Below are 57,385 nucleotides of genomic sequence, written 5' to 3'. Positions count from 1 at the left end.
CCGCCCACAAGATGTATCAGGGCATCTTCCTCTCCGACGTGGGAGAGGGGCTGAGCGTCACCACGTACTACGACTGGCTCGGCGTCATCGACGACGTACTCGACCGGCGTGGCATCGACATCGGGGACGACCGTCAGGCCGCTGCGGCACGCTGGATCGGCGACAATTTGCGCCGAGCGCTGAAGCGTCAGCCTGAGCACGGCTGTGCTTATCCGTCGTTCGGGGCGATGTTGGGTCTGGAGGAGCCGCTCTGGCACGGCTTGTCCTTCCACCACGGAGAGGCCGTGATGACGAAGGAGGAACGACGCCGTTATCCCGCCGGCGTCCCGCTGACCCGGCGCTGTGCCTGCGGGGAGTGTGAGGGCGAGGCGGCGCGTCTGTTCTGTCATCAGGTGCTCATGGCAACCGGCCTGACCTGGGACCGGTTCCGGCGCCGTTGGGAAGTACTCGCCCCCGGCGAGCACTGCGACCTGTTGTTCGGCCACAACCTCACCATGCTCCACGGCGGCCTGGCCGGCGGTCCAGGACGGATCATCGAGCCGTTGTGTCTGGTCGTGGACACCCCGGTCGGACCCGAGTACGAGCGATGGCTGGCCGCGTCCTGGAGACGTACGTTGCCCGAGCGGATCGATGCGGGGAGCCCGCCACTTCCGCCACGGGAGGCGACTGGCATCGGCGCGCCCGGCACCACGCGGAGCGGCTCGCGGTGCGTCAGCTGATCCCGGACACCAGCCCGCAGCGCGTGATGGCGGCATCGGACTTGGTCAACAGCTTCGGCGGTGGTCTGTACCTCACAGCCGGCGTCCTGTATTTCACCCAGGCAGCCCACCTGCCAACGGCCCAAGTCGGTTTCGGCCTCGGCGCCGCCGGGGTCGTCGCGCTGTTCGCCGGGATCGGGTGCGGCCGCCTCGCCGACCGCTACGGCGGCCGCGACATCTATGTCGTCACCCTCGTGATCCGGGCCGCGGCCACAGCCGGATTCCTTCTGGCCCACAGCTTCTGGATCTTCCTCATCACGGTGTGCCTGGCCAACAGCGGGCAAGCCGCCGGGCTCGCCGCACGCAGCCTGCTCATCAGAGGCCACGGAGGTGAGAGCCCACAGAGATTTCGCGCCTATCTTCGGTCCGTCACCAACCTGGGGATGTCGTTCGGCGCGCTTCTCGCAGGCTGGATCGTCACGGTCGGCACGCACAGTGCCTACACTCTCCTCGTCGTCGCCAACGTGATCGCTTTCGCCGGCTCCGCGGCCTTCATGTTCTTCCTACCGGCTTCTGAGCCCGTCCCCGTCCCGCACGGCAGATCTGCGGGATGGGTAGCCCTTCGCGATGTGCCTTATATCCTGATGACCGTCCTGGAGGGCATCATGTCCATCCAGTACAAGGTCCTCACTGTCGCCATCCCGCTGTGGCTGTTCGCCTTCACAACAGCGCCGCACTGGCTGACGGCTGGGACGGTGATCGTCAACACGGTCATCATCATCCTGTTCCAGGTGCGGGCGAGCCGGAACGTCGACACGCCCGCGGCAGGTGGCGCGGCCTACCGGCGGGCGGGCACAGCGTTCCTCCTGTCGTGCTCGCTGATCTCGCTGACTGCGGGACTGGCTCCATGGACGGCCGCCGCGCTGCTGATGACGGCGGTCGTGGTTCACACGATCGGCGAGCTGTGGCACTGCGCCGGAGGGTTCGAAGTCTCCTTCGCCCTCGCGCCTGAATACGCGACCGGTCAGTATCTCGGCTTGTTCGGGCTCGGCTCGAGTCTCGCCGATGCCGTTGGTCCCGGCCTGTTGATCGCACTCTGCATCAACGGGGGACGCCAGGGCTGGTACGTGGTCGGATCGCTCTTCCTGCTGACCGGCCTGGCCGTGCCGCTCACCATCGGCTGGGCACAACGCCACGCTGTGCCGGCCAGGTCGCCGACTGCCCTGCCGGTTGTCGATCAGCCACAATGACAGCTCACTGCGGTACCTCTCGAGGAGGCCGACTGAATGGTCACCGTTGCCCGCCACTCAACCATCACCGACCACCGGTCGCCGATATGCGAATCCTGACCACTCCATCTCTCGCGGGCGAGTTCGAACAGATGTGGAAGACTCTCAGCGCGGGAAAGCCGGCGCAGATGTCGACTGCGTGGCTGCGGTCGCAACACGGACGCATCGCCGACACTCACCGCTATCACTTCCTGGTCGACGATGACGGATGCGAAGCCCTGGCAGCGGCCGCCTGCATGATCATCGATCGGAATCAGACGGATGTGTCGTTTCGGCTGGACAGTCAACTACTGGCAAAGGGCGCAGGGGAGCAATCGACGCTGGCATCCCACCTTGGCGACAGCATCGGCCGGACATACGTGTGCGCAATAGGCAGCGCACATCTTCCAGGCGTCGTCGCGAAGGACCACCTGCCGAAAGGCGCCCTCAGCCACCTGATCTCACACCTGGAATCAGAGGCGGTCGCGAACGGCGCGCAGGCAATCGCCTTCTTCAATTTCGAGGAATCTCGCTGGCCGGAACTGGAGGCGGCCTTTACGGAAACCGATTACTTCAAGGCAGTGTTCGCCGGCGAGACTCTCTTGCGCCTGCAGGGTGTCGATGGCTTTTCCGGGTACCTGGAGCGGCTGCCTCGTCAACGCCGCCGTACCGTCCGACACGAGATCCGCATCTTTTCCGAACAGGGCATGGAGCTGTCGTCCGACGCCATCGAGCATCTGACCACCGAGGCCGAGGATCTCATCGTCGCCCACCAGGAGCGCTACGGTTGGACAAACGTACGAGGTCGCATCCGGAACAGAATCGAGCGAACCCAGGAGTTCTTTCCCGGAATGGAGTTCCTTTTCGCAAGAGACGCGACACGGGAGCTGGTCGGCATCATGGGCCTGGTGGCCGAACCCGGCGGCGGATCCACTGCGGCGATCTACGGATCCAGAAGGAACGGCGCGTTCGTCTACTTCAACATGTTCTACTATGAACGCATACGGCGAGCCCTGATACGGGGCTGTAACGAGCTACGCTTCGGCACCCAGACCTATCGCGCTAAAGTCGCGCGAGGCTGCGAGGTCCGTCCGCTGCATACCTTCTTCAAGGTTTTCGGTGACTGCCGAGGGATGACGGAACTTGTCGCCCACCGCAATCAGATGGAGATGGACAGCTGGCAAAACGACCAGGAGGCGACATGAGTACAGATGACGGGGCTGCACGTCAGCTGGACGGCGGCCCGATGGTATCTGTGGTGGCTCGGTTGCACAGCTTGAGCTCGGTGCGGATCCTGGCTCGCGGATTGGAATCCCAAGTCTGGAGGGCGACTTCGGAGCAATACGGCCAGGTCGTCGTCAAACTTCCGGTGAATCTTTCCTATGACAATGTCAACGATCCGGGTGTCGAGCTGTCGACGCTGTTCCGACAGGAGCAACGGCTCGCTGCCCACCTGCACCACCACGGGTTCTCGCAGGCGCCCAGAGCATTCGTCGTCGATGAACTCGACGGCCACCCTTTCATGATCTCCGAATACATCGAGTCCGACGCCGAGCCGGTCGAAGGCTACGAAGTCGGGCGCGCCTTGGCGGCCCTCCACAAAGTGCCGCCGCCGGAGTTCGCCACCTCCGCGCAGGAGGGTATGCCGGCGAGCCGACTCATTCCGCACCGAATCAACCGGCGCGCTCTCGTGTTCAATGAGATCACCGGTGAGTCGTTACCCATTCCCTCCGTCGAGGAGATGGCCGCCGCACTGCTGGAAGTGGCAGATGATGGTCACCTCCTCCATCTCGACGTCCGATCGGCGAATCTTCGCCGATCAAGCCGGCGACCCGTTGTGCTCCTGGACTGGAGCAACAGCCTCGTGGGCCCGGTGCTGTTGGAACTCGCCCGCTCCCGGCAGATCGGTGACATCGCCGGTGACGAACTGGAAGCGGGCTACCGATCGGTCGCTGGCGACTACCGCCGTTCAGAAGCCGCCGAGCTCATCTTCCGTCTCGACGCCGCCGTGATGCTCGCCCTGGTGTTCTTGTCCGAGGCGCCCGATCCGGCCGCGGCGAAAGTGGCGTGCTCCCGCGCCACCGGGCTGGCCTGGGAGCTTCGAACGGCCTTGTGAGCAGGCACCGCCGGCAGGCGGGACCCGAGTAGATCACCCGATGAAACGATGGGACCCATCATGGTCGATGATGTGACTGTTGCACCGTTTGGTTCGTGGTCCAGCCCGATCACCTCTGCCCTTGTCCTTGAGGACTCGGTGCGCCTGGGCGGTCTGTTCGTCGACGGCGACGCCGTGGTCTGGGAGGAAGCCCGGCCGGCCGAGGGCGGCCGGGTCCAAATCGTGCGCCGCGCTCCCGACGGCACCCTCACCGACCTGCTCCCTGCCGGGATGAGTGCGCGCACCGCCGTGCACGAGTACGGGGGCGGGGCATGGTGGGTGCGCGGCGGCGTCCTGTGGTTCGCGAACTGGGCAGATCAACGGCTCTACCGGCTCTGGCCGGGCGCGGTGCCGGTACCGATCACGGCGCCGCCCGCCACACCGCGCGCCGACCGCTGGGCCGACGGGGACACGAGTGTCGACGGCACGTCGATCGTCTGTGTGCGCGAGTGTCACGGCGGGCCCGGCGCCACCGGCGTGCGCAACGAGATCGTGCGCATCGCCGCCGATCGCGTCGGCGAGCCCGAGGTCCTGGTCAGCGGACCCGACTTCGTCGCGGCGCCGCGTCTGTCGCCGGACGGCGCACGGATGGCCTGGCTCCAGTGGAACCACCCGAGCATGCCCTGGGACGACGTCGAACTGCTGGTGCGCGACATCGCGACCGGCGCGCAGACGGTTGTCGCCGGCGGGCGCGGAGAATCGGTCGGCGAGCCGCGCTGGCAACCCGACGGTGCATTGTCGTTCCTGTCCGACCGCACCGATTGGTGGAACCTCTACCGCTGGCTGCCGCACACCGGCGTCGAGCCGGTAGTGCACACGGGTGCCGACCTCGGGGTGGCCGCCTGGCAGCTCGGAATGTCCCGTTCGGCGACGCTCGAGGACGGCACCGTCGTCTTCGCCCGCTACCGCGACGGACGCGACGGGCTCGCCGTTCGCACTGTCGACGGCACGATCCGCGACCTCGACCAGCCCTTCACCGCCCTGTCGGCGCTATGTGCTGCCGGTAACGCCGTAGTGTTCGTCGGCGGCACCCCCACGTCCGCCGCCGGGATCTACCGGCTCGACCCGGCTACCGGAGAGCTGACCGTCCTGCGCCGGCCGCCCGAATTCGGCATCGAGCTCGGATACCTGTCAGTGCCCGAACACCTCACCTACCCGACAGGTGCGGGCGCTGAAGCACATGCGCTGTTCTACCCGCCCACCAATCCCGGGTTCACCGGGCCGGACGGGCAACTCCCCCCAGTACGCGTGCAGGTCCACGGCGGCCCCACCGGCACGGGGCACTCATCGTTGAAGACGAGCTACCAGTACTGGACGAGCCGCGGGTTCGCCGTCGTCGACGTCAACCACCGCGGCTCGACCGGTTATGGGCGCCGCTACCGTGATGCGCTCAGGGGCGCATGGGGCGTCGCGGATGTGGAGGACTGCATGGCTGCGGTGTCATGGCTGGCCGCGCGCGGACGCGTCGACGGAGCGCGGCTGACGATCAGCGGCGGGTCCGCGGGCGGCTACACGGCGCTCGCGGCGCTGGCTCACAAGGACACCCCGTTCGCCGCAGGCACCGACCGCTACGGCGTGGCCGACCTGGAGGCGTTCGTGAGGGACACGCACAAGTTCGAAAGCCACTATCTCGACGGGCTCATCGGGCCCTATCCGCAACGTCGCGACGTCTACGTGGAACGCTCGCCGATCACTCACATCGCCGACCTCACCAAGCCAGTGATCGTACTTCAGGGCTCAGAGGACGCCGTGGTGCCCCCCAGCCAGAGCCGGCTGATCGTCGACGCCCTGCGCGGGCGGGGTGTGCCCGTGGCCTACTTGCTGTTCGACGGCGAGCAGCATGGCTTTCGGCTCGGGGCGAACATCTGCCGGGCCCTGGACGCCGAGTTGTCCTTCTACGGGCAGGTGCTCGGCTTCGAACTACCAGCGGCCGAGGGGATCGACCCGGTGGAAGTGGAGAACCTCGGCAGATAGCGTGCCAGGGCCCTGGCACGCCGCCGACAACGACAACGACAACGACAACGACGCCGACGTCTGCGCGCTGGGCGAGCAGCGGTCCGGGCGCGGACGCGGACTCCAGGGCTTCGCGGTGGCCGCCGTCGGCATCGGCACCGGCGTAGGCGATGAGTGGCACCAGAGCGACCGGAGCCGTCGGCGAGATCGGCTACCTGCCGATCTCGTCCGCCCGGTTCGACTCGGCGAACCGCACCAAGGGCGACGTCGTTCACAGAAACGGCGCCACTCCGGCATCATCGCAGCGTGCTGAGCAACATCCTGTCATCCCAGTAGGCTGATTCTCAACGACGCGGCACACGATCAAAGGTGTCCCGGCCCGCAATCCCTGACCGTCTCCTGGTCTTGACTACCAGGGCCGGCCCGCCCCGGATCGCCTGGATCGGGTGACGACTCCTCAAGCCGCCAAGGCTCCGGGCGCCGACGACGGTGACATAATATGAAATGTGGGCTCGGGTGAGACAAGTACCAGCGTCGCGGGTGTCCCCGGTCCTGTGGTGAGCAGGGTGGTGTCACGCCCGGCGTTGGTGCGGCTGTTGGCCGGGGCGGCCCGGGTGACGTTCGTGTCGGCACCGCCGGGAAGCGGTAAGACGGTGCTCCTCAAATCGTGGATCAGCCAGCCGGACATGGCCGGTCGCGCCGCGTGGGTGCCGGTGGGGCGCGATGACCTCGATCCGCGGCGGTTCTGGATTTCAGTACTCGATGCGATACGTCGGACTTCCGTGGGATCGGAGCTGGTGCGAGCGGTTTCGGCGGCGCCGGATCTAGATGGTTGGGCACTGATGGAGCTGCTGCTCAAGGATCTGGCATCGGTGCGCGACCGGTTGTGGCTGGTGATCGACGACGTGCACGAATTGAGGTCGGAGGAGGTCCTGCGGCAACTCGAACTGCTGGTGATGCGTGCCCCGCCGGAGCTTCGGTTCGTCCTGGTCGCCCGCCACGACGTTCGGTTGGGGCTGCACCGGCTGCGGCTGGAGGGCGAGCTGACCGAGATCCGAGCCGACGATTTGAAGTTCAGCGTGGCCGAAGCCGCCGAGCTGGTGACGTCCGCGGGTGTGGACTTGCCCACGGCGGCGCTGACGGCGCTGTACGAACGGACGGAGGGCTGGGCGGCGGGATTGCGTCTTGCCGCCTTGTCGCTGGCCAGGCAGCCTGAACCGGTGCAGTCCGCCGCCGACTTCTCCGGCAGCGAGCGGACGGTCGCCGAGTACCTGCTGGCGGAGGTGCTGAACCGGCAGAGCGAGCAAGTGCGGCGGCTGCTGTTGCGCACCTGCGTCCTGGAGCGGGTCAACGCGGAACTGGCCAGCCTGCTGACCGGCGACGAGGACGCCGAACGGATCCTGTTGGACCTGGAACGGGCAAACGCCTTCGTCGTCTCGCTGGACGGGCAGCGCACCTGGTTCCGCTATCACCACATGTTCGCTGACCTATTGCTGCTGGAACTGCGACGCGTAGCGCCCGGTGAGGTCGCCGGACTGCACAAGACCGCCGCCGGATGGCTGGCCGAGCACGGATTCCCGGGCGAGGCGATCCGGCACGCGCAGGCAGCCCAGGACTGGGACCTCGCCACCGGCCTCTTTGTCGATGCGTGGTCCGGTCTGCGCCTGAACGGACAACACGCCACCATCCACGAACTGCTCACCGCGTTCCCCGCCGACTTGGTGGCGGCTGACGCCGGCCTGGCCGTCGTGGCAGCCGCCGATGAGCTCAACCGCGGATCGCTGGAGGCGGCCGAGAGCTTCCTCGGCCTCGCCGAGCGTCGATCGACGTCAGTGCCCGAACCCGATCGTCGTCGGCTTCGCATCCTGCTCGGGATCGTCGGGCTGCTGCTGGCCCGTGAGCGTGGGAACGTCTCGGCGGTGGCCGAAGTCGCGGCACGACTCTACGCCGAGACAGCGGCGGATTCCGCCGGGAAGGGCCCCGACGAGGATCTGCAGGCACTCGTGTCGATCAGTCTGGGCGCGGCCGAGTTCTGGGTGGACCGGCTTGAGGACGGCAGAGACCACCTGGAGGCCGGCATCGCACTGAGCCGACGGATCGGGCGTCCCTATCTGGAGTTCACGGGCCTGGCCGACCTGGCGATGGCAGAGATCTACGTCTCGTTCGCCCGAGCCGACCGCGATGGCAGGCAGGCGTACGAGCTGGCCCGTCGACACGGCTGGACCGACCATGCCGCCGCCGGCGTCGCCTGCATGGCGGTGGCCACCGTGCTGGTGCGGCAAGGCCGGACAGAGGAAGCCGAGCCCTGGGTCGAACGCGCCGAACGAACCCTGAGAGCGGAGACACAGCCTGCGGCCAGCCTGGGGATCAGCTATGTCCGCGCGCTGCTCGAGCTGGGCCGGAACCGCTACGAAGCGGCTTTGGCCGCGCTGCGGTCCGTCCAGACCCAGGCCCAGCGGCTGGACGGACCGCACCACCTCATCCCCCGCATACGCACGTTTCAGATCCATGCCCTGATTCGCTCGGGCCAGGCCCAGCACGCCGAGCGCCTGCTGGCCGGGTTGGGCGACCATGATCGCGCCTTCGGTGAGATCCATACCGCCGCCGCTGAGCTGAATCTCGCGCAAGGCGACCCGCACGCCGCGCTCACCGCGCTCGCCCCGGTACTGGAAGGTGACGTTCCACTGGACCGTCGCGTCTGGCGGGCTCAGGCCCACCTGCTGGCGGCGGCCGCGTACGACGCGCTTGCTGACCGGGCAGGTGTGGAATCAGCCATCGAACACGCCCTCGACGAGGCGGAGCCCGACGGAACGCTCTCGCCGTTTCTGCTGTATCCGCCCCCTGGGCTGGCCGATCACCATCGCACCGCGCACGCCTCCCTGCTTGCCGAGATTCGGAGTGCGCTCGACGGAGCCCAGGTCGCGCAGGCACCTGGCGGCCCACATCCACTGGTCGGACCGCTCAGCGACAGCGAGATCCGCGTGCTGCGCTACCTGCCGACGAACCTGACCTCGCAGGACATCGCCGGCGAGCTGTCCGTCTCGCGCAACACCATCAAGACCCATATACGCAAGCTGTACGACAAGCTCGACGTGCACAGCCGGACCGAGGCTGTCGCCCGAGCCCGCGACCTCAGACTGCTCGCCCCCGCCCCGCCGGTCCCGGGCGCCGCGCGACACTGAGACTGTGGGTGCCGAGATCTCGGCACCGCGTCATCAGGGCAGGATCTTGCGGTGAACCGTCCTTCCTTTCCAGGCTCGCGTCCATTCCACACGTTTTCGTGCTGCCGTTGAGCCATGCCAGCGCGCTCGCCGGCCTCAAGGACCAGATCACGCAGGTCCCGCCGGCAAAGCTGAAAAGCTGGCGCCCCTGACTTATCCGTGGGTGGTTCGGCCGGGTAGTTGGGGTCGGTAGCCGCCGTGAGCGAGGAGTGCGAGGGCGATGAGGGCTTCGGGGTTGGTGAAGCCGTAGGCGGTGCGGGTGATCTGGCGGATTTTGGTGTTCATGGATTCGATCAGGGCGTTGGACAGGTTGTGGTCGAGGGCGTTGTCGATCTGTTCACGGTTCTTCTTGATCTTGCGGGCCAGTTCGACGAAGGCTGGGATGCGGCAGCGTGTGGCCCAGGAAAGCTTGTGTTTGAGCTCGACGGCGGCGTGGTCGTGGGCGCACGTCAGGAGGGCGCGCCAGCTGCGAGCACGCAAGGGCGATACTCCGAACCAGAGGATGCGATGGCCGACCTCGTGGAACCCTTGTCGGCAGTGCCAGGACTCGCCGGAGTCGAGACCGTCGACTGGCTGGATGCGTACGAGGACACCGCGAGCGAACTGTACAAGGTCCCCTCCGGGGCTTCGGTATCGGTGGCGAAGATCGACGGTGAGTTCGGCAGGCTGTCCGTGCAGATCGGGGCGCGGCAAGCGTACGCGGTATGCGAATACGACGTCACGTCGTGGGTCGGCAATCAGAGGGCGGGCATGCACATGGCGCCTCCATACTTCGTTCGGCTCTCCGATCAGGAAGGAGCCTATGAGCGGGGTGCCTAGTGCAGCGCCGCGTTGATCCTTCGGGGGTTCACGCTGTCTTCAGCGGGCTGCCGTCGTAGGTCCAGCGGTAGGGCTTGGCGTCGTGTTCGTCGTAGGCCAGAACGAAGTCGTCGATGCGCTCGGCCAGTTCGTCGCGGGAGGCGAATTGGCCGCGGCGGAGCAGGCGGCGGGTGAGGGTCGAGAAGAACAGTTCGACCTGGTTGAGCCAGCTGGCGTGCTGGGGAGTGTGGTGGACGTGGAAGCGGGGCCGGGCCGCGAGCCAGGCCCGGGTCTTCTTCGCGACATGGGATGAGCCGTTGTCCATGACCAGGTGGATGTCGGTGCCGGCCGGGACGGTGGCGTCCAGGGCGTGCAGGAACCCGATGAAGGTGTCGGCGTTGTTGCGGGCGATCGTCTCGGTGAGGACCTAGCCGGTGTGGACGTTCAGCGCGGCGACGATCGAGACGGTGCCATGGCGGATGTACTCGAACTCCCGGCGGGTCCGCCGTCCCGGTTGTCCCGGTTGTCCTAGCTGGTCGGGGTGTTTGCGGGAGCGGGCGGTGATGCCGGTCTTCTCATCCACGCTGAACACTACGGAGTTCTCCGGGCAGGTGCGGTACAGGGCGCAAACGTCAGCGGCTTTGGTGAAGAACTCCGGGTCGGCCGGTCGAGTCAGCCAGCCGCGGACCAGGTGCGGTTTGAGATCGACGGCGTCCAGTATCCGGCCGATCTGCGAGGCGGACACGGCCAGCCCGGCCAAGCCCAGGTGTTCGGCAAGCAGCCGGTGGGTCCACACGGTGTCTGTCCCCGGCGGCGTAGCGGTGGCCGCGGCGATGATCCGTAGTTTGTCCTCCAGGGACAGCCGGGGACAGCCGGGGGCGGCTGGCCGGCCGGGGCCGGTCGGTCAGCACGGCCAGCCACTCGACGGCGAACCGTTTGCGCCAGGTCCGGACGGTGTCGACATGCCGTCCGGCGGCCTTGGACACGGCGGCGTTCGACATCCCGTCGGCCATCGCCAGGATCACCGAGGCCCGCTGCACCTGCCCGAACGGCGCGGTGCGCGAATCGGCCAGGTGTTCCAGGTCCTCGCGCTCGGCTCCGGTCAACTCGATCACGAACGGACTGGTCAGTGCCATCGCCCCACCCTGAGATCAGACTGCTGTTCCGCTGATCATCTCGGGGCGGTCCCTGGTCGTGGTGCACCAGGTCACCGGTCTTCGTGGGGATCGGGCAGGATAGGGCCATGGCCAGCCCGAACGCCGCCAAGACGGCCGCCCTGCACCAGCGCCTGACCGCCCACGCCCGGCGCTGGCCGCAGATCACCGAGATCAAGGTCCGCTGGCGGGCCGGCTACGCCTACATCGACGCCGTCCTGGCTGACGACGATGACGGCGACCTGCAGTTGTGCCGCCTGAAAGACACCGGCCACCCCGAGCTGTGGGGGTTCGCACTGTTTACCTACAGCAACGAGCGCTACGAGGACAACATCCTGCCCACCAGCCTGCCGTTCGGCAGCCCGGAAGCCGCGCTGGACTGCGCTGCCGGACTCTACCTCGGCGACCCGAAAACCTGATCAAACCCCCGAAGGATCAACGCGGCGCTGCACTAGGCAAGGACGCCGCCCCCACGCCGTCCCGGCGGAACAAGGACCGCGCCCCGCACTGCTGCGCCATCGGAGCCTGCTGCCACCAGACCCTGGCTCCGCGCACCTTGCAGTACGCGCACGCCGTGCTGGCCAGCGCCCTGAACCACGCCGTGAGCGAGGATCAACTCCCCCGCAACGTCACCAAACTCGTCCCGATGAAGACCGGACGTCCCGTCCGGTTCGAGCCGTTGACCCTGGAGGAGGCCCGGCGACTCCTGTCTGCGGCGCGGGCGCATCGGCTACACGCCTTGTTCGAGCTCGCCCTGCGCACCGGACTACGGCGCGGGGAACTGCTCGGACTGCGGTGGACCGATCTGAACCTGGACGCCGGAACCCTCAGCGTCCGCAGAACCCTGCAACGCTTACCCGAGCGCGGCCTGGTGTTCCTGCCGCCCAAGACCAAGGCCTCCGAACGCCGCCTCGCTCTGCCGACCGAATGCGTCCACGCCCTCAAGCAGCACCGTGAGCAGCAGGTCGCCGAGCGTGAGGCGGCCCGGACGGTGTGGAAGGAACAGGGACTCGTGTTCCCTACCCGAGTGGGCACCCCGATCGATCCCGTGAAGCTGCGCCGCTACCTAGGCACGCTCTGCGACTCCGTCAAGGTGCGACGAATCCGCTTCCACGATTTGAGACATTCCTGCACCACCCTGATGCTGGAACAGGGCGTCGAGCTCGTCACCATCAAGGAACTCCTCGGCCACGCCCACATCGGCGTCACCGCCGACACCTCGGCAGTAGAACCCGTGACGGCAACCGTCCACCGGCGTTGCCGTCAAAAGTAGCCGTCAAGACCCACGAGGAGCCCGTCGAAATATCGACGGGCTCCTCGTATTACCAGCTACAGAACGGTTGACTCATTTCAGCTACGGGCTACCGCAGATTTTTCAAATCGACACTTCTTCAATCGCAACATGATCGTCTGGCGTCGCCAATAGTTCGGCAGGCGACACGCCAACTAGCGGTGTCGGCGTACCGATTCCCCAGATCTGCCATCCATCGAAGAAGTACGTCTCTCCGAGGAATGGCCCCATCGGACCAACTCTTGCATGTTGCGATATCTCACTAACCAGTTGAACGAGCAGCTCGCGCAGCACCTCCGTGCTAGCCCCAGCCTCATAGCTCCAGCATCCCAGCCAAGCCCGTGTTGCGGGAAGCTGCGTATTGTGGACGCAGATCCAAGCACGTCCCGGCTTCTCGCCATCACCCAGAAGGACGCAGGCTACATAGCCCTGACCTGCCGGGATGTCCACCACAGCCTGTCGCTTCATCGTCGTATCGCAAACTCGATCAAGGTACTCGGATCCATATCTCCCGATAGAACTCGACGTGCAATTTCCGCTGTCCGATGATGGCCGCCGGTAATAACTATTCGAGAGATCCCGGGAAGTTTCCTGAATCGCCAGGAGCCCAGTCGCGATACCCACTGATCGGATCGTTGCCCTGTGGACCGCCGGGCTTGAGCAGATCTTCATTCGACAGGTTGCGAACGCCACCGTGACCGACTTCCTCACCGCCGTGCATCTGGAGATCGTTAAGACCGTGTGTCTCCACTCTGTTATCGACCATCTCTCCGGCTCGGCCGTAGAACTTGTCCACGTCTTCGTGGATCGGCAAATCCGACAGGCCCTCGTTGGCGGCACGCGTTCACGCTCAAGAACACCAACGGCCAGGACTTGTACACGATGATATTCGCGACAGACCAAACAACGAACCGCTGCTGGAGTACTCGTACGGCAGCCATCTTCGCCCGCACAACCGCGGGGCACATCACGGTCCCGAATGTCCGAGCACCCCTTCGTATCCCATCAAAGTTTAGGAAAATTCGGCAGTTGGCCTCGATGGATCGACGAGATCGCACTTTCCTGGAACTCAATAACCCCGTCCGCAGTGAGAGCGCGGAGCCACTCCCGAAGCGGTCTGTAGTCGACGGCAGGAGGAACATCTACTGCGAGGAGAGATGCAAACTGCTCGGACTTTTCCCACGAGCAGCCAGCTTCTCGCAGCCTAGTCTCAACTTCGCTACCCGCCTCAGTGTCCATGAGGACGACCCGAGTTGTCGAATGGCCGGACTCTGAGGTGAAGTGGTCGAATACAAGCTCACGTCGTTCATGATCGGGACGCACTTGGATGAGATCGCCATGCGCTACGCCGCGAGCAAAGAAGGGTGTGTTCAGAAGCCGAATTTCAAACTTCACCTCGGTCTTCTCACCCCACAGACGCTCGACCGAAACGGGCGGCCAGTTAGGCTTCTCGGCGTCCAGATCGAACGCGACCTTGAACATCTTTGCACCGCTGGCGGAAGTTGGCTGCTGGCTCATCCCGGTCACCTATCTTCCTCATTCAGGAAGTCCCGAAGCTCGTTATCCCATTCTTCGACTGTCTTCGCTGACTTGTCTCTATTGCACGCTCGACAAGCCACGCAGCCATTATGCGCAGCACCACATCCACCTTGCACCTTCGGAATCTCGTGGTCGATCTGGGCATCATCGGGCCGACCCGAGATTCGGTTGCCATCGGCATCCCGTGAGGCCCTACGCTCCACGGTCCGCCCACAGTAATCGCACTTATACTCGCCGCCGTTCTTTGCTGCGTTATCGTCATACACCTGCTGACGTCCGGCGTCTGTGAAGTCTTCTCCCGCGCGGTCGTTCAGCGATGTTCCGCAGTTGTGAACGAGTACCGGTGTATCACCCGCCTCCACATAATACGTGTGGAGTCCGTCAATGGTCAGGTCGTACGTGACCATCGACCCCGTGTAGTTGCCCACGGCCAGCACGGTGACCCGGCCGGTATCGGTCGTCTGCAACTGCTCGCCAGGCTGCAAACTCCCCGCCCCGACGAACTGGCCGGCCGTGTAGTCGTAGAATGGATGGTTCTGGGTGGTGGTGATCGTCTTGGGCCCGTTCGGCGTCCCGACGGTCAGGCTGGTGAAGTCCTTGTCCGTGTAGGTGACGTGGACGATGTCAACGGTGTGCGTCTGGTCGTCCGCGCCCGGCGCCGCGTTCTTGATCTTGTCGCCGACCTGTATTCGGCTGATCGGTTTGGCGGAGCCGTCGGCCATGAGCACCGGCGTGTCGCCCTTGAAGGAGTGGAGCACGCAGCTGGCTCCGGGAAGGTCCTCCGCGTCCTTGGCCGCGTTGACGGCGAGTTCCCCGGCTGCTTCTTCGCCGGCTTCCTTGCCCGCGTAGGACATTGCCCCTTCCAGGGCGTCCTTGCCGAGGGTTTCCAGTCCTTCCAGCGCGATGGATTCTCCGCCGGTGCCGATGACCGTGCCGATGGTGATCGCTGCCTGGATACAGCCGCCGACTGACGGATCGGTGATGCAGCCGACCACGTCCGCCGCGCCCGAGGCGTGGTAGGCGAAGTTCGCCGCGGTTTTCAGCGCTCCGAACCAGCCGTGGTGCTGCTTCTTCTTGGCGGCTGCCGCGGCGGCCGCGGCAGCCGCCCTTTGCTTCCGTGCCTGTGCCCGCGCGTTCTCGGCCGCGATGTCGTCATCGTGGGCGTTGAGCCGGTGCACCACGTAGCTGGGGTTCGACCACTTCGTCTTGATCTTGCCCCAGGCCTGCGGGGTGTCGATGGTGTTCTGGTAGTCCTCTTGTTTCAGTTCGTTGGCGGTGTCCTGGTCGGCCTGCCAGTCCTTCTTGTTCATCCGCTCGGTGCACGCCTGGTCACAGCCGATCAGCCCGGTGGGGTCCGAGGCGTTGACCGGGTCGTCGCCGGAGTAGGAGTAGCCGCCCATCTGGCCGGGGTCGCCGGCTTCGAAGACGGGGTCGGCGGACAGGAAGCGTCCAGCCTGCGGGTCGTATTGGCGGGCGCCGAGGATATCCAGTCCAGTCGTGGTGTCCTGAGGCTTGCCGAGGAAGGCATGGGTGTCCGGCCAGGACGTGGGAGCGCCGGCAGCCGCGTTCCGCTGGTTGCCGTAGGGGTCGAAGTAGCGGCGCTGCATGTTCAGCGTCATGGCGTCGATGTCGACGGCCGCGGTGTGCTGAGAGTCGGTGAACTCATAGTCGAGCGTGCCGTCTGAGGACTCGACGACGACTGCGCCGGATGGCGTCTGGATGAACCGCTTACCGGTCGTCGCGCCGGTAAGCGGGTTCCGGTGCAGCTCTTGGCCCGCCACATACAGCGTGTCGTCGTTGTCGTCGCGCTGGATGAGCAGCGCCCCGTCGGCGTCGTACAGATAGCTGGTCGACTTGCCAGTGGCCTGGTCCTGGACCTGGGCCAGATCGCCCTCTGCATCCCAGGTCAAGGTCTGGTTGTTGCTGCTCCCGATCTTCCGCAGGGTGGTGTTGCCGGCAGCGTCGTACTGGTAGGCGTCGTTGCTGGTGACCGCGGCTCCGGTCTTGGTGGTGGTGCCGGTCGAGGCGTGCGGCTGGTCGGCGCCGGCAGCCGGGTAGTCGTAAGTATGTGCGATGTCTTTGGCGGTGTTGCCGGTGACATCGTGGGTGACGTCCGAGAGCCGGTCGCCCATCTGGTCGTAGCTGTAGCCGGTCCAGTAGGGAGCGGGTCCGCCGACCTGGCTGGAAGCGGAGGACGGTGTCGGGGGCTTGGTGTCGTTGTTGCAGGCGCCGACGTTGGCGGCCGAGAAGACCGGACTGTTCGGTGACAGCACGCGGGTACCGCCGGTGTCCGTCCAGGCCTGCGACACGCGCCCGGCGTAGTCGTAGTTGAAGCACTGATTATCGGTCTGTCCGCCGAGTTGGGCGTCCTGGACCGCCTTGAGCTTGCCTTCTTGGTTGTACAGATAGTTGATGGAGTCGAGCGGTCCTGACGCGTTCTCCTTGTCGAACAGGTCAGACAGCCGCCGGCCGGTGCCGTCGTCATAGGTGGTGGTCTGCACCGCCTGCAATGGCATGTCGCCCAATGTGGTGCGGACCGGTCGGCCCAACCGGTCGTAGGCCTGGCCGGTGAGGTATTCGGCAGCTCCTCCCGCGGAGGCCAGCAGACCGTTCTGGTTGTAGGAGTAGGAGACCGTCTCCGCGGCGAGCGGGCCGAGGTCTGAATAGTCGACGCTCTGGACGTTCTCGGTGACGGGCTTGTAATGGGTGGTCGTCTGGTAGTTGCCGTTGAAGGGCGCGTCAGGTGATCCGGACGGCGCGTTGACTGTCAGCACCGAGCCCAGCGGCTTGTACGTGGGGCTGTATCCGGTGACGGCGGTGGTGTAGGTGCCGCCGCCGGAATACCGGACAGAGGTGGACGGCAGGCCCTTGGCCTGGGCGTCATAGGTCCATCCAGCGAGCTGCGGGCCGTTCGAGGCATTGGCGAACTCGCCGGTCTTCCGGCCTAGTGTGTCGTAGGAGTAGTAGAGGCTCTGGCCCCTGGCGTCAACGGTGTGGTCGATCTGATCGGCAGCGTTGTAGAAGGTCTGGCTGGTCCCGGCGTCCGGGTCGTGCTGTGAGGCCAGCCGGCCGCGCAGGTCGTAGTTCCACGTCCAGACGTTCTTCCCGGTCGGGTCGGTCACCGAGGCCTTCTTGCCCGACGGGAAGTACGTGTAGGTGGTGACGTCGGCGTCGCCGGCGTTGCCGGTGGCCGTGGCGATGCCCTGGCGGTACACCCACGTCTGGGTGACACGCCCATTGACGTCGGTGATGGTAGTGGTAGGTGTGCCGGTGGCCCCGGAAACCCCTGCCGCCGTGGCACCCGGGGTGGCATCGGTCGGCGGGTTGCGGTCGACCTCATCGGCGCCCCGGTAGACCGCCGTGGAGGTCCACTGCGGGTTCGCGTGGGCGAAGAAGGTGGTGCTGACAGATCTGCCCACCGCGTCGTAGGACGTACGGTCCGAGCCGGGTACCGCTCCGTCGTCGAAGATCTGAGGGACGCCGGCCTGTGCCTGGTCGTTGAAGAAGGGCTCGTGGGCACCGACAACCCAGCCGTGGCTGTCGTAGAAGGTGTTGCTGAAGAGCCAGCCGTTGGAGGAGGCGTCAGGCGCCGTGTCCTGTGTCTGGACCTTCTGCATCATCGAGTCGTAATAGATATACGACTTCGCGTAAGTGCCGTCCTCCCGTAGCGTCTCGGTCAGCACACTGATAGGAGTGTTCAACCCGGCCATGTGATTCGGCGCGCTCGGGGTGAAGGTCGGTATGAGATACGTGAACTTCTGGTTCGGACTCTGAGTGGCCTGCTTGCGGTCCGGTGACCACACCGCGGTGAGCCGGCCCAGCGCGTCGTAGGTTTCGTCGGTCACGCGGCCGTTGGCGTCAGTCTTGTGCAGCGGCAGGTTGCGTGCCGGGTCGATCGTCGTCGTCGAGGTCCAGCCGGCCGGGCTCGTGACGGTGACCGACGTGGGCAGGGCGCCACCGGCGGGTGCGAAGTCCGTCTTCGTGGTCTGATTCGACGGGATGTCGGTGGCGGTGACCGCACGGCCGTACCCGTCGTAGGTCGACGCGGAGGTGGTCGCGTAAACCGCCCCTGCGTTGGCATCGTAGTGATCGATCACCTGGGTGTAGGCCGCGTCCGGAGCCTTCGACCCGTCGAACGTCGAGGAGACGGCTCCGGTACCCGGTGAGGCCTGAGCACCGTAGAACGTCCGGGTGTCCGCCACCGTGGCCGTCGTGGAAGGCTTGGTCCCGCAGGGCCCGGCCACGGTCGTGTTCTCGAAGACGTAGTCCTTCCACTGCGGCTGGTTGGTGAAGCTCGCGTACGTCGTCGTGGTGCAGGTTTCGGGCGAGGACGCCGTACCGTCACCGAGGTCGTCCGCCGTCGAGAGCCGCCCCAGGCTGTCGTAGGCGTTAGTCGTGGCCGAGTTCCGCCATGCCCCGCTGGCCAGCAGATCAGCACCCTTGCTCGTCTGCAGGCCATGCATCCGGGCTCGCACCGTCGGCAGGCCGCCGGTGCGAACGTGCTGAGCGGTCGGAGCGGACAGCCACGGAACCGAGACCTTCTTGCTGACGATGGTCGATCCGTTGTACGTGTCGGTCTCCAACATCGAACCGGCTAAGGCGACGTCGTCCACGATGCCCTGGGCACCGGTGGCGCCGAGCGAATCGGTGACCCGGACCGGCGGGATCGACGACTTGCCCGCGGAGTCGATGCTCAAGTCCTGGTCCATGCCGCGCAGGTAGGTCGACACCGTCTTGGTGATCGGGTCACTGGAGGACGGGTTTCCCGAGGTGACGCTCACCTGCGGGTAGCCACGGAACTGATCCCAGGTCGCCTTGGAGCCGGGTGCGTAGTCCAGCTCGTTGTCGCTGGTGTGCCAAGCCGGCAGACCGCCGTAGGTATACGTCGTGATGTGGTCGGGTGAGCTGGTGCCCAGCCCGCTGTTGCCGGCTGATGTGGTAACCGCTGTGACGACGTACTTGTTGAACCAGTCGGCCACCGACGCCATGCCTCTGGGCGTCCAGGTCTGCTGGAAACACAGCAGGGTGTCGGTTCCCGGCGCGGACGGCATCACGACTTTGCCGAGTTTCGGATCGTTGTTGCACTGCGGGCTGTTGTAGTCGACCGTGGTCGTCTCACCGGTCTCGGTGCTGATCATCCACATGCGCGGGTGCCGGAACGGCGGCATCGCCGTCCCGTTCGCGCTGAGCCCGGCGACCCGGTTATCCAGCATCTTCGGATAGAACACCACCGGCGCCAGGGTGACCGGAGTCAGCCCGTTGACGGCCGTGCGCTGGATCGAGGACAACCACAGCGCCTTACCGGTGGAGTCGACCGGTCGTCCGGGGCTGTCGTTGGGGTCGGCGAAGCTGTACGTCAGCTGGTAGGAGTCGACCGGTGCGTAGCCGCCGTTCTTCAGGACCTGGGTGGCGATCCCGGTGATCATTTTGGTGGTGAAGAACGTCGGCGAGTCATTGCCGCACGCCCCGGACGACGGACACATCTGGTCGGTCGGAACGTCCGGCCAGTTGCCGCTGAAGATGTTGTTCGAGTAGTTCTTCGGGTCGCAGGCCGTCGCTCCGGCCAGGCACCGTTCAGCGACCGTGAACTGCACCTGCGCCGCCGACTTCCCACCGGCCGCCGCCTCAGCGAGGGTCTGCCCGTAGCTCACCGCCGTCGGATAGCCGCCGCGGATGTACTGGACGAGGCTGCCGTTGGAGGTGTCGGTGACGCCGGTGGTGAAGTAGTTCGTCTCGGTCTGGTAGCCGTACGAGGTGAGGTTGCCGTTCACGTCGACGACGTAGTCCAGGTTCCAGCGCCAGGCCTTGGTGCACACCGATGCGGCGAACGTGGAAGCGTGGCACGGCGTTCCCGGGTCGGCGCCGTAGACCGGCTCGGTCCAAACCGAGTTCGACGGCGTGCCCAGGTTGGTACCGGTCGGCAGATGCCCGGCACCGAAGTAGTACTTCGTCCCGTCGTTGGTGGTGACGACCCAGTACTCGCCGTCGTGATCGCCGTTGGCGCCGAACGGGTCCCCGAGCAGCTGCTGAATCTGGGTGCCGTCGTCGCTCATCAACTTCCAGACCTTGCTGGTGTCGTCGAGCACGAGGGTTCCGGAGTGTCCGGCGAGGTTCAGTGTCGCGTTCTGCTTGCCGTAACACAGATCCGGCGAATACGGCTGGTGGTCATTGACGCAGGCGGTATAGGAACGCTCGATGAAACCCGGGGCCCAGGACCAGCCCTGGCCGAGTTGGCCACTCTGGTTGTTGGCCGCCGCGGTCTGACCGTCCGCGTCAGCGGAGTCGTAGCCGAGGGCGATGCCCGGGGCCGCTCCGCCGAGGGTCGGAGGTACGGCGATGGGGTACCCGTAGCTGAAGCCGCCGGTGTTCCCGTCGGTGCCCCACGAGTCGGACGCCTTGACCGAGGTGGCTTGGAAGGAGCCGGTCGGCCCGGAAGGCGCGGCGACGGCCGCGAGTACCACGGGGGCGGACGCAGACGAACCAAGCGGGTTCGGAGCAGCAGCGGTCGTGTTGGCGCCGGCGGCCTTCGGCTGCACCGTCGAGGCCGGCGCGGGGAGAGCGACATCGGCCTCGACGCGCTGGTCCGATGCACTCCGGCTCGACGGGATCGGCGTCTGCCGCTCACACGCGGGGTCCGACGGCGTCGTCAACGCACACGCCGGCAGCTGGACCCAATGCAGGCGAGAAGACCAGCCGGCGCCATAGGCCGCCGCGAACGCGGTGTCGTCCAAACCGATCCGGACACTCGAGGAGTCATTGTCGCCGTCGGCCCGCGCAACGGTCAGCAGCACACCCTTGACCCCGGCGGCTTGGGCCTGGGCCTGCGTCGCCATCTGGACCGCCACCTTGGCCGGGGCCGGCTCGGCGGCCGAAGCGTCCAGCTTCGCCGAAGTCCCCTCGGGCTGCGACGCGTGACTGGAACCGGATATCCAGACCGGCTGACCGGGGACCTGGGCCGCCGAGCCGGATTGCGCGGCCGAGCCGGTGTCCACGACCACTGAGCCGCCCGCCGGCCAGACAGGGGCCGGCACGGGAACCGTCGTCTGCTGCTTGAGGGCTTGCTGCACCGTCTTGGGCGCGGCGCCGGTCTTGGGCGTGCCCGGTATCGAAGGACTCTGAGTCAACGGCCGCGGCGACCAGAGCTCATGGTTCTTGGATTTCGACGCCAAAGCGGTCGGCGCGCCGGCGATGACGCCGGCGACCAACGTCGCCGACAGTGCCACCGCGACTGCCATGTGTATCCGCGAAAGCCTGCGCCGTCCCCACGGCGATGCCCCACCCATGCCCGATGCCTCCCACCCGAATGATCAAGATCGAGGCCTCGCAGGCTAGTGGTTCGGGCCGTTATTAATCAAGCCAATGATTTGTACCGCCTAGTAGGTTTCGGCTTGATAACTTTCACAAGCTGCATAGTCATCTCTTACAGAGGTTAGTAGTCATTCGCCTGAATCGCCGATTCCGGGCACGCTCTACCCTCGCGCCCATGCAATTCTCCAAGATCCGTTCCGCTGCGCTACGGGCAGCCTGCGGCGCGATCAGCTGCCTGACGGCGGTGTCGATCGGTGTCGGACAGGCCGCCGCCGCGACCGGAACGCCCCACGAGACGCCGACGGCGTCCCGCTCCGGGACCCAAGCAGCAACCGACGCAGCCGGAACCGGCCAGAAGCCCGCCCCCGCACCGGATCCCCAGGCCACGGCCCGGCAGTCGGCGCTGGCCACGGCCAGCGCCAAGGCCGTCAGCAGCGGCAAGGCCGTCGTCGTGGACGGCTTGACGACGGACGAGACCCAGACCACGGCCAACGCGGACGGGACTTTCACCTGGACCTCCAGCATCGCACCGGAGCGGGTGAAACGCTCCAGCAGCTGGGTTCCGATCGACACCGGTCTGAAGGCGAACCCTGACGGCTCGGTGGCCCCGGTCGCCGTGGAGTCGCCCGTCACACTCTCCGGAGGCGGATCAGGTCCGCTGGCCACGATGACGAACGCCTCCGGCGATCAGTTGGCACTCACCTGGCCGACCACACTGCCCAAACCTTCGCTGGCGGGGAGTATGGCGACGTACGCCTCGGTGCTGCCAGGAGTCGACCTCCAGGTTTCCGTCGACGCGTTCGGAGGCTTCGAGAACACCCTGATCGTCCACGACGCCCAGGCCGCGGCCAACCCCGCACTCAAGACACTGCATGTCGGGACGGCCTCGAAGACGCTGAAGCTGACTTCGGACTCGACTGGGAACCTCGCCGCCGCCGACGCGTCCGGAACGCCCCGATTCGCAGCGCCCCCGGCCATGATGTGGGACTCCGGGACGGCCCAAGCCGCTCCGAACACCACCGCCAAGGCCAGGGCGAATTCCGTGTCACCGACCGCCACCGACGCCCCGGGAGACCCGACCGCACCGGCCTCGTCCACCGCGCAGGGACCGGCACCGGGCGCGAAGGTCGCCGTTCTGCCCATCAAGGCCGATTCGTCCGGGCTCGTGGTGACTCCCGACACCGCCGTCCTGTCCGGGCCGGACACGACCTACCCGGTGTACATCGACCCGAGTGTCACGCCCACGAACGGCAACTGGGTCAACCATTGGACCTGGGAACAGCAATGCCTGCCGGACGGCAACAACGGCATCAATCCGAACTTCGACGCCCATCCTCAGGGCTACGACCCCGGAGTCGGGTACCAGGGCTTCGCCAGCGCGTGCGGGACCGGTATCGAGCGCACGTTCATGCAGATCCAGTTTCCTGCTGAACTGCACCAGCCCGGCCTGCAGGTCATTGCCAACGGTGGCAAGCTCCAGGCAGCGGTATCCGGCGCCTCGGCCAACGGCAGCCACACCGCCAGCGTCCGGGCGTTCGCGGCGGCCGCGATCGACAGGTACACGACCTGGAACCACCGCGCGTGCACCTGGAACATCGACCAGGCCGTCTGCCAGGACATGCCGCCGGCCGCGGTGTCACCGGTGACCACGACCGGCAACAACATGTATCCGCCGGCGCCGATCGAGTTCGATATGACCGCCGTCGTACAGTCCGCCCTGAACCACGGCTACCCGAACCTCACCGTCGGCCTGTTCAACAGCAACGAGTCCGACGCCAACTCGTTCCTGCGGTTCTCCACGACCAACCACACGGCCTGGCAGATCACCTATGACCTGCCGCCCACTGTGGGAAACACCACTACGTATCCGACTCCCCACGGCAACAACCAGGCCAACAGCTGTCCCGCGCAAGCCGGCGTCTACTGGCTCGGGAAGAACGACACCGGGCAGCCCATCTTCTCGGCCTTCGTCCATTCGCCGACCATCGGATCGCCTGCGGACAAGGCCCTCGGGGCCAACTTCCACCTGCGCGACAACGCCGGAAACCAAAAGGACGCCGCCATCGAATCGGGAGGTATCCGGGACAAGACCGTGGCCTGGTCCCCTCCCCTGAATGACGGCACCGCCTACTATTGGTGGGCCGACGCGTACGACAAGTACATCGACAACACCGCCGGGGCCTCAGCACCCTGTTACTTCACGACCGACTTCCAGTCCCCCAACCAGCCGGCCCTCGATCCGGCGAATCCCGGTTCGTACCCGCCGGACGCCCTGCCCGGAACCGCGAACGCACCGGTCGCCGGAGGCCCTGGCGGCACCATCAACATCATCGACTCGGACAACGGCCCGTCCGGCATCTGGTGCTACGAATGGACGATCGACGCCGGTTTGAGCTACTCGACCGCCGGCGGCACCTGCCAGAACGGCGAGAACAGCGCGAACCTCACCACCGCCGACGGCAGCGGCCGAGCCCAACTGCGGATCCCGACGCTCTCGTGGGGATCACACATCCTGCGGGTGATCGCGGTCGACCGGGCGGGCAACTTCTCCACCTCTCCGCTCACCCACGCCTTCTACGTCCCCGACAACCCCAACGCCAAGCCGACGCCCGGCGACGTCACCGGCGATGGCATACCGGACTTGATGACTGCTACGCCGGACGGAGACCTGCGCGTTTATCAGGTCACTGGCGTCCCGTCCACAGGCGGCACACTAGCCTCGGCACACAGCCCCGCCTCGACACCGTCGAAAACCGTCTACCAGAGTCCTGACGGCTCGGGATGGAACAACTTCCAGCTCACCGCGCACGGCTCGATGCACGGTCTCTACACAGACGACCTGTTCGCCCACAAGCCCGGTTCCCCCAACCTCTACCTCTACCTGAACAGCGGCGCGGGCCAGTTCAGCACCACCCAGATGATCCCCATCACCGCCCGGCCCGGATGCACCACAGACCCCTGCGACTGGTCGCGAGTCAAGGCGATCGCCGCGATCGGTTGGGCCGACCAGGGCTCGACAGGCGACATCTACCCCGGTGGAACACTGACGCCCAGGGCGATCTCCTCTCGCAATCCCACGTACCTGTTGGCAGTCGCGCCCACAGCCGACGGCACGAGAAACACGTTGTGGCTCTATCGCTACAAGACCGTCAACACCCTGGACGACGGGATCGACATCGGAACAGCCCAGCCGGCCGGAACCAGCGACTTCGATTGGGGCAACCAGGACCTGCTCACCCCGGGCGACACCAACGGCGACGGGCTTCCGGACCTATGGACCCGAGACCGCACTACCGGCAAGATCTACCAGTTCAGCTCCGTTCACAAAAGCAGCGGCCAAGTCGACCTGGGAGCACTCGGCGGTGACGCCGGTGTCACCGTCCTGACCGACGGCATGACGCCGTCAGCGAACCCCATTCTGGGGACGTCCGGGGACCTCGACGGCGACGGGCTGCCCGATCTGTGGGGCAGCGGCCCCGGCGGCAGCCTCGTAGTCTGGCCCCTGAAGTCGGACAACGGCACCTTCAAGCTGGGCACGACCCCGATCAACGTCTCGGACGTCTCGTGGACCAAGAACCCTGCGGCCCGCGCGTCGATCCTGGACTGGCCCATGGGCAAGGCGGTCCTGAGCGGCGGCAAGACCGACGTCCAGCCGCCCTCGGAGCTCGATATCACCGGCGCCGGCCACAACGGCACGATCATCGGTGGAGTCACCTTCACCAAGGAGCTCAACGGCGGTGCCGCGCAGTTCGACGGCTCCTCCGGCGCGATCGGCCTGCCTGACAACCTCATCTCCAGCACCAACGTGTTGAGCACGTCGATGTGGTTCAAGACCACGGCCGGCGGCACGCTGTTCTCCACAGGACACTCCACCCCGGGCACGGCCAACCCAGACGGCGGCGCCATGCCGGTGCTCTACGTCGGCACCGACGGCAAGCTCTACGGGCACTTCTGGAACGGCAACGCCCAAGGCATCAGCAGCCCTTCCCCGGTCAACGACGGGAACTGGCACTTCGCCGCCCTCGCCTCCACCGGCGGCGCCCAAACGCTGTTCCTGGACGGCAACAATCTCGGATCAGCGTCCGGACAAGTCTCCAACGCCGACCCGATCGCCATGATCGGGACCGGCGTGTACAACAACAACGGCTGGCCGGCTGCCCCAGGCAACAACACCTGGAGCTACTTCAACGGTCAGATCACTGATTTCCAGGTCTTCGACCGTGCCTTGAGCCAGTACGAAGTCAACAACATCAACGACACCCAGAACGGTGGCCCGCAGGTTCCCGCGGTCCCGCAAGGAAACCTTCCGCCGGCCACCGTTCCCGCCGCCAAGAATCCTTCGGGACCTGGCTGCCTCCCCTCGGGACCGTACGGCACGGTCGACTCCCTCTCGCCGAAGTTGCAGGTCACCGTGTCAGACGCGGACCCGACGGTATCGGTCCACGGTCAGTTCTCCGTCACCGACATCACTACCGGCCAGCAGATCGTCCGGCCGGTAGCGCCGAGCGGCGATTCCTCGGCGGTCAGCGGAAGCGGCACAGTCGGCTACACAACTCCGCCGCTGCTGCCCGGCCACACCTACGCCTGGCAAGCGCGCACAGTCGATTCTAAGAACTCTGCTTCACCGTTCTCGTCGATGTGCCACTTCACCACGTACACGACGGGCCAATCCGTGACCGCGGCGCCCAGCGCCCAATGGACGCTGACCGACGGCTCCGGCACGACCGCGTCGGACTCGTCGCCGTCGGGCAGCCACCCGGCGACGACAGCCGGCGGGGCCGAGCTGGCGCCGGGCGGCTATGGCCTGTTCAACGGCAGCACCGCCGCCGTCGCCACATCAGGAGGTGTTTTCGACAGCACCAAGCCCTTCACAGTGGCCTTGTGGGCCCGACTCGACAACACCAATGGCTACCAGACTCTGCTCACCCAGCAGGGCTCTCAAGTCGGCGGATTCCACCTCGAGTTCGAGAACAACGGCGCGCAGGGCAACAATTGGTCTTTCGCCAGGGCGACATCGGATACCGCGAACCCGGCGTTCGCCCGAGTGAGCTCACAGGCAGGGCTGCCGAAGGCCGGCGTGTGGACCCATCTGGTCGCCTCATGGGACGTCAACGGCACCATGGCCCTTTACGTCGACGGCCAACTGGCCGGGACAGCGAGCGACACCACACCCGTCGCCTCGACCGGTCCGCTGGCCATCGGCCGCGGTTTCTACAGCGGCGCCGCGAACAACTTCACCAGCGGTGGGATAGCCGACGTCCGCGTGTATGCCCAGGTACTGTCGGCGGACCAGGCGCTTTGGCTGTCCAAGAACAGCGGCTTCAAGCCTGCGACCGCGCCGGTTTACGCTCTGACCGCGCCGACGAACCTCACGAGTTCCGACGGCACGGTCACACCGTGTAGCTCCGACCAGAACAATCCCGTGGTCAGCACCAAACTCAATCCGAACCTCGGAGCGAGCGTCGCCATCGCCGCCCAGCACGCGGAATTCGAGATGCGCGATGTCACCGACCCGAACGTCGCTCCGCCGATCGTCCTCGGCGGTGCCGGCTCCGCGTCGGCGGCCGGGGTCCAAGGAAGTATCCCCACGACGAACCTGATCAACGGACATCTCTATGTCTTCAGTGCACGTGCGGGCGATGGAGCGGGCGACATCTCGGCGCTCAGCCCCACCTGCTACCTACGCATCGCAGAGAACGGGCAGGCCCCCGCGACTCCCACCGGCGCTGTGGGCGCGTCCTTCGACAACACAGTGTTCCCCGCGTCGGCCGGACCCGTCCGCTGGTCGGGCCCCCTGACCACACTCGTCTGGCAAGCCGACGGGAATCTGGTGCTGTACAAGAAGAACGGCGCACCGATCTGGTCCTCCAACACCGCTGGCAACCCGAACGCAGCGCTGGCGTTCCAGACTGACGGCGACCTCGTGATCTATGCGTCGATGCCGCTGAACTCCGCGACCGGCCGTCTGTCCGGCGCCACCCTGTGGGCATCGAACACTGCGAACCAAGGCACGACCGGCCTGATGGTGCAGACCGACGGCAACGCCGTCGTCTACTCCCCCAACGGCGCCTTGTTCGGCACGAACGGCAACGTGTGGAACGTCGCCAACATCGCGGTCGGCCGATGCTTGGACAGCAACGCCCAGGCTCAGCTCTACAGCAACCCGTGTAGCACCACGAACGGCTTTCAGCTCTGGAACGTCACCAACAACGGAAATGGAAGTCTCTCGTTCAAGGACATCGCCACAGGGCTCTGCCTCGACGGCAACGGCACCAGCCTCTACACGGGCGCCTGCGGCAGCGGCAATCAATACCAGCAGTGGAATTACACGTGGGGCGGAGCCGGGTGGATTCTCAAGCACGCCGTCTCCGGCAAGGTTCTCGACATGCAGTCCGACGGGACGCCGTACTTCAATGACCAGAACGGAGGGAACTTCCAGCAGTGGGATTAGGTTATAGCTAGGCGCTGATACACGTAGGCGGGTGGGGCTGCAGGCGAGCCTGCAGCCCCACCCTTTTCGCTTCGAGTTCTTGTTCGAGCACGGCGGAATCAGGCGAGTCGCCATTGATCCCAGCCAGCAAGTTCGAAACAAACGGACATATGAGTACGCAGCCACAGGGCCAATGCACGGTTCGCAAGCCCGACCTGCGCGCAACACTGCTGACTAACCGCCGTCAGCCCCAATAAGGAGAATTCCTATGCAACGCTGCGCCCTGATGCTTGCATAGTCCCAAGGTTTAGCGTCTCGGCGAGACGGCGAGACGGCGAGACGGCGAAGACGCGCTCTACAGTTCGACACGCCAACGCCAGGTTGCCGAAGCCAAACGCGACCGAGAGCATCGAAGTACCCGGCCCAAGGCGCCGGGCCGTCCGCCGATCGGCGAGGAACTGATTCCTGATCGTGCGGCTGGCGAGTGAGAACCGTCGGTGAGGCGTGGTCCGGATCCGAGGCGAACTGCGCCGGCTCGGGCACCGGGTCGTGGCCTCGACAATCCGCAAGATCCTGCGCGCCCGTCGGATCGGTCCTCCAGGGCTGCGCGATGACAGCTGGCGTGCGTTCCTGCGTGCCCACGCCGACACCCTGCTCGCCACCGACTTCTTCCACGTCGACTGTGCCGTCACGCTTACCAGGCTGTACGTCGCCTTCGTCATCGAGCATGGCACCCGCCGGGTGCACCTGCTGGGGATCACCCGTCATCCCACCGCGGCCTGGGTCACCCAGTCGGCGACCGAGACGCGAAGTTCACCACCGCGTTCGACACTGCGTTCGCCTCGATCGGCGTGGAAATCATCCTGCGCACCGTGCCGAACCAGTTCGTCGAGCACTACAACACCGGCCGCTCCCACCAAGGCAACGGCATGCTGCTGCGCGCCCCGAACGACGACCTCACCGTGATCGCATTCCCCGCGCCGGCAGACCAGATCCGACGTCGAACCGCCCTCGGCGGACTGATCCACGAATACGAACAAGCCGTATGAAAAAGCCCAGCTCACAGCTGGTGGCCGAGTTCTCGACCAGTACGGGATCGTGGCAGAGGCATGGATCTCATCGACCTTCCTTCGTGAACGGTGCAATGAGCGGGACTACTGAGAAGGCGGCGAGGCCGTTGGAAGTGCCGTTGCCGGCGCGTCGGGGTGGAGCGGGAGGTTACCGGCGCGGGCGATGGTGACCGCGACCGCAAACGTTTCCGGAAACTGCCACAGCACGGCGGCTGGAAAGTACGACCGTCTTGGTGATGACAGCCTCACACAGGGACTATGACAGGGCATTGCAAGGCCCCGCGCTGTCCGCCTATCCGATCGCGCCGCACGGCGAGGGGCAGATGATGTGTGGCGCCGAGAAGACTGGGCCGCCACTGGTGGCTGGACTGGGGCTGGGGCCAGAGCTGCTGGCCTCGGAGGTCTGCCAGTTGGACGTCTGGCCCGCGCTCGACGACGGCGTCGTCTGGCCCGCGCCCGATGCCGAGGAGTCCGGAGTCTGGGCCGAGCTCTGCGAAGGCATCGACCCTGTGGGCGTGACAGATGTGATGTCACTGCTGGAGGCGGTCGAGGAGGTACTGGGCCCACCACCGTCGGGTGCGGTCGCCGGATGCGAGGCACATCCTGAAGTCAGCACTGCGGCCGCCACGAACGCGGCAGCGTACCCGATGACCCGGGAGGTTAAGGCGGTGGCTCTGGCGCACACGAAGATCTCCCTGGCAACAGGACAGCAGCCACCCATTATAAGGGTTCTGAGTAAGGCTCAATACCCTTTCGACCTCCAACTTGTCGGCGTGGAACCCGTTCGTCAGGCGGCGGAAAGCCCGCCGTCGACGCTCAGGACGTGTCCTGTGATGTAGGAGGCCTGGTCCGACCCGATGAAGACGACCGCGTCCGCGATCTCCTTGGTGTGAGCGAGCCGGCCCACGGGGACTGACCCCACGAGAGCGGCCTTGTTCTCGTCGGTGCCGGTGAACCGAGTCAGCATGCCGGTGTCCGTGGTCCCGGGTGCGACGGCGTTCACGCGGATGCCGGTCTTGGCGAGCTCCAGCGCCACCGACTTGGTGATGCCTTCGACGGCGTGCTTGCTGCCGACGTAGACCGAGGCGCCGGCGGCGCCGCCGTGCCCGTAGGTGGATGAGATGTTGACGATGCTGCCGGCGCCTTGCTGCCGCATGACGCGCACCTGGTGCTTCATGCTCAGGATGACCCCGAGGACGTTGGTGTCGAAGGTCGCGGTGTAGCTCTGGGCGCTCTGGTCGGTGATCGGGCCGGGTGCGCCTTCGGTCCCGGCGTTGTTGACCGCCACGTCCAGGCGGCCGAAGCGCGCGACGGTCTGGTCCACCAACGCGCGGACCTCGTCCTCGTTGCGGACGTCGGCGTTGACGAATTCGACCTCGGCGCCGCGCAGGCGCAGTTCGTCGGCGAGCTGCTTTCCGGCCTCGTCGCGGCGGCCGGAGACGATGAGCTTCGCGCCGGCATCGGCGAAGGCGTATGCGCTGGCGCGGCCGATGCCGGTGAGCGCTCCGGTGATCAGGACTACGGGTGTCGCCATGATGGATGTCTCCTGTGGGCTACTGCTCGGACTACTGCTCGTCGAGGAACAGGCGGGCGTGCTTGACGAACCGCTCGGGGTACTGGAAGTGGGCGCCGTGGTTGGCGTCGGGGTAGAGCAGGAGCTGCGCGTTCGGCAGGAACTGCTGGAGGATGTAGGAGTTGACGGTGGGGATGATGATGTCGTCGGTGCCGTTGACGACCAGGACCGGCGCGGTGAGTGTCTGTAGGTTCCGATACGCGGGGTCCTTGGCCGCCCCATAGGCGCCGATGGCCGTGCGCTGGGCGAGGACGGACTGCTCGGAGAACGGCGCGTCGCGGTCGGCGCGGGCGACGATCCGGTCCACGTATTCGCGGCCGAGCTTCTGGCTGGTCGGCGTCGGCGCGAACAGGATCGGCAGCCACATGTCCTGCTGCCGCGGGTACTTCTTGGCGAACAACCCGGCGGTGGTCGGGGACATCTGACCGATACGCTCGCCGCCGCGCGGGCCGGTGCCGACCAGGACGACGCGGCGCACCAGGTCCGGACGCTGGATCGCAAGCTGCTGGGCGACCAGGCCGCCCATCGAGTGGCCGACGAGGTCGACGGTGGTGAGTCCGAGCGCTTCGATGAACACGGCCGCGTCGGAGGCCATCTCCTCGACGGTCTCGGGGACCACGCCGCTGGTGGAGGCGACGCCGGTGTTGTTGAAGAGGATGACTTCGCGGTCGGCGGCGAAGGCGTCGCTGATGGCCGGGTCGTGGTCGTCCAGGTTCCCCATGAAGTGCTGGAAGAACACCAGCGGGGTCCGCTCAGAGCCACCGAGGCCGCCGAAGCGGCGGTAGCCGAACCGGATGCCGCCGGCTTCGACGAACTGCGTCGGGGCGGTGTCGTGCGCGTAGGTGGGCATGGTCGTGCTCTCTCCAGAGGTTCAGATTGCGGTGCGTCCGCCGTCGACGGGGATCACGGCTCCAGTGACGTAGCCGGCAGCCGGGCTGACGATGAACGCGATCACGTCGGCGATCTCAGCGGCCTGCGCACCACGGGCGAGCAGGGTCGTCTTCGCCAGTGCGGTGATGTTCTCCTCGTTCGCGGGGCGGGTGTAGACCGGGCCGGGGGCGACGGTGTTGACCAGCACGCCACGGGGGCTGAACTCGACGGCCCAGGCGCGGGTCATCGCGGCCAGCGCCGCCTTGGTCGCGCTGTAGGCCGCGCCGCCCGGCAGGCCGACCTGCCCGGCCATGCTGCCGACGTTGACGATGCGCCCGTACCCGCGCTCGGCCATCTTCGGCGCGAGCGCGGCCACCAGGTAGTAGGCCGAGCGCACGTTGGCTGCGAACAGAGCGTCGAAGGTGTCCGCGGGCAGGTCCGGGGTGGGTCCGAACCAGGAGAAGCCGGCGTTGTTGACCAGGACGTCCACCTCGCCCGCCGCGGAGGCCAGCTGCTGGACGCCCCGCACGTCGCCGAGGTCGGCGGCCAGGAACCTCGCCCGGCCGCCGTTCTCCTCGATCTCGGCGACGACTTGGGATCCTCGCTCGGCGTCACGGCCGGCGACCAGGACTCGCAGGCCGTCGTCGGCCAGCCTGAGGGCCACCGCACGGCCGATGCCGGAGGTCGCGCCGGTCACCAAAGCGGTGTGCCGGTCGCCGGTGTCAGTCTCGCTCGTCATGGCGGTGCCTTCCTTGCGTCACGGATCAGACTCAGAGGTTTCTCGATGCCCTCAACTTAGACAGGTCGGTCTGGTCGGGTAAACCGGAACGCGGCCGTAGTGCCCACACTTAAACAGTGGCTATGGCCAGCGACCAGGACGATTAGGTCTACAATTGGACATGAGATTAGACCGACCTGTCTGGAATACTTCCCCCTCTGGCAACTAGACAGATCGGTCTGATAACATGCTTGCATGGCTATGGAGACGAGAGCGCGGACCTCAGTCCGCGAACGACTGCTGGCCGCCGCCGACGAGCTGTTCTACGCCGAGGGCATCGCCTCGGTGGGCATCGACCAGGTGATCAAGAGGGCCGGCGTGGCCAAGGCGTCGCTGTACAACACGTTCGGCAGCAAAGACGAGCTCGTACGCGCCTATCTCAAAGGCCGTCACACCCAGACCCGGGAGCGGATGGCCCGGGAGCTGGAGGTGCGTTATCGCACACCCCGGGAGCGGCTGGCCGGCGTCTTCGAGGTGCAGGGCCTGATCTTCGCCGAACCCGACTTCCGCGGCTGCGCCTTCATGTGCGCCAGCGCCGAATCCGAGACCGGCGAGGCGGTGGAGAAAGCCACCGAGGAGTACCGGCTGTGGGTGCACTCGCTGTTCCTCGACCTCGCCTTCGCCGCGGGCGTGCCCTCCCCCGAAACGCTGGCCAGGCAGTTGGTCGTGCTCTACGACGGCGCGGGTGTCTCCGCGTGGCTCGACCACGACGCCACGGTCGCGAAGGTCTCCGCCGGTGCCGCGAAGGCGCTGGTCGACGTCGCCTTCGCCTAGCGGTACGGCGACCGCACCACAAGGGTGGTACCAGCTTCACCACTGTTGATCGCTTCAGCTGACGAGATCGCGGACACGATCGTTCGGGGACGAGCTGATCAAGGAGCTGTCGTGTTCAAGTACTTCCCGAAGAACTACATGTGGTCATCGGCCGTACTGTTGTCGATGACGGCCGGCGGGCAGCTGGGCCAGATCGACCGCCGGCTGGCGCCGCTGCGCGAGGCGCAGCCGGATCCCGACGCGTGGACGAAGGCGTGGGACGAGGCAGGCGCGCTCCAAGCCGAATTCGCAGAGCGGGACCTGCGCTGCGGCTACCGCCGCAGCGCGTCCGAGCGATATCTGCGAGCCGCGAACTACTACCTGACCGGGGAACGGCAGACCGCGCCGGGACCGGCGAAGACGAACAGCTACGAGCTCGCACTCGAGGCATTCGAGAAGGCCGTCAAGACCCTGCCACGGCCCTTGAGCGCGTGGAGATCGACTCACCGGACGGCGTACTGCCCGGCTGGCTCATCCCGGCCCGCGGGGTACGCGGCCGCGCCCCGGTCGTGATCTTCTACAACGGCTTCGACGTCACCAAAGAGCTGCTGTACTGCATCATCCGGGAGGAGTTCGCCGACCGGGGCATCGCCTGCCTGGTGGTCGACGCCCCGGGCACCGGGGAGCCGCTGAGGCTGCGCGGCGTAGCCTCCCGCCCAGACTACGAGGTGCCAACGAAGGCCGTCGTGGACTACCTGGAGACCCGCTCCGACATCGATCCGGCGCGGATCGGTCTGCTCGGGATCAGCCTGGGCGGTTACTACGCACCGCGCGGCGCCTCCTTCGAGCCGCGGATCAAGGCCGTCGCCGCGTGGGGCGGGGTGTGGGACTACGGCGAGCTGTGGCGGCACCGCTGGGAGACCCGGTCGCAGACCACCCCGGTGCCGTTCTGGCAGCTGCCGTGGGTGATGGGCACCGAGACGATGGCGGAGGCCTTGGCGAAGGTCACGGCGTTCACCCTGGCCGAGGCGCTCCCGCACCTGACCCAGCCGTTCCTGATCATGCACGGCGCCGACGACTCGATGATCCCGCTCTCGCACGCGGAGCGGGCGATCGAGGCCGCCGGTTCGGCCGACAAGCAGCTCCTGGTGTTCGACGGCGTGGACGGCGGGGCCGAACACTGCAGCATGGACGACTCCGACCCGGCCCGGCAGCTGGTCGCCGACTGGTTCGAACTGCGGCTGTGAACTGCGGCGAAGCGATAGCGAGCCGAGGTCAGACGGCCCCGCCGCGACGCGGGAGATCCAGCAACGACTTCTCGGTGCAGGCCGCGCCGAGCTCCGCCAAGGCCTTGGCCGACACGCTCCCGGGGAGGGCCGTGTAGACCACGACCCGCAGGTCGTTGCGGTGGGTGGTGAGGATGTCGCAGTCGACTTCGAGCAGACCCAGATCGGGGTGGTCGATGGTTTTGTGCTCCTGCTCGTAAACGCCGACGCGGCGGGCCTGCCACAGTGTGCGGAACCGGTCGCCGGCCGCAAGCAGGTCCATGACCAGCCCGCTCAGGCCGGGATCACCCGGGTATCTGCCCGAACTCGACCTCAGGTCCGCCACGATGGCTTCCTCGAACTGCCGCTGTTCAGCAGCCGTGCGCACCACGTGCGTGGGCAGGTCGACGAAGGCCCGCCAGGCCATGTTGCGCTCACGCTCGGGCCGGGTGAGCGGGTCGGCTATCGCGGCGGCCCACATCGCGTTCCACGCGACCGGGTTCCAGCGCACGTCGTAGACGGCGGCCGGACTCGCCGAAAGCTGCTCCACCAGCCGGCGGACGCCGTGCGGGAGGACGGCGCTGATCTGCCGCTCCTCGGGCACCGGCTGGCCGGCGAGCCGGAACAGATACGCACGTTCGGCCCCGGTCAGCCGAAGCGCACGAGCGATCGCCGCGAGCACCTGGACCGACGGCGTGTTCGCCCGGCCCTGCTCCAACTGCACGAGGTAGTCCGGCGACATCCCGGCCAGCCGGGCGAGCTCCTTGCGGTTGAGCCCACGCGCCCGCCGGTGCGGGGCGGTCGGCAGCCCGAGCTCTTCGGGCTGCAACCGGTCGCGCCAGCTGCGCAGCGTCTCGCCGAGCTCGTTGGTCGCAGCGGTCACGTTTTCGATCCTACGGCTCGTCCGTACTGCTCAACGACTTAAAGCGGCGACGCCGGCACTACCGGTGAGGGGGTTCACGGCCAGGTGGTCATCGCCTGATCGGCGATCAGCCGGAGCTGCTGGCGTGCCGCCCCGGCGGCCGCCTGGACCGCGATGCCCTGGCTCACGGTGACCACGAACTGCGCCAAGACCGTCACGTCGGCGTGCCCGGGCAGGTCACCGTCCTGCTGCGCGCGCCGGAACCGCTCGGCCAGGTGCACTGTCGCGTCTTGGCCGTACTTCTCCATGCGCTCTCTGAGGTGTGCCGATCGGGGGCCGACGACGAGTGCTCCCTGGACACTGAGGCAACCCTGCGGCGTGCCCTCGCCGGCGACGGTATCGATGGCTGAATACAGCACTTGGCGGGCGACCCGTGCGGCGGTCGGTTGGGCGAGCGCCGTGGCGAAATAGGAGCCGGGGCCGGCGAGATAGCGCTCCAGCGCCTTGAAGAACAGTGATTCCTTGTTCCCGAACGCGGCGTAAATACTGGCCCTGCTCAGGTTCGTCGCGGCCACCAGATCGGCCATGGACGTGCCCTCGTAGCCGTGCGCCCAGAAGACTCTCATCGCCGCCTCGAGCGCGACCTCGGGATCGAACTCACGAGGGCGTCCGCCTGCGCCTGTACCTGCCACTGCGATCACCCGCCCTTCCCGACGCGCAGTCTACCTGCGGCGCCCGGGGCCGCGGCGGGGTGCCTTGACAGGGCTCTGGGATCGCGACTAGGTTTCGGAACGTTCGGTCTATATCTCACAGCCCCCTGACCCAGCGCGGACCAGCACCGCGTGACGAAGGAGCGCAGGCATGAGCATTCCGACCTCCGGAACCGGCGACCAAGACCCCCGCTACACCAAGCGGAACGCCCTCTACGTCCCCAAGGGGGCGGGCGAGACGATCTGGGCCGCCGGGGACATCTACACGATCAAGGCCGACGCCGCGAGCACCGACGGGGAGTTGATGCTCATCGAGGCCACCGTGCCCCCGGGCAGCGGCCCCGCGCCGCACGTACACAACGAGCACGTCGAGGCGTTCTACCTGATCTCCGGAGAGCTCGAGTTCCTCAACGGCGACCAGGCCGTCGCCGCCGAAGCCGGCAGCTTCTTCTACGTCCCGCGCGGAACCCGGCACCGGTTCATCAACCGCGGTCTGCACGCCGCCAGGATGGTCTTCTTCTTCCTCCCCGGCGGCATCGAGGAAGTGTTCCGCGCCAGCAGCCGGCCGGCCCGCCCCGGCGAGCACCCGCCCGTCGACGGCGACCTGCCGTTCGACCCCGAACTGCTCGCGCGGTACAACACGGAGCTCCTTCCGGACGTCTAGCCACGCCGCGACTTCCCGCGCCCCGAACAGCCGGCCGGGCCCGTCCCGACCGGCATCGACCATCAGCGATCAGAGGATGGACATGTCCACCACACCCGAAGGATTCGAACACCACTACGCCGACGTCAACGGTGTCCGGTTGCACTACGTGGCCGGTGGGACCGGAGTGCCGCTGGTCCTGCTGCCCGGCTGGCCGCGCACCTGGTGGCAGTACCACAAGATGATGCCGGCCCTCGCGCGCCGCTACCGGGTGATCGTCTGCGACCTGCGTGGTATGGGTGAGTCGTCGAAACCTGCCGCGGGCTACGACAAGAAGAACATGGCCCGGGACATCTACGAGCTCGTATCCTCCCTCGGCCATGAGCGCGTGTACATCGCCGGTGAGGACGTCGGCTCGTGGGTCGCCTACAACTTCGCGGCCAACTTCCCGGACGCGACCATCAAGGCCGCGTTCTGGGGGCCCGGTGCGCCCGACGAAGTTTTGCGTCGCTTCCCGGTCGTCCCCAGGCCCGGCGAACTGAGCGGATGGCACCTGTCGTTCAACGCGCTCGACGAGCTGCCGGAGAAGCTGCTGGCGGGACGCTATCGCCTTCTGATCGACTGGTACATCGACAAGCTCTCGGACAATCCGGCCGCTTTCGACGAGACCACCAGGGCGATCTACGCCGCCGCCTACGACTCGCCCGAGGCGATCCGGGCCGTCGCCGGCTGGTACGGAACCCTCGCCGAGGACATCGACGAGGCCGCCACCCACACCAAGCTCACCATGCCGGTGCTCGTTCCCGACGGTGACCTCATGAGCTTTTCCCGCGCCTCGAACGAGCACCGGGCGACGGACATCCGCTTCGTGCAGATCCCGGGGGCCGGCCACTACCTCGCCGAGGAACGCCCGGACGAACTCGTTCGCGAACTCCTGGCGTTCTTCGGCTGACGAACGGCGGCTGTGCGGTTCAGGCCGAGACCCGCGACTCCTCAAGGAGCTCGCGGACGCGCGGGACGACCTGAGCGCCGACGACCTGCCGCCGGAATGCCACACCGTGGCCCGCCGGGTACTCAACCCACTGGAGTCCACGGAGCGCGACGCGATCGTGCGCAGCCTGCTGGACGCCCACGGCAACAAGAACGAAGCAGCCCGAACCCTGGGTGTGTCCCGCGCCACGATCTACCGGAAGATCCGCGAATACGGCATCGAGGCCGAGCGGCAGCAGGACCGAGACGCCCGGACTCCAACCGGTGAGCTCGAGGATCCAGTCGCCGGTCGCGGTGCCCAGCGCGAAGGTGACCAGGACGGCGAGCCAGTAGAACGACTCGCGCGACAGCGTGGTGACCGAGTGGATCGACAGGGTGCGCTCGCGCAGCCACCACAAGCCGAACACCGCCGCGAGCAGCACCGAGAAGACCGCGGAGCTGAGCCACAGCGGGACGTTGAGCCGGTCGGTCAGGATGTCGGTGTACAGGGTGCCCGTGACGCTCACGACCACCACGGTCAGCCAGTACGGGAACGGCACGTACCGCTTCAGCCGCAACTGTACCGCCAGAACCGCGATGAAGACCGCTGTGAAGATCCAGGCCGTCGTGCACAGAACCTTGATCGCCCAGAACCGAGCTGATCGACATGCTGGGCGCCACGCTGACCACCCCGGTGTCAGAGGAGACCAGCACCCTACTGGCCGACGAGGCTCGAACCCGACGGTGACCGGGCCGGCGTCCCGGGTTCACTCACCCCGGTAGGTGGGCATCAGGCTTCTGACACACACCTGCCCAACGTCCGATCACGCGCCGAACACGGCTTCGCCCATCTGGAAGACTGGAGGACACGCCATGATCAGCAGCTCCCTCATAGTCGCGGCAGCAGTCGCCGCGGTCACCGGCGCGATCGCAGCACCCCAGACGGCCGCCGCACAGACAGCAGCCCCACAGGCGGCGCCGATCAGCACCATCTACTCAGCAGCGCAGAACACCTGCCTGGACACCAGCACGACCGACCCCGGCCACTACTTCCTCGACACTTACGGCCACCCCTGCAACGGATCCACAGCCCAGAACTTCGCATTCCAAGCAGTCTCCGGGATGCCCGGGGCCTATCAGATCGTCAGCCAGGCCAACGGCCTGTGCCTCGCGAAATATCGTCTCGGCGTCCGCCAAGAGGCCTGCATCGGCTCCCCCACCTGGATCCCCCAACGGGTCGGCACGAGCGGCAGCCGGTACCAGTTCATCGCCTCCGGCACCTCCAATACCGACTGCATCCAGGTGTATCCCCAGCCGAACGGGTACCCGGGCCCCCTCTTCGACCTGGCGGCGTGCAGTTCCACACCGGCACAGATCCTCACGCTCAGCACCACGCCGTAGCAGCCGCCGCGCGCCGCGGCCGCGAGGATGGCGTCGGCGCGTGGCAACGCGGCGGCTCGGCAACTCGGCAGGCGTCGGAACATCCCGTTATCGTTCGCAGCGGTCTTCGGAACGTCCTGGATCACCTCCCAGTGCTCGACGACCTTGCCATCCTCCAGGCGGAAGAGTCCGCCAGCGCGCGGCCGGGGTTGTCCGGGTTGCCGGGCTCGACGTCCAGGTCGGAGTGGGTGGGGACCATGTCGCCTTCGGCGACCACGCGCTTGATGTCCAGGCGCAGCCGCGGATACTCGCCGCGCAGCCACTTCACCAAGCCGATGAAGGCCTCCGGCCCGTCCTGGGCGTCCGGGTTGTACTGGACGTAGCCCGGGCCGAAGTGGACGGCGATCGCCTTCTCCGGGTTCGCCGCGAACGCGGTGGTGTAGTAGTCGACGACGACCTGCTTGTCAAGAGGGCGCTCCGCCGCGAACTGGGCGATGCCTACGGCGCTTACGCGGCGGCCACCCCCCACCGGCTAGTTCCGTTTGTCTGGTGACCACGACCAGAACATCGACCCAGGACCGCAGTCCTGCGCGGTGACGCTGTCCAGCGCGGCCTGGAGTCGCCGGGCCAGGACGAGCGGTCGCGGTCGCGGTCGCGGTCAGCGTTGTGAACGGCGATTTCGAGGGCACGGCGCTGTCCGGCGAGGACGACGGACACTCCACGAGGGTTCTCGGGCCCGCGCTCGCGAGGGTTCCATCTTCGCCATGTCGCCGAAGTCGACCGCGATCAACAGAATCGAAGTGTGTCTGCGACAGAATCTTCTCGGGCGGAGAAGGCCCACCGTTTGGGGGCCGCTTGGGGGCCACACGAGATGCGCGATCATGAACGACCTGCCGATCGATACTCGCCATACCTGGCTTGCCGAGGACGCATTGTGTGCTTGACATGTGGAAACAGTTGACAGATAGACCTGGGGTCAGGGGGTCGCAGGTTCAAATCCTGTCAGCCCGACCGCAACGAAGGCCGGTCTTCTGGGAGTAGATCCAGGTCAACCGGCCTTCGTCGTTCTTCGGGCACTGCTATGCCTCTGGCTCCTCCTGAGGCCCTTGGGGGCCATTTGCGGGCCAGTGGGTCTTGAGGAAGTCATTCAGCGAGGTTCCAACGTCCTGGATCCGCTTCCGGTCGGGATGCGGGCACCAGTGAGTCGTAGTGAGTGACCCGTGTCCCGCGATCACACGCAGAACGTGGACTGGCGCCCCGGTCCGCAACGACACTGCCGGCCGCTCGATGTCCTTAGTGGAAGACGCCAGCTAGGAGCGTCGGAGACTGTCGGCCTAATCCTGCCTTGTCCAGTTTTGGACAAGGTCACACCCTTGTCGCTGGTACGAGCCCGCAAATAGACTTCGAACCCTGATAGCGGATTGACGGTCAGCGGCGCCACCGGACGTTCGTCCCGCCACCTTTTCGGCCACCGGGTTCACCATCCCGGCGGCCGGTTCGCCCTACTCCCTTTCCGCAAAGGACCGCAGATGCGTACCAAACTCACTGCGCGTGTGTTCGCCCTCGGCGTATGCGTGCTCCTCCCGCTGGCGACAGCCTCCGTCAGCCAGGCCGCGTCGTCCCAGGCGGCGTCGTTCCCTACCGCTGTGACGCCGCACGACTCAGTCCGCGTCGTGTACTACGAGGACACTGACGCCGGCGATTGGCAGTCCGACGTGGCCACGGCCACGGCGGTCTGGAACAGCAGCGTCGACGACGTCAAGTTCGTCGAGGCCGACAGCGAGCACCAGGCCACCGTGCACCTGATCGCCACCAGCGGGTGGCCGGAGACCAGCTCGGACGACCCCGGCTCGGGCACCGTGGAGCTCGGCGAGGAGGCGGTGTCCGAGGGCTACTCCGCACCACGGATCACCGCGCACGAACTCGGCCACATACTCGGCCTTCCCGACAACTACAACGGCGACTGCGCAGCTCTGATGTCCGGCCACAGCGCCGGTACCGACTGCACGAACGACCACCCGGACGCCTCGGAGATCGCCAACGTGGAGGCGATCTTCGCCGACGGGTTCAGGCTGCGTATGCCAGCGCACGTTTACCGTGACGACGCCGCCACGCCCTCCATGCTCGTCCACGGCTGACGCCGCATCGGTCAAACACTGCGCCGCGCGACGCGGAGAACCCGGCCGGAAGCATCGGTGGTGACATCGCCACCCGGTGGGAGAAGTCCTCGCCGATGCTTCCGGAGCCGATGTGTCTGGCGCGGAGAAGACCAACCGGCACCCCGCCCGAAGACGCGAACGCGCCCGCATCCGCAGCGAGAAGGGCATCCGCTGGGGATGGCCCCCATTCCGAACCGTCGCATGGCCCGCGATCCGGCGAAGTCGTTCGGTCGCCGCGCTAGCCGGGTTCGGCTTGAGGTGGTGCGGGTACGCGGAAGGCGTTGAGCAGGGCCGAGGTCGCGAGGTATGCGCCGATCAGGTTGACCATGTCCAGGACGCCGGTCTGTCCCACCGCATCGATCGCGAGGCGGTAGGTGTCGTCGCGGACGGAGTGGGTGCGTGCCAGTTCGTCGGTGAAGCGGTGGACGGCTGCTTCGGTAGAGGAGAAGTCGGTGCTGGAGTGTCCAGTGAGGACGGCCCCGATCACCGGTTCCGTGACGCCGGCGTGTCGGGCCATCGCGGTGTGGACGTAGATCTCGTACTCGCTGTTCCACGCCGTCCCGACGGTGAGGATGATGATCTCGCGCAGGGACGCGGCCAGGGACGATTGGGCCTGGTCGGCGAGGACCCAGGCCAGGTAGGGCATGCCGGCGGCGGGGCGGTGCACGAAGGCGTTGAACGGGCCGATGAAATCTCCTTCGGCCGTGGCCACGGCGACTCCCGCCGTCCGGGCCCACGGCACCACCTCGGCCCGTAGTCGTTGCTGCGCGGCGAGTTGGTCCTCGGTGAGCGGGCCGTGGGAGGCCAGGGGCAGTCGCCCGCCCCATTCCCGGTCTCCGGTCGATAGCTGGGCGGCGCCGGTCATGAGGCGGCGAAGGCGGTGATGAGGTCGGACAGGGCCTGCGGCGCCTCCAGTGGCACCTGGTGGCCGGAGTCGATCGAGGCGATCGTGACGTTGGACAGGTGCGGCACCGTCAGTTTGTTCTGCATCTCCAGGCCCCAGACCGGGTCGCGGTCAGCGACGATCAGCAGGGTCTCGATGTCGATCGGCGCGGCGCGCTCGGTCCAGTCCTCGTTGACCCCCTCGGTCAGCCAGGCGTCCCAGGCCTTGCGGTTCATCCGCGCGTAGTCCTCGCAGGTGCGGTCGAACACCTCCGGCGCCAGCGGCACCGCGGTGCGGTCCAGCACGAACTTCTCCGCGTCCGCGCGGTCCCTGCGGCTCTGGAACAGTGAGCGCCGCAGCTCTTGGCCACCGACCTCTTCTCCCAGTGGCGTGGGGGTGATCAGCACGAGCTTCGCCGGCGGCTGCTTGAGCCCCAGTCCGGCGCCGGCGCGGCTGGCGAGGATCTGCATGATCTTGCTGGTCATCGAGTGGCCGACCAGTACGTAGTCGGTCAGGCCGAGCTCGTTGACGGTGGCGGCGAACGCGGCGGCCATCTCGGCCATCGTGTAGCCGCCGATGTCGTGCGCTTCGCCGTGACCGGGTGCGTCCACGGCGACGACCCGGAACTGCTCCGACAGCGGTGCGCCGGCCTCGGTCCATTCGCGGCGGGCGAAACTGAACGAGTGTGAGGCCACGAGGGTGCGCCCGGGGTGCTTGGCAGTGGGCTGCTGAGGGGTGTCGGTGATGGGAAGCATGGTTCTTAACCTCCGGGTGTCTTCGGTGCCTGGGACGGGGTGGTCGGTCGGGTGAGGATCAAGCCTTGGAGGGCGGTGCGGGCCAGGTGCACGCAGGAGTCGACGTCGACGGGCTGGTGGCCGAGCAGCAGGCGGAACGCTGCCGGGCCGAACAGCAGATCGATGGCCGCATCGGGTTCGACGTGCGGGTCGAGCTCGCCGCGTGCGACCCCGCGCTCCCACAACTCGCGCAGTGCCGCGCGGCGCGGGGCGAAGAACCGGGAGTTGAGCAGGTCGGCGGTGCCGGGTTCCAGCACGGCGGCGGCGACCAGCTGGGCGAAGACGGTGCCGTCGCGGCCTTGGTAGTACTCGGCCAAATGGGCGACGGCCTGGACCAGGTCGTGCGCGCTGTCCCCGGTCTCGACCAGCGGCACCAGGCGGCCGATGTGCGCGGCGAAGGCCTCGATCGCCAGCGCGGTGCGGTGCGGCCAGCGCCGGTAGATCGTGGGCTTGCTGACACCGCTGCGGCGGCTCACCGCCTCGACCGTGCATGCGGCGACGCCGCCCTCCAGGAGCAGCTGCGTGGCGGCGGTGAGCACGAGCTCCTCGTGCTCGGGCTCGCGGGGCCGTCCCCGGCCGCGGGTCTGCGGGCCGGTCACGACTGGACCGGGGGTCGGACGGGCTGCAGCGGGCCGTGCCGCCGGCCGGACACTTCCCGGGCGAGCGGATCGAGCCGCGCCAGCACCGCGTCGTCCAGCGAGACCGAGAGCGCGGCCACGTTCTCGGCCACGTGCCGCGGGCTGCTGGTGCCGGGGATGGGCGCCACCGGGATCCCGAGCTGCCGGCCGCGGGCGTACACCCAGGCCAGCGCGAGCTGTGCGCCGGTGACACCCAGCTGCGCCGCCAGCGCACCCACCGTCTCGGCCAGCCGCCGGTTGGCGGGGGCGTGATCGCCCTGGAACCGGGGATGCGCGCGTCGGGAGTCGTTCTCTCCCAGCGAGCCCGGATCCACCTTTCCGGTCAGGAAACCGCGCCCTAGCGGCGCGTATGGCACCAGGCCGACGCCGAGCTCGGCCATGGCCGGCACGACCGCTTCGACCTCCCGGCTCCACAGGGAGTACTCGCTCATGCTCATACAGCCCAGTCCCTGCGCCGAGACTTGAAGTGATCCGAGCGTGGTATGGGGCGCATCGCCGCCTCCTTTACGTTCCGGTACGTAAACTAATACGCGCTCCGCCGATCCGCAACACCCGGGCTCCGGGACGCGGGCGGCACGGCGCCGAACCGCCCCGGAAAGGCCCAGGTCCGAGGCGTGGTCCGGGCGTGGACGATGCACACGGCCACGAATCCCGGCAAGCAGACCCGCCTGAGGTCACCGCCCGGTCGGCTGCGACGCGGCCGACTTCGACACCCGGCGAGGCAGATACGGGAACTTCGCTGGCAAGGCAGATCCGACGAGGCGAGAACACGGGGTGTCGCGAGAACAACCTTGGCGAGCGAGACTGCGACGTCGACCCAGACCGGATCTGGCACGCACCACCCGTGCAAGGGCAGCGGCCCCCTGTGCACGCCCCCTGCCAAAGAAATGTCACGGGGCCGGGACTGATCTTGCGTTACCCGTCGTGAGGCACACGGCGAAACCACAGATCAGCAAAGGTCGTGATGTCACCAGCCGCAGGACCCTACAGAGACTTGTAGATTCTCAATCCTGGCGCCGTTTTCTCAGTCTCGATGCCAACTGGATGGCATCTGTGACAGTAGTTTGAGACTCGCATGTCCCGTCTCATCGAAAGCGTCCGACTCTCACGACACCGTTCGCAAGTGACATGCTGCGCGGAACCGCAGTGCTCGGCCGGCGCGTTGATCAGCCCGGCAGTCCGCGGAGCAAGTCCTCCAGTTCGCGCTCGCCGTCTCGGGTCTGGGCGCCGTGGGCCAGTCCGGCTCGAATCAGCCGCGCGGCCGCAGGTCGGCTGAACTGGCCTGCCCAGGCGTCGTGTTCTCGTCGGTAGCCCTCGGCGAGATCGTCGGGGACGATGGCGTGTTTGGCCGCGGCGACTACGCCAGCGGGCAGTGCGGCGATGTTGCGGGCCAGGCGGTCGACCACGTCGTCGAGCTGATCGGCGGGGAGGGCTCGGTTGACCCAGCCGTAGCGTTCGGCGGTCTGGGCGTCGTACAGGTCGGCGCTGAGCACGGCCTCCAGAGCACGATTGCGGCCGATCCGACCGGCGAGGTACTGGGTGCCTCCACCACCGGGCACGATGCCCATGAGAGCCTCGATCTGGCCGATTCCGGCGGGGCCGATCGCTGCGAACGCCATGTCCGCGGCGGCGACGAACTCCGCACCGCCACCGCGCGCCAGACCGGCGAGTTTGACGATCGTCACCTGCGGCTGGTGCCGCAACAGCTCCCCCAGGGCTTGGAAGACGTTGATGCCGGCGGGTACCTCGGCGGCGAGTCCGTCGAAGGCGTCGGGGGCGTCGACCAGGGACATGTCGACGTGGGCGATGAAGAAGTCCGGGTCGGCACTGTCGAACACGATCACCCGGGCCGAATCGTCGTCTCGCAGCGCGAGCAGCAGGCGCCGCAGGTCTGTCATGAGGGCTACGTCCAGGACGTTGACGGGCGGGTTGTCGAGGGTGACGCGGACGATGCCGCCCTCGCGGCTCACTCGTAGGGTCGCGTAGTCGTGGTGCATGCAGATCTCCGATCCGTACCTGGCAGGCATCTAGGTTCCTGATGTATACCTAGGCTGCTGGGGAAGATCGACCAGCGTCAAGAACGCACTTTCAGCATCGTAGGGATGGCGGAGGATACCGACATGGCTGCTCCTGACACCAGCGTGGACGATGGCACCGTCTACCGGGCAGACTGCCCCAGCCGCCCGATCCTCGACCAGATCGCGGACAAGTGGTCGATGATGACCATGGCTGTCCTGGAAAGGCCCCGCCGGTTCAACGACATCAAGCGCCGTCTTGAAGGCGTGACCCAGCGGGTCCTGACCCAGACCCTGCGCCGCCTGGAGCGCAACGGCATGATCGAGCGGCGTGTGCTGCCAACCTCACCGATCGGAGTCGAGTACTCCCTCACCCCGCTCGGCGAATCCCTGCGGGAGCCATTCGGCCGCTTGTATGACTGGACGATCGCCCACACCGACGAGATCCACCAGCGCCAACAGGACTACGACCAGCGGCTCCGCTCTGAACAATCCTAGAAGCGGTCAACCGCCACGCAAACCGCAGGAAGTCTTTGGGAAACGACACCGCACGCGGGTCGATCAAGGTGAGAATCGACGCGGAATACCAAGGAGGAGCAGTTCGCAGCCGCAGAATGTGGCACCGACGGGTGGCTTGTGCCACCGACCGCATCAGGTCTCGCACTTCGTCTGCGTGGCCGGGCAGGGCCTTGAGGGTGGCGACGGCGCAGATGGCGGTGTCCTGCTGCTCGGTCGGCGACGGCGCGAGGGGACCGGTGCCGAGCCAGGGGGAGTCGAATTCGACGGCTGATTCGTCCAGGCCGTGGGGCTGCTTGGTGTAGAACCGCAGGCGCAGGCCGTCCGGGTCGGGGACGACCAGCAGCCAGCCCGCCAACGCGACGATCGGCGGCGAGTGGGTGATGCCGAGGGCGTCCAGGTGAGCGGCCCAGGCGTCCAGCGCGGGTCGGTCCTCGACGGTCAAGGTGAGGAAGTCGTAGCCGTGCAGCGCACCGGCGGTCGCCGGGTCCAGACGCAGTTCGACGCGTCCGGCGATTCCGGGGATGTCGAGGATCACCGCGAACAGGGTGCCGTCGGGCCGGTGGTGGTCCAGCTCGGTGAGTCGGCGGGCTCCTAGGACATCGGAGTACCACTTGGCGCTGCGTTCCAGGTCGGCGACCGGCAGCTTGATGTGGTGGATGCCCGCGTGGGCGGGGATGCCGGGGCCGTTCATGATCAGACCAACTCCTGTGTGGGTATGCGGGCGGACCGGTCGACGGGGACGCCGCCGCGCCAGATCGTGGTGATGTCGCGCAGCGCGGTGATGTCGCTATTCATCGGGTGGGGCTTGAGGGCAGGTAACTGGACAGGCGGTCGAGTACCTCTGCCGGGGCGATGGACACTCCGCGTGCGGCCAGGTAGCCGTCGGGGCGTATCAGCAGTGGTGTGGCCAGAGTCGGGACGTGTCGCACGGCGAGTATTCCCTGCTCGTCCGGCAGGGTCGTGCTGTCGTCGCCCGGTAGTGCCAGGGTCCAGCGCAGGCCGACAGGCGGGACGGTCGTGGGCCAGACGCGATGTCCGACACGCGGCGTGCCGAGATCAGGCTCCTGGGTGTAGCCGAGGTCGAGCTGGGCGAGCTTGACCGTGATCCAGTCGGTGACGCCGGGGACGGCTGCCGCGGCGGCCAGCACACGGTTGCGCAGCTCGCCGGTCGCCGGGTCACGCAGGTTGGCCAGCTTGGCGAACTGGCTGGTGAACGCGACCAGTTCGGCCGCGATCGGGTGCCGCTCGCCGTGATACGTGTCCAGCAGCGCGGCAGGGGCGAGTCCAGTGAGGACGGCGTACAGCTTCCAGGCCAGGTTGCCCGCGTCCTGGATACCGGTGTTCATGCCCTGGCCGCCGGCCGGGCTGTGGGTGTGGGCGGCATCGCCGACCAGGAAGACCGGGCCCGCACTGAACCGCTCGGCCACCCGTTCCTGGACCCGGTAGGTCGAGGCCGTCAACACCTCCATGACCCTGATGCGCTCGGCGCGCGGACCCCGCTCGGACAGCAGCCGCTCCACATCCTCGCCGGTCGGCGCGGCCGGGCCCGGCGCCGGCCCGACGATTCGGTGCTGCCCGCCGGCCAGCGGTGAGACGAGCAACATACCTGCCGAGGACAGGTAGAACGTGGTGTCCTCCTTCGGCACGGCGTCGGCGTTCGCGTCCAGGCGGACGTCAGCGATGGCGAAGAGCTGCTCGGGTGCGGTGCCGGGGAACCCGATCCCGGCCGCTGTGCGCACCGTGCTGTGGATTCCGTCGCAGCCGACCAGGTAGCGGGCGGTGATCGCGCGCAGGACGCCGTCCGGTCCGGCGATCGTGGCCGCGACGCCGGGGAAGTCGGGCGTGGACCCGAGGAACACATGTCCTCTGTGGACCGCACCGCCTAGTTCTTCCAAGCGCGCGAGCAGGCACGTCTCAGTGCTCTGCTGGGAGACCAGCAGGACATAGGGATAGGGCGTGTCCAGGTTGTCGTAGGACGCGCGCAGCAGAGTCTGTCGGCGGTCGTGCAGCCGAAAGCCACGGCCGCGGGCACCGGCCTGGATCAGCCGGTCGGCGACGCCGATCCGGTCGAGATACTCCAGCGTCCTCGGCTGGATCGCGGCCGCCTTGCTGCCCGGCTGGACTTCGTCGTTGCGGTCGATCAGGACGTGGTCGACCCCCAGCTGGCGCAGGCTCGTCGCCAGCGCCAGGCCGGCGGGGCCGGCGCCGACGATCAGCACGCCGGTCTTGGTGGGCAGGACCGGGGTGGTGGATGACGGTGCCATGGCGGGCCCCCTCGACGTATCGGTTCACGGCCCGTCCTCAAAAGGGAACGGTCGTGTTCGTTTCAAGGGAAAGCTAGCACCGTCGCAGTATTCGAGCAAACGATCGTTCCTGTTTAGCGGCCCGTCCGGTCGACACCGTCCTGTCGGGGCGCGAACGAGAGCTGCCCGGCGACAACGGTCGCCGGGCAGCTCTCGGGTGATGTCAGCTGTGCTGTCAGTCTTGGGTGACGTTCACACCCAGCGAGGCGATCCCCGCGATGAGTTGGTCCGCCGCGACCGGGTCGACCAGATGCTGGTTGACGATCAGCCCCGGCATCAGCGCCACCAGCGCGGTCGCCACGTCCTCGGGGTCCGCGTCGGCGGTCAGGTATCCGGCGGTTCGCCACTGGACGGCGAGTTCAGCCAGATGGCCGTGAACGTCCCGGTAGAACGCGCGGGTGCGACCGGCCACCTCGGGCCGGCGAAGCGCCTCCGACCAGGCGTGCATCGCGATCTTCGAAAGGTCGTACGTGGCGTTGGCCGCCCGGTCCGACAGTTCGTCTACCAGCGCGGTGATGGTCTCGGCGGGTGTCGGCGTCGGTTCACTTTCGAGAAGCCGGGTGAAGATGCCCCGCAGCACGGTGAGCGCTTCGTCGGCCGCGGCATCGATGAGCTCGTCCTTGCTGGGGAAGTACCGGTAGACGGCCCGGGCTGACATACCGGTGGCCGCGACGATGTCGTCCATCGACGTCGCGTGGAAGCCATCCTCCGAGAAACGGCCCCAGGCACTGGTCAGGACGTGCTGGCGACGCTGGGCCTGGAGCTCGGTACTGAGGCGGGGCATGCCGCGATCCTAAACGGGACGAGCCGTTAGCCTTTAAGCGAGTTCGATGCCCGCCAGCCCGCGCAGGCCCGCCAGTACCTGCTCCCCGGTCACCCGGTCCCCGGTATGCCGAGCGACCAGCATGCCCGGCAGGAGAGTCGCGAGCAGGAGCCCGACCGCGTCCGGGGAAGCCCGCGGCCCGAGCTCACCGGTCTGCTGCCAGCGGCGGGCGAGTTCGGTGAGCTGCGCTCGCATCTCTTGGTGGAACTCGGCGGTGCGCTCCCGCAGCCGCGGCTGCCGCAATGCCTCCGACCAGGCCTGGATCGCCACTCTGGACAGGTCGTATTCCTCACCGGCACCGACAGGTTCGGACAGGGCGGCGAGTGTCGTGGCCAGGTCGGGCACCGGCTCTGTGGCCCGCAGCCGGTCGAACAGCGCGCGGAACACAGCCATCGACTCCTCCCCCGCCGCGTCGATCAGCTCGTTCTTGCCTGCGAAGTACCGGTACACCCCGCTGGCGGACCCGCCGGCCGCGGCGATGATGTCGTCCATGGAGGTCGCGTGGAACCCGTTGCGGGAGAAGCAGACCCATGCGCTGGTCAGGATCTGACGCCGGCGCAAAGCGCGGCGCTGCTCGCTGATCCTGGGCACCCTGCCCATCTTAGGCGGCTCAACGGGAACGGTTCGCGTCGGCAAGCGCGTCTTGGCTGTTCTCGGTGTCGGCGGCGATGAGGGTGTAGTCGCCGGTGTTGTTCCAGACTTCGACGACGGGGTTGCCGGGGCCTTCGGGTGCGGGGAGGGTGTTCTCGCCGTCGTAGTAGATACCGGTGGCCTGGTCGAGCTCGTCGCTGGCCAAGGCGGCGTCGATGAGGCCGATGGCCTGACCGTTTTGCAGGCCGTAGCAGTAGTCGTCGAGGTTGAGCGCGTCGCCCTTGCAGGCGCTGATGCAGGTCACCCGCCAGGACGGGCCCGCGGGCAGCCGTTGGGCGGCGCCGGCGGCGATCGAGGCGGTGACCGCTCCGGCCAGGCCGCCCATGGCCGCGCCGACCGGTTGGTGGGACGCCTGAACCCGCGGACGGCGCGCGGTGGGATGGGCCCCGCCGGGACCGCGGCATCCCTGGCATCCACCGCATGGGGTGAATGGTTTCAGCCCTCCTGGAGTTCCGCAGGTCGAAGCCCCACACGGCGTAGCCGGTGCGGGGCTGTGCTGGCGATCGGCCCGAGGGCGGCTTCTCATCAAGGCATGGCCGATCGGCAGCAGACGAGCCCTCCCGTCCTGGTCAAGAACGTGCGCGTGTTCGATGGCGTGAGCGACAAGCTCAGCAAGCCGCGTTCGGTGTACATGGCGGACCGGAAGATCGCCGAAGAGCCCAGGACAGCGGTGACGGGCACGGTGGTGATCGACGGCGGTGGCCGGGTCCTGATGCCGGGGCTCAGCGACGCGCACTGCCATCTGTTCCTGGTGGGCAGTACCGTGGCGGAGCTGATGACCGCACCTACCGGCCTGCCCTATTACCACGCGGTGGCCCAGGCCGAGCAGATGCTGATGCGCGGGTTCACCACGATCCGCGACACCGGCGGTGACGTCGGTGCGCTCAAGCAGGTCATCGACGCCGGGCTGTTCCCCGGTCCGCGGATCTACCCGAGCCAGGCGATGATCTCCCAGACCAGCGGCCACGGTGACTTCTCCAGCATCTATGACTCGGCGACCACGTTCGGCGGCCCGCGCCCCCGTGCCGAGCAGCTCGGCATCATGCGGGTCGCCGACGGCCGCTCCCAGGTCCTGGCCGCGGTGCGGGAGCAGCTGAAGAAGGGCGCCTCCCAGATCAAGGTGATGGCCGGCGGCGGGGTCAGCTCCGACTACGACCCGCTGGAGACCCTGCAGTACACCGAGGACGAGATGCAGGCCGCGGTCCAGGCCGCCGCCGACTACGGCACCTACGTCCTGGTGCACGTCTTCAACGTCGACGGCATCCGCCGCGCCATCGCAGCCGGCGTCAAGTCCATCGAGCACGCCATGCTCGCCGATGAGGACACGATCAAGCTGATGGCGGAGAAGGACGTGTGGTTCAGCGCCCAGCCGCTGGAGGAGAGCGACCACCACTTCGCCACCGCCAACTCCAGAAAGAAGAACGATGACGTCTGCGCGGGGGTGGAACAGACGCTGGCCTGGGCCCGCAAGCACGGCGCGAAGGTCGCCTTCGGCACCGACATGCTGTTCGACCCGGCCAAGGCACCCATGCAGAGCGAGTTGTTCACCCGGCTCGTGACCAAGTTCGGCTTCACCCCGATCCAGGCCCTGAAGATCGGCACCTCCGGCAACGCGGAGCTGTTCCGGATGTCGGGCTCGCGCGACCCGTACAAGGAAGCCCCGCTCGGCGTGATCCAGACCGGCGCCTGGGCCGACGTACTGCTCGTCGACGGCGACCCCACGAGGGACATCGGCTTGCTGGCCGAGCCGGAGAAGAACCTCGCGGTCATCATCAAGAACGGCCGGATCCACAAGAACCAGCTCAGCTGAACCAGTGCACGGAAGGCGGAGCATCATGTCCCAGCACGACGGTTCCGAGCCGGATCCGCAGACGCCGCGCCGGATCGCGGATAACTACGTGCGGCAGCTCGCGGTTCTGGATCCTTCGCTGGCGGTCCGCATCGGCTCCGACTCCGAAGAGGGCGGGCTGCCGGACCTGTCACCGGAGGGCCTGGCGGCGGTCGGCGAGCTGGCCCGCCGGACACTGACCGCCCTGGAGACCGTGGACGGGGACGGGGGCGGCGTCAGCGCTGCCGGTGCCGAGCGCCGCTGTGCGGACCTGCTGCGCGAACGACTCACTACCGAGCTCGCGCTGCGCGAGGCCGGCGAGGACCTCCGCACAGTCGGCATCTTCAACATGTACACACTGACCTCGCCGATATCGTCGCCGATCATGGGCCTGCGGGACATGTTCACCCAGATGTCGACCGACACCGCCGACCAGTGGCAGGTCGTCGGCCGCCGGATGGAACGGGTGCCGCTGGCCCTGCGGCAGTACCGATCGACGCTGGCCGAGGGGATCGGTCGCGGCCTGCTGGCCGGCCCGACTTCGGTCGCGGCCGTGATCGACGGTCTGGGCGCGATGCTGTCCGGAGGCGGCGGCGCCGGCTGGTTCGGTGATTTCGTCGCCGCCGCTCCGGAGCCCGAACGGGCCCGGCTGGACTCCTCAGCCGCAGAGGCCGCCAGCGCCATGGCCGAGATGCGCGACTGGCTGACCCGGACCTACGCCCCCGCGGCAGCCGGGCACCCTGACACCGTCGGGCGCGAGCGCTACCAACGGTTCGCCCGCCAGTGGTGCGGCTCCGACCTCGACCTGGACGAGGCCTACAGCTGGGCCTGGGACCAGTTCCGTGACCTCTGGAAGCGGATGCAGACTGCCGCCGGAGCCGTCCGGCCCGGGTCGGCACCGCTGGACACCATGGCCTGGCTCGACGAGCACGGCGAAGCCTACGACGTGCCGGACGAGATCCTCGGCTATCTGCAGAACCTGACCGACCAGGCCATCGCCAAACTGCAGGGCACGTACTTCGACCTCCCCGAACCCCTGCTCCGGGTCCAAGCGATGATCGCCCCAGCCGGTTCCATGGCCGCCCCTTACTACAGCCCGCCCACGCTCGACTTCTCCCGCCCCGGCCGCACCTGGCTTCCGACCCGCGGCCGTACCCGGTTCCCTGTGTGGAGCATGATCGGGCTCTGGTACCACGAGAGCGTCCCCGGCCACCACATGCAACTCGGCCTGTGGACCTACCTGGCCGAGCAACTCTCGGTCTACCAGGGGACCATGGGCTTCGTCGCGGGCAACATGGAGGGCTGGGCCCTGTACGCCGAACACCTCATGGACGAACTCGGCTACCTCACCGATCCCGCCGCCCAGCTCGGCTTCCTCAACGCCCAGATGCAGCGGATCCAACGCGTCATCATCGACATCGGCCTGCACGTGGGACGGGACTTCCCCGCGGATTCCCCGTTCGCTGCCGGGGAGCAGATGAGCATGCACAGCGCCCGCGAGTTCTACGGCCGCTACTGCGGTTGGCCCGCCGACCAGCTCGACAACGAGATGGTCCGCTATCTGAGCCTGCCGGGCCAGGCGATCTGCTACAAACTCGGCGAACGTGTCTGGCTGGCCGGCCGCGAAGCAGCCAAAAAGGCACACGGAGAAGCCTTCGACCTCAAGGACTGGCACATGGCGGCGCTGTCCCAGGGCTCACTGGGCCTCGACGCCCTCGCCACCGAGCTCGCAGGACTCTGACACCCCCGGACCAGTCGTCCAGCCGGAGCGCTCGGCGGCCCCCGGCCGTTCCGGTGACGTCCCGTGAGCCCTCGCGCTCATGACCACCGGAGCCTCGTGCATCCTGGTGGGTAAGTCACGACCTTGAGTTCTTGCTGCCTGACTTGCCATCGGTCCGGACGGGGCCAGTCCGCCTTCACAACGACTTCGTGGCCTCGTGGCCACCGCGACTCGGCCAACCGCGGGATGTCCGCGCCGTAGGAAAGAACAGGGTGGCAGCAGCATGACTGACGAGATACACGGCTGCTTTCCCACCACGAGCGGGACGAGGCCGAGATCATCAACGCACTCAAGCGGCGTCGCGCCACCGCCGATCTGGGAATCCGCCCGGCCGGGGCTCACGGCCCTGTTTGGCGAAGTCGGAGCATTCCGGGCATTCGGCGATAATCGGGTGGCTGCATGCCGTGAGATGTCCGAGGAACCGATCTGTGGCCTGCAGCAGGGCGATTCGCTCATTCACCTCGGCGCGGCGAAGGGCGATGAGGTGCAGGCGAGCTTTGTCGGCGCTGCGACCGAGTTGCCGGATCTGGTCCAGGGACAGTCCGGTGCGCTGCAGGGTCTGGATCAGGCGGGCGTAGTCGAGGACGTGCTCGTCATATGTGCGATGGCCTGAGCGGTTGCGCTGCGGCTTGAGCAGGCCGACGGATTCCCAATGCCGCAGCACGTGCGCCTCGATACCGAGGGCAGCCGCGGCTTCGCCGATCTTCATCGTATGGGCTGTGGTCACGGTGCGGCCCTTTACTTCACGTCGACCTTAAGCATTACCGTGCCATCATGCCTGATCCAGTACGCACTCCCGGCCTGCTCGAATGCTGTGCGACGGCGTTCGGCGCGGTACGCGGCGCGCTGCGGCCACGCCGTCCTGACAAGCGGTTCCTGCGGTCCATCACCGATGCGGGACTGCCTACCGCCCGGCGTACGGTGACGGTGACCTCCTTGGCGCAGGTGCCGCGATCGGTACCGACGGCGGCCATCGTGGAGGGGCGTTTCTCTCCGCGCCGCATCTCCAATTCGCTGACGTCGTTCGTGGTCCAGCATCCCGAGGCGACCTTCATCGTCGATCCCGGCGTCTGCCTCGATGCCGACCGCCGTGCCATCGCCCAGTTGCCGAGGCTGCTGCGGATGGCCGTGCGGCCGCCGTCCGACACCATCGCGACGATCACCGCGCTGCGGGACGCGCCCGGACTGCCCGCACTGGATTTCGCGCTGCCTACGCACGCGCACTGGGATCACGTGTGCGGGCTGCTCGACCTGCCAGACCTCCCGGTGCACCTGCACAGCGCCGAGCACCGCTGGATCGCCCGAGGCGTGGTCGCTCCCGTCGGCGGCGTGCGCGATTCGCTGAAGGACCGTCCCTTGGTCGAATACGATCTCGACGGCCCGCCGGTGCTCACCTTCACCCGCAGCCGTGATCTGTTCGGCGACGGCAGCATCGTCCTGGTCGACCTCGCGGGACACACACCGGGCAGCGTCGGCGTCCTGGCACACACCCCGCGCGGCTGGATCCTTTTGGCGGGCGACGTCGCCTGGCATTCGCTGCAGGTCGATGAGATCCGGCAGAAGTCCAGCTACCCGGGCAACTTCGCCGACGACGACCGCGACCTCACCTTCAAATCCCTGCACCGCCTACACCTGGCACGCCGCTCCGCCACGATCATCCCCACCCATGACCACGACGCAGCGGTCCGGCTCGCGACGCGCGTGGAACGAGTCGGGTCCTCGTGATGAGGGCACTGGGATTCGCTGGGCACATCGCCGGGCGCGCGGCATGGGTCCCCCTTCTGCTCTTGCGCAAGATTCGACTCCATTGACGCAAGAAACTGAGTAGAAATAGAAGATCACTGATGATCTGCTGAAATCAAGGCACAGAACTCTTGCCTCCGGCACGCGGGCCGCCTACGGTCCAGTCATGCCCACACCCACCAAACCCCTGGCCGCGGCCTTCGCCGCGGTCCTGGGCCTGAGCACCCTCATCGCCGCCGGTCCCGCCGGCGCGTCCACGGCGCCGCCGACAAAGGTCACTCGGGCGGCGCTGGATCCGTCACTGGTCGCCGGACGCGGCGCCGATCCGGGGTTCGTCGAGCAGGAGGCGGAGAACGCCGTCACCGATGGCACGGTCATCGGGCCCGGCACTGATGCGTACACGCTCGCCGCCGAGGCGTCCGGCCGCTCGGCGGTGACGCTGAAGCCCGGGCAGTACGTGCAGTTCACGCTGCCGGCGGCGACGAACGCGATCACGGTTCGCTACAGCATCCCGGACGCCCCCACCGGAGGCGGGATCACGGCGCCGTTGGACGTGTCGGTGAACGGCCGCGACCACCGGACGATGACGCTGACGTCGCAGTATGCGTGGCTGTACAACGAGTACCCGTTCAGCAACGACCCCTCGGCCGGGCCGCTGGACCCGGACTGGTGGACCACCGAGTGCAGCTGCGTGCCGGACCAGACCACGCCGGCGCCGGTGTTTCCGACGCCGTTCCGTCCCAATCACTTCTACGACGAGGAGCGGCTGCTGCTGGGCCGCACCTATCGGGCCGGCGACGTCATCCGGCTGGCCGCCCCGGTCGGCACGGCCGCGGCGACCACCACCATCGACCTGATGGACTCGCAGCTGGTCGCGCCGCCGAAGGTCGACCTGGCGGCGGCGAACGTGCTGCTGTTCGGCGCCGACCCGACCGGACAGCGCGACTCGGCCGACGCCATCGACCGGGCGATCGCCTTCGCGCGCCTGGTGCACCTGCCGGTGTACCTGCCGCCGGGCACCTACCAGGTGAACCGGCACATCATCGTCGACGACGTCACCATCGAGGGCGCCGGCAGCTGGTACACCATCGTCAAGGGCCACCAGGTGACGCTTTCGGCGCCGGCCCCGGACGGCTCGGTGCACACCGGCGTCGGCTTCTACGGCAAGGACGCCTCGGTCGGCGGATCGCACAACGTGCACCTGTCCGACTTCGCCATCGAGGGCGACGTGCGCGAACGCATCGACACCGACCAGGTGAACGGCATCGGCGGCGCGCTGAGCGACTCCAGCATCGAGGGCTTGTACATCCAGCACACCAAGGTCGGGATGTGGCTGGACGGCCCGATGAACAACCTGACGATCCAGGACAACCAGATCGCCGACCAGATCGCCGACGGGATCAACTTCCACACCGGCGTGACGAACTCGGTGGTGCGGAACAACTTCATCCGCAACACCGGCGACGACGGCCTGGCGATGTGGTCGGAGAAGACCACGGACTCCGGTGACGTGTTCGACCACAACACGGTGCAGACACCGGTGTTGGCCAACGGCATCGCCCTGTACGGCGGCAGTGACCTGACGGTGTCCGACAACCTGGTCGCCGACCCGATCCGGGAGGGCTCGGCGCTGCAGATCGGCAGCCGCTTCGGCGCGGTGCCGTTCGCCGGCACGATCCGCGTCGCGGACAACACCACGGTGCGCGCCGGCACGTTCGAGCTGAACTGGAAGATCGGCCTCGGCGCCATCTGGATCTACGCACTCGAGCACAGCATCGACGCGGACGTCCAGGTCACCGGCGACGACTTCCTGGACAACACCTACAACGCGATCATGCTGGTCTCGGACTTCTCGGTGAAGGACCTGTACTCGATCACGAACGTGCACTTCGCGAACATCAAGGTCGACGGCACCGGCACCTCGGTGGTGTCGGCCCGCTCGGCCGGTGGCGCGACGTTCCAGAACGTGGTGGCCCGCAACGTCGGCGCCGTCGGCGTCAACAACTGCGGCTCGTTCCACTTCACTTCGGCCGGCTCGGAATTCGCGCTGACCGACCTCGGCGGCAACACCGGAGGCGGCACCACGGGGGCGTGGCTGGCACCGTGGGAGCTGCCGAACACGATCACCTGCGACGACCGCCCGCCGGTGGTGGTGCCGCCCGCGCCCTCGGCGTGGCCGACGAGCTGAGGGGGATGAAGCGCGGTGTGGTAGGAGGTAGCGCTAGGTAGCGCGGGGCGTCGTCGCTGTCCGGGGACGGGCGGCGACGACGTCCTTGGCCGCGCCGGCCTTCACAGCCCTGGGCCCGGTCAACGAGGGCTCCCGGCGAACTCGCGGAGCGTCGTGGAATACCGGTCGCCGAAGTTGATCTGCGTGATCTTCTTCATCGTGAACTTCGTCGGCTCGTCGTACCAGCGCGCCTTGGAGTCGACCTCGTGCACCCGGAGTGTGCGCCCGAAGCAACGTTTGCCTGGGAGTTCGCGCCCCGGGAATCCGCGACGTGCCGGTCGCCGGGCGGGATTCGTTGGTGGGTGGAGTTTGCTGGGGTGCTGGGGTGCTGGGG

At 67.3% G+C, this 57,385-nt stretch carries 47 protein-coding genes and 6 pseudogenes (1 of these 53 cut by a window edge); 26 read left to right on the top strand and 27 right to left on the bottom strand.

The features are described from left to right. From KGQ19_RS06145 to KGQ19_RS06115, 7 genes are all read left to right on the top strand, one after another. Positions 1-719, top strand: the 3' portion of a protein-coding gene (locus KGQ19_RS06145) for a hypothetical protein (RefSeq protein ID WP_212008089.1). Its footprint begins 421 nt before the window's first position; only the last 719 of its 1,140 coding nucleotides appear in the window; its start codon lies beyond the left edge, outside the window; it ends in the stop codon at positions 717-719. Further along, positions 707-1,948, top strand: coding sequence for an MFS transporter (locus tag KGQ19_RS06140; RefSeq protein ID WP_212008088.1), 1,242 nt, complete (start codon positions 707-709; stop codon positions 1,946-1,948). Before KGQ19_RS06145 ends, KGQ19_RS06140 begins: the two co-directional genes overlap by 13 nt. A gap of 86 nt (positions 1,949-2,034) precedes the next feature. Then, complete coding sequence (locus KGQ19_RS06135; RefSeq protein ID WP_212008087.1) at positions 2,035-3,171, top strand: peptidogalycan biosysnthesis protein; 1,137 nt, start codon at positions 2,035-2,037, stop codon at positions 3,169-3,171. Further along, entirely contained in the window at positions 3,168-4,082 is a 915-nt protein-coding gene (locus KGQ19_RS06130; protein ID WP_212008086.1) for a phosphotransferase family protein, read from the top strand. The genes KGQ19_RS06135 and KGQ19_RS06130 overlap by 4 nt, the downstream gene beginning before the upstream one ends. A gap of 72 nt (positions 4,083-4,154) precedes the next feature. Beyond that, on the top strand, positions 4,155-6,095 hold the full coding sequence (locus KGQ19_RS51750; RefSeq protein ID WP_212008085.1) for a S9 family peptidase: 1,941 nt from the start codon (positions 4,155-4,157) through the stop codon (positions 6,093-6,095). A 1-nt stretch (position 6,096) separates the two neighbouring features. Continuing rightward, on the top strand, positions 6,097-6,387 hold the full coding sequence (locus tag KGQ19_RS06120) for a hypothetical protein (RefSeq protein WP_212008084.1): 291 nt from the start codon (positions 6,097-6,099) through the stop codon (positions 6,385-6,387). A gap of 253 nt (positions 6,388-6,640) precedes the next feature. Continuing rightward, positions 6,641-9,256, top strand: a complete 2,616-nt coding sequence (locus KGQ19_RS06115; protein WP_212008083.1) for a winged helix-turn-helix domain-containing protein — start codon at positions 6,641-6,643, stop codon at positions 9,254-9,256. Positions 9,257-9,448: 192 nt separating this feature from the next. On the opposite strand, the pseudogene KGQ19_RS06110 reads toward KGQ19_RS06115, so the two are convergent. After that, a pseudogene (locus KGQ19_RS06110) lies at positions 9,449-9,733 on the bottom strand (transposase); the annotation flags it as partial. Between the two features lie 69 nt (positions 9,734-9,802). Between KGQ19_RS06110 and KGQ19_RS06105 the strand changes: the two are divergent. Beyond that, the gene (locus tag KGQ19_RS06105) at positions 9,803-10,114 is read left to right on the top strand and encodes a hypothetical protein (RefSeq protein WP_212008082.1); all 312 of its coding nucleotides are present in this window, start codon (positions 9,803-9,805) and stop codon (positions 10,112-10,114) included. Positions 10,115-10,142: 28 nt separating this feature from the next. Here KGQ19_RS06105 and KGQ19_RS06100 read toward each other — a convergent pair whose 3' ends face one another. The 3 genes and pseudogenes from KGQ19_RS06100 to KGQ19_RS52580 all read right to left on the bottom strand — a co-directional run. Next, entirely contained in the window at positions 10,143-10,460 is a 318-nt protein-coding gene (locus KGQ19_RS06100; protein ID WP_230418255.1) for a transposase, read from the bottom strand. 60 nt (positions 10,461-10,520) lie between these two features. After that, positions 10,521-10,889 carry a hypothetical protein gene (locus KGQ19_RS49325; RefSeq protein ID WP_230418250.1) on the bottom strand — a complete coding sequence of 123 codons (369 nt, stop codon included), beginning with the start codon at positions 10,887-10,889 and terminating at the stop codon, positions 10,521-10,523. Between the two features lie 121 nt (positions 10,890-11,010). Next, positions 11,011-11,094: pseudogene (locus KGQ19_RS52580) on the bottom strand (hypothetical protein); the annotation flags it as partial. Positions 11,095-11,336: 242 nt separating this feature from the next. Here KGQ19_RS52580 and KGQ19_RS06085 point away from each other — a divergent pair. Both KGQ19_RS06085 and KGQ19_RS06080 read left to right on the top strand, forming a co-directional pair. Continuing rightward, the gene (locus KGQ19_RS06085) at positions 11,337-11,666 is read left to right on the top strand and encodes a hypothetical protein (protein ID WP_212008079.1); all 330 of its coding nucleotides are present in this window, start codon (positions 11,337-11,339) and stop codon (positions 11,664-11,666) included. 83 nt (positions 11,667-11,749) lie between these two features. After that, positions 11,750-12,472, top strand: a pseudogene (locus KGQ19_RS06080) (tyrosine-type recombinase/integrase); the annotation flags it as partial. 150 nt (positions 12,473-12,622) lie between these two features. Here the strand turns inward: KGQ19_RS06080 and KGQ19_RS06075 are convergent. The 4 genes from KGQ19_RS06075 to KGQ19_RS06060 form a co-directional block, all read right to left on the bottom strand. Continuing rightward, a complete protein-coding gene (locus KGQ19_RS06075) occupies positions 12,623-13,006 on the bottom strand; it encodes a hypothetical protein (RefSeq protein ID WP_212008077.1) in 384 nt (127 codons plus the stop codon). Positions 13,007-13,103: 97 nt separating this feature from the next. After that, complete coding sequence (locus KGQ19_RS06070; RefSeq protein ID WP_212008076.1) at positions 13,104-13,334, bottom strand: hypothetical protein; 231 nt, start codon at positions 13,332-13,334, stop codon at positions 13,104-13,106. Positions 13,335-13,543: 209 nt separating this feature from the next. Continuing rightward, a complete protein-coding gene (locus KGQ19_RS06065; protein ID WP_212008075.1) occupies positions 13,544-14,056 on the bottom strand; it encodes a DUF4265 domain-containing protein in 513 nt (170 codons plus the stop codon). A gap of 5 nt (positions 14,057-14,061) precedes the next feature. Continuing rightward, positions 14,062-21,312 carry an RHS repeat-associated core domain-containing protein gene (locus KGQ19_RS06060; protein WP_212008074.1) on the bottom strand — a complete coding sequence of 2,417 codons (7,251 nt, stop codon included), beginning with the start codon at positions 21,310-21,312 and terminating at the stop codon, positions 14,062-14,064. A gap of 248 nt (positions 21,313-21,560) precedes the next feature. Between KGQ19_RS06060 and KGQ19_RS06055 the strand changes: the two genes are divergently transcribed. The 3 genes from KGQ19_RS06055 (at position 21,561) to KGQ19_RS06045 (ending at position 29,724) form a co-directional block, all read left to right on the top strand. After that, complete coding sequence (locus KGQ19_RS06055) at positions 21,561-27,836, top strand: LamG-like jellyroll fold domain-containing protein (protein WP_212008073.1); 6,276 nt, start codon at positions 21,561-21,563, stop codon at positions 27,834-27,836. Between the two features lie 830 nt (positions 27,837-28,666). Further along, on the top strand, positions 28,667-28,864 hold the full coding sequence (locus KGQ19_RS06050) for a hypothetical protein (protein WP_212008072.1): 198 nt from the start codon (positions 28,667-28,669) through the stop codon (positions 28,862-28,864). 257 nt (positions 28,865-29,121) lie between these two features. Further along, positions 29,122-29,724 (top strand): hypothetical protein, encoded by a 603-nt coding sequence (locus KGQ19_RS06045; protein ID WP_212008071.1) that lies wholly within the window; start codon positions 29,122-29,124, stop codon positions 29,722-29,724. Here the strand turns inward: KGQ19_RS06045 and KGQ19_RS06040 are convergent. Genes KGQ19_RS06040 through KGQ19_RS06030 form a run of 3 tightly spaced genes read right to left on the bottom strand, consistent with a single transcriptional unit; the run spans position 29,673 to position 32,067 of the window. Further along, the gene (locus KGQ19_RS06040) at positions 29,673-30,419 is read right to left on the bottom strand and encodes an SDR family NAD(P)-dependent oxidoreductase (protein ID WP_212008070.1); all 747 of its coding nucleotides are present in this window, start codon (positions 30,417-30,419) and stop codon (positions 29,673-29,675) included. The genes KGQ19_RS06045 and KGQ19_RS06040 overlap by 52 nt on opposite strands. A gap of 31 nt (positions 30,420-30,450) precedes the next feature. Continuing rightward, positions 30,451-31,308 carry an alpha/beta fold hydrolase gene (locus tag KGQ19_RS06035; protein WP_212008069.1) on the bottom strand — a complete coding sequence of 286 codons (858 nt, stop codon included), beginning with the start codon at positions 31,306-31,308 and terminating at the stop codon, positions 30,451-30,453. Positions 31,309-31,329: 21 nt separating this feature from the next. Then, positions 31,330-32,067 (bottom strand): SDR family NAD(P)-dependent oxidoreductase, encoded by a 738-nt coding sequence (locus tag KGQ19_RS06030; protein ID WP_212008068.1) that lies wholly within the window; start codon positions 32,065-32,067, stop codon positions 31,330-31,332. Positions 32,068-32,301: 234 nt separating this feature from the next. Here KGQ19_RS06030 and KGQ19_RS06025 point away from each other — a divergent pair, with 234 nt between their 5' ends. From KGQ19_RS06025 to KGQ19_RS06015, 3 genes are all read left to right on the top strand, one after another. Further along, the gene (locus tag KGQ19_RS06025) at positions 32,302-32,880 is read left to right on the top strand and encodes a TetR/AcrR family transcriptional regulator (RefSeq protein WP_212008067.1); all 579 of its coding nucleotides are present in this window, start codon (positions 32,302-32,304) and stop codon (positions 32,878-32,880) included. A gap of 111 nt (positions 32,881-32,991) precedes the next feature. Beyond that, on the top strand, positions 32,992-33,432 hold the full coding sequence (locus tag KGQ19_RS51745) for a hypothetical protein (protein WP_212008066.1): 441 nt from the start codon (positions 32,992-32,994) through the stop codon (positions 33,430-33,432). After that, positions 33,351-34,106 carry an alpha/beta hydrolase gene (locus KGQ19_RS06015; protein ID WP_212008065.1) on the top strand — a complete coding sequence of 252 codons (756 nt, stop codon included), beginning with the start codon at positions 33,351-33,353 and terminating at the stop codon, positions 34,104-34,106. The genes KGQ19_RS51745 and KGQ19_RS06015 overlap by 82 nt, the downstream gene beginning before the upstream one ends. A 28-nt stretch (positions 34,107-34,134) precedes the next feature. On the opposite strand, the gene KGQ19_RS06010 is transcribed toward KGQ19_RS06015, so the two are convergent. Further along, positions 34,135-35,007, bottom strand: a complete 873-nt coding sequence (locus tag KGQ19_RS06010; RefSeq protein ID WP_212008064.1) for a helix-turn-helix domain-containing protein — start codon at positions 35,005-35,007, stop codon at positions 34,135-34,137. Between the two features lie 74 nt (positions 35,008-35,081). Then, on the bottom strand, positions 35,082-35,612 hold the full coding sequence (locus KGQ19_RS06005; protein ID WP_212008063.1) for a TetR/AcrR family transcriptional regulator: 531 nt from the start codon (positions 35,610-35,612) through the stop codon (positions 35,082-35,084). 235 nt (positions 35,613-35,847) lie between these two features. Here KGQ19_RS06005 and KGQ19_RS06000 point away from each other — a divergent pair, with 235 nt between their 5' ends. The 3 genes and pseudogenes from KGQ19_RS06000 to KGQ19_RS52575 all read left to right on the top strand — a co-directional run. After that, positions 35,848-36,360 carry a cupin domain-containing protein gene (locus KGQ19_RS06000; protein WP_212008062.1) on the top strand — a complete coding sequence of 171 codons (513 nt, stop codon included), beginning with the start codon at positions 35,848-35,850 and terminating at the stop codon, positions 36,358-36,360. Positions 36,361-36,442: 82 nt separating this feature from the next. After that, entirely contained in the window at positions 36,443-37,291 is an 849-nt protein-coding gene (locus KGQ19_RS05995; RefSeq protein WP_212008061.1) for an alpha/beta fold hydrolase, read from the top strand. Between the two features lie 79 nt (positions 37,292-37,370). Then, positions 37,371-37,550: pseudogene (locus tag KGQ19_RS52575) on the top strand (helix-turn-helix domain-containing protein); the annotation flags it as partial. Here KGQ19_RS52575 and KGQ19_RS52570 read toward each other — a convergent pair. Continuing rightward, positions 37,551-38,009, bottom strand: a pseudogene (locus KGQ19_RS52570) (COG4705 family protein); the annotation flags it as partial. Positions 38,010-38,181: 172 nt separating this feature from the next. On the opposite strand from KGQ19_RS52570, the gene KGQ19_RS05985 reads away from it, so the two are divergent. Next, positions 38,182-38,709, top strand: coding sequence for an RICIN domain-containing protein (locus KGQ19_RS05985; RefSeq protein WP_212008060.1), 528 nt, complete (start codon positions 38,182-38,184; stop codon positions 38,707-38,709). Between the two features lie 121 nt (positions 38,710-38,830). Here KGQ19_RS05985 and KGQ19_RS49315 read toward each other — a convergent pair whose 3' ends face one another. Further along, the gene (locus KGQ19_RS49315; RefSeq protein ID WP_212008059.1) at positions 38,831-39,217 is read right to left on the bottom strand and encodes a nuclear transport factor 2 family protein; all 387 of its coding nucleotides are present in this window, start codon (positions 39,215-39,217) and stop codon (positions 38,831-38,833) included. 1,000 nt (positions 39,218-40,217) lie between these two features. On the opposite strand from KGQ19_RS49315, the gene KGQ19_RS05975 reads away from it, so the two are divergent. Next, a complete protein-coding gene (locus KGQ19_RS05975; protein ID WP_212008058.1) occupies positions 40,218-40,826 on the top strand; it encodes a snapalysin family zinc-dependent metalloprotease in 609 nt (202 codons plus the stop codon). A 259-nt stretch (positions 40,827-41,085) separates the two neighbouring features. Here KGQ19_RS05975 and KGQ19_RS05970 read toward each other — a convergent pair whose 3' ends face one another. The 5 genes from KGQ19_RS05970 to KGQ19_RS05950 all read right to left on the bottom strand — a co-directional run bounded on the left by KGQ19_RS05970 (position 41,086) and on the right by KGQ19_RS05950 (position 45,159). Next, on the bottom strand, positions 41,086-41,712 hold the full coding sequence (locus KGQ19_RS05970) for a carboxymuconolactone decarboxylase family protein (protein WP_212008057.1): 627 nt from the start codon (positions 41,710-41,712) through the stop codon (positions 41,086-41,088). Beyond that, a complete protein-coding gene (locus tag KGQ19_RS05965) occupies positions 41,709-42,485 on the bottom strand; it encodes an alpha/beta fold hydrolase (protein ID WP_212008056.1) in 777 nt (258 codons plus the stop codon). The genes KGQ19_RS05970 and KGQ19_RS05965 overlap by 4 nt, the downstream gene beginning before the upstream one ends. Positions 42,486-42,490: 5 nt before the next feature. Continuing rightward, positions 42,491-43,123 (bottom strand): TetR/AcrR family transcriptional regulator, encoded by a 633-nt coding sequence (locus KGQ19_RS51735; protein ID WP_212008055.1) that lies wholly within the window; start codon positions 43,121-43,123, stop codon positions 42,491-42,493. Further along, positions 43,120-43,599: an aldo/keto reductase gene (locus KGQ19_RS05955; protein WP_212008054.1), complete on the bottom strand. Its 480-nt coding sequence runs from the start codon at positions 43,597-43,599 to the stop codon at positions 43,120-43,122. The genes KGQ19_RS51735 and KGQ19_RS05955 overlap by 4 nt, the downstream gene beginning before the upstream one ends. 729 nt (positions 43,600-44,328) lie before the next feature. After that, positions 44,329-45,159 (bottom strand): enoyl-CoA hydratase/isomerase family protein, encoded by an 831-nt coding sequence (locus tag KGQ19_RS05950; protein ID WP_368862059.1) that lies wholly within the window; start codon positions 45,157-45,159, stop codon positions 44,329-44,331. Positions 45,160-45,282: 123 nt separating this feature from the next. Here KGQ19_RS05950 and KGQ19_RS49310 point away from each other — a divergent pair, with 123 nt between their 5' ends. Further along, positions 45,283-45,675: a winged helix-turn-helix transcriptional regulator gene (locus KGQ19_RS49310; protein ID WP_230421814.1), complete on the top strand. Its 393-nt coding sequence runs from the start codon at positions 45,283-45,285 to the stop codon at positions 45,673-45,675. Between the two features lie 334 nt (positions 45,676-46,009). On the opposite strand, the pseudogene KGQ19_RS49305 reads toward KGQ19_RS49310, so the two are convergent. From KGQ19_RS49305 to KGQ19_RS05925, 5 genes and pseudogenes are all read right to left on the bottom strand, one after another. After that, a pseudogene (locus KGQ19_RS49305) lies at positions 46,010-46,387 on the bottom strand (VOC family protein); the annotation flags it as partial. A gap of 100 nt (positions 46,388-46,487) precedes the next feature. Beyond that, positions 46,488-47,960, bottom strand: coding sequence for an FAD-dependent monooxygenase (locus KGQ19_RS05940; protein ID WP_212008051.1), 1,473 nt, complete (start codon positions 47,958-47,960; stop codon positions 46,488-46,490). 214 nt (positions 47,961-48,174) lie between these two features. Beyond that, positions 48,175-48,783, bottom strand: a complete 609-nt coding sequence (locus tag KGQ19_RS05935; protein ID WP_212008050.1) for a TetR/AcrR family transcriptional regulator — start codon at positions 48,781-48,783, stop codon at positions 48,175-48,177. A gap of 33 nt (positions 48,784-48,816) precedes the next feature. Continuing rightward, on the bottom strand, positions 48,817-49,413 hold the full coding sequence (locus KGQ19_RS05930) for a TetR/AcrR family transcriptional regulator (protein ID WP_212008049.1): 597 nt from the start codon (positions 49,411-49,413) through the stop codon (positions 48,817-48,819). 19 nt (positions 49,414-49,432) lie between these two features. After that, the gene (locus tag KGQ19_RS05925) at positions 49,433-49,798 is read right to left on the bottom strand and encodes a hypothetical protein (protein ID WP_212008048.1); all 366 of its coding nucleotides are present in this window, start codon (positions 49,796-49,798) and stop codon (positions 49,433-49,435) included. Between the two features lie 207 nt (positions 49,799-50,005). Between KGQ19_RS05925 and KGQ19_RS05920 the strand changes: the two genes are divergently transcribed. Together KGQ19_RS05920 and KGQ19_RS05915 are read left to right on the top strand one after the other, a co-directional pair. Beyond that, positions 50,006-51,283 carry a metal-dependent hydrolase family protein gene (locus KGQ19_RS05920; RefSeq protein WP_212008047.1) on the top strand — a complete coding sequence of 426 codons (1,278 nt, stop codon included), beginning with the start codon at positions 50,006-50,008 and terminating at the stop codon, positions 51,281-51,283. Positions 51,284-51,308: 25 nt separating this feature from the next. Then, positions 51,309-53,042, top strand: coding sequence for a DUF885 domain-containing protein (locus tag KGQ19_RS05915; RefSeq protein WP_212008046.1), 1,734 nt, complete (start codon positions 51,309-51,311; stop codon positions 53,040-53,042). A gap of 328 nt (positions 53,043-53,370) precedes the next feature. Here the strand turns inward: KGQ19_RS05915 and KGQ19_RS05910 are convergent, their stop codons facing one another. Next, entirely contained in the window at positions 53,371-53,808 is a 438-nt protein-coding gene (locus tag KGQ19_RS05910) for a MerR family transcriptional regulator (RefSeq protein ID WP_212008045.1), read from the bottom strand. 47 nt (positions 53,809-53,855) lie between these two features. Here KGQ19_RS05910 and KGQ19_RS05905 point away from each other — a divergent pair, with 47 nt between their 5' ends. Together KGQ19_RS05905 and KGQ19_RS05900 are read left to right on the top strand one after the other, a co-directional pair. Continuing rightward, positions 53,856-54,806 carry an MBL fold metallo-hydrolase gene (locus KGQ19_RS05905; RefSeq protein WP_212008044.1) on the top strand — a complete coding sequence of 317 codons (951 nt, stop codon included), beginning with the start codon at positions 53,856-53,858 and terminating at the stop codon, positions 54,804-54,806. Between the two features lie 184 nt (positions 54,807-54,990). Then, positions 54,991-57,012 carry a glycosyl hydrolase family 28-related protein gene (locus tag KGQ19_RS05900; protein ID WP_212008043.1) on the top strand — a complete coding sequence of 674 codons (2,022 nt, stop codon included), beginning with the start codon at positions 54,991-54,993 and terminating at the stop codon, positions 57,010-57,012. 119 nt (positions 57,013-57,131) lie between these two features. Here the strand turns inward: KGQ19_RS05900 and KGQ19_RS50875 are convergent, their stop codons facing one another. Next, entirely contained in the window at positions 57,132-57,263 is a 132-nt protein-coding gene (locus KGQ19_RS50875) for a hypothetical protein (protein WP_268907720.1), read from the bottom strand. Between the last annotated feature and the right edge of the window lie 122 nt (positions 57,264-57,385).

The sequence above is a fragment of the Catenulispora pinistramenti genome (assembly GCF_018274385.1).
Lineage (GTDB): Bacteria > Actinomycetota > Actinomycetes > Streptomycetales > Catenulisporaceae > Catenulispora > Catenulispora pinistramenti.
Note: the sequence above shows the minus strand (reverse complement) of the source record. Positions and strands in the feature narration are given on the sequence as shown.

What these genes read in the sequence shown, in the direction of transcription:
- KGQ19_RS06135 (WP_212008087.1), top strand. Translation starts at nt 2,035, where the DNA reads ATGCGAATCCTGACCACTCCATCTCTCGCGGGCGAGTTCGAACAGATG.
- KGQ19_RS06130 (WP_212008086.1), top strand. Translation starts at nt 3,168, where the DNA reads ATGAGTACAGATGACGGGGCTGCACGTCAGCTGGACGGCGGCCCGATG.
- KGQ19_RS06105 (WP_212008082.1), top strand. Translation starts at nt 9,803, where the DNA reads ATGGCCGACCTCGTGGAACCCTTGTCGGCAGTGCCAGGACTCGCCGGA.
- KGQ19_RS06085 (WP_212008079.1), top strand. Translation starts at nt 11,337, where the DNA reads ATGGCCAGCCCGAACGCCGCCAAGACGGCCGCCCTGCACCAGCGCCTG.
- KGQ19_RS06075 (WP_212008077.1), bottom strand. Translation starts at nt 13,006, where the DNA reads ATGAAGCGACAGGCTGTGGTGGACATCCCGGCAGGTCAGGGCTATGTA.
- KGQ19_RS06065 (WP_212008075.1), bottom strand. Translation starts at nt 14,056, where the DNA reads ATGAGCCAGCAGCCAACTTCCGCCAGCGGTGCAAAGATGTTCAAGGTC.
- KGQ19_RS06060 (WP_212008074.1), bottom strand. Translation starts at nt 21,312, where the DNA reads ATGGCAGTCGCGGTGGCACTGTCGGCGACGTTGGTCGCCGGCGTCATC.
- KGQ19_RS06055 (WP_212008073.1), top strand. Translation starts at nt 21,561, where the DNA reads ATGCAATTCTCCAAGATCCGTTCCGCTGCGCTACGGGCAGCCTGCGGC.
- KGQ19_RS06045 (WP_212008071.1), top strand. Translation starts at nt 29,122, where the DNA reads ATGACAGCCTCACACAGGGACTATGACAGGGCATTGCAAGGCCCCGCG.
- KGQ19_RS06040 (WP_212008070.1), bottom strand. Translation starts at nt 30,419, where the DNA reads ATGGCGACACCCGTAGTCCTGATCACCGGAGCGCTCACCGGCATCGGC.
- KGQ19_RS06035 (WP_212008069.1), bottom strand. Translation starts at nt 31,308, where the DNA reads ATGCCCACCTACGCGCACGACACCGCCCCGACGCAGTTCGTCGAAGCC.
- KGQ19_RS06030 (WP_212008068.1), bottom strand. Translation starts at nt 32,067, where the DNA reads ATGACGAGCGAGACTGACACCGGCGACCGGCACACCGCTTTGGTGACC.
- KGQ19_RS06025 (WP_212008067.1), top strand. Translation starts at nt 32,302, where the DNA reads ATGGCTATGGAGACGAGAGCGCGGACCTCAGTCCGCGAACGACTGCTG.
- KGQ19_RS06005 (WP_212008063.1), bottom strand. Translation starts at nt 35,612, where the DNA reads ATGAGAGTCTTCTGGGCGCACGGCTACGAGGGCACGTCCATGGCCGAT.
- KGQ19_RS06000 (WP_212008062.1), top strand. Translation starts at nt 35,848, where the DNA reads ATGAGCATTCCGACCTCCGGAACCGGCGACCAAGACCCCCGCTACACC.
- KGQ19_RS05995 (WP_212008061.1), top strand. Translation starts at nt 36,443, where the DNA reads ATGTCCACCACACCCGAAGGATTCGAACACCACTACGCCGACGTCAAC.
- KGQ19_RS05985 (WP_212008060.1), top strand. Translation starts at nt 38,182, where the DNA reads ATGATCAGCAGCTCCCTCATAGTCGCGGCAGCAGTCGCCGCGGTCACC.
- KGQ19_RS05975 (WP_212008058.1), top strand. Translation starts at nt 40,218, where the DNA reads ATGCGTACCAAACTCACTGCGCGTGTGTTCGCCCTCGGCGTATGCGTG.
- KGQ19_RS05970 (WP_212008057.1), bottom strand. Translation starts at nt 41,712, where the DNA reads ATGACCGGCGCCGCCCAGCTATCGACCGGAGACCGGGAATGGGGCGGG.
- KGQ19_RS05965 (WP_212008056.1), bottom strand. Translation starts at nt 42,485, where the DNA reads ATGCTTCCCATCACCGACACCCCTCAGCAGCCCACTGCCAAGCACCCC.
- KGQ19_RS05955 (WP_212008054.1), bottom strand. Translation starts at nt 43,599, where the DNA reads ATGAGCATGAGCGAGTACTCCCTGTGGAGCCGGGAGGTCGAAGCGGTC.
- KGQ19_RS05950 (WP_368862059.1), bottom strand. Translation starts at nt 45,159, where the DNA reads ATGCACCACGACTACGCGACCCTACGAGTGAGCCGCGAGGGCGGCATC.
- KGQ19_RS49310 (WP_230421814.1), top strand. Translation starts at nt 45,283, where the DNA reads ATGGCTGCTCCTGACACCAGCGTGGACGATGGCACCGTCTACCGGGCA.
- KGQ19_RS05940 (WP_212008051.1), bottom strand. Translation starts at nt 47,960, where the DNA reads ATGGCACCGTCATCCACCACCCCGGTCCTGCCCACCAAGACCGGCGTG.
- KGQ19_RS05935 (WP_212008050.1), bottom strand. Translation starts at nt 48,783, where the DNA reads ATGCCCCGCCTCAGTACCGAGCTCCAGGCCCAGCGTCGCCAGCACGTC.
- KGQ19_RS05925 (WP_212008048.1), bottom strand. Translation starts at nt 49,798, where the DNA reads ATGGGCGGCCTGGCCGGAGCGGTCACCGCCTCGATCGCCGCCGGCGCC.
- KGQ19_RS05920 (WP_212008047.1), top strand. Translation starts at nt 50,006, where the DNA reads ATGGCCGATCGGCAGCAGACGAGCCCTCCCGTCCTGGTCAAGAACGTG.
- KGQ19_RS05915 (WP_212008046.1), top strand. Translation starts at nt 51,309, where the DNA reads ATGTCCCAGCACGACGGTTCCGAGCCGGATCCGCAGACGCCGCGCCGG.
- KGQ19_RS05905 (WP_212008044.1), top strand. Translation starts at nt 53,856, where the DNA reads ATGCCTGATCCAGTACGCACTCCCGGCCTGCTCGAATGCTGTGCGACG.
- KGQ19_RS05900 (WP_212008043.1), top strand. Translation starts at nt 54,991, where the DNA reads ATGCCCACACCCACCAAACCCCTGGCCGCGGCCTTCGCCGCGGTCCTG.